The organism is Streptomyces sp. NPDC006259, from assembly GCF_042870975.1.
Lineage (GTDB): Bacteria > Actinomycetota > Actinomycetes > Streptomycetales > Streptomycetaceae > Streptomyces.
Genome location: NZ_JBIAHY010000006.1, coordinates 56,645 through 114,315, shown reverse-complemented (window position 1 = coordinate 114,315; position 57,671 = coordinate 56,645). Strand labels below are relative to the sequence as shown.

General features: G+C 72.5%; 48 protein-coding genes, 1 tRNA gene and 1 pseudogene (2 of these 50 running past the window's edge). 29 read left to right on the top strand and 21 right to left on the bottom strand.

Translation table 11 applies throughout. The features are described from left to right. From ACFYO5_RS25015 to ACFYO5_RS24985, 7 genes are all read left to right on the top strand, one after another. Window positions 1-1,204, top strand: the 3' portion of a protein-coding gene (locus tag ACFYO5_RS25015; RefSeq protein ID WP_388712553.1) for a methyltransferase. Its footprint begins 314 nt before the window's first position; 1,204 of the gene's 1,518 nt are visible here — the last part of the coding sequence; its start codon lies beyond the left edge, outside the window; its stop codon occupies window positions 1,202-1,204. Window positions 1,205-1,841: 637 nt separating this feature from the next. After that, window positions 1,842-2,039, top strand: coding sequence for a hypothetical protein (locus ACFYO5_RS25010; RefSeq protein WP_388712551.1), 198 nt, complete (start codon window positions 1,842-1,844; stop codon window positions 2,037-2,039). 278 nt (window positions 2,040-2,317) lie between these two features. Beyond that, window positions 2,318-5,158, top strand: coding sequence for a type I DNA topoisomerase (gene topA, locus ACFYO5_RS25005; protein ID WP_388712548.1), 2,841 nt, complete (start codon window positions 2,318-2,320; stop codon window positions 5,156-5,158). A gap of 122 nt (window positions 5,159-5,280) precedes the next feature. Continuing rightward, a complete protein-coding gene (gene tmk / locus ACFYO5_RS25000) occupies window positions 5,281-8,574 on the top strand; it encodes a dTMP kinase (protein WP_388712545.1) in 3,294 nt (1,097 codons plus the stop codon). Between the two features lie 129 nt (window positions 8,575-8,703). Then, the gene (locus ACFYO5_RS24995; protein WP_388712542.1) at window positions 8,704-9,909 is read left to right on the top strand and encodes a DNA polymerase III subunit delta'; all 1,206 of its coding nucleotides are present in this window, start codon (window positions 8,704-8,706) and stop codon (window positions 9,907-9,909) included. 234 nt (window positions 9,910-10,143) lie between these two features. Continuing rightward, window positions 10,144-11,715, top strand: a complete 1,572-nt coding sequence (locus ACFYO5_RS24990; RefSeq protein ID WP_388712539.1) for an alpha/beta hydrolase — start codon at window positions 10,144-10,146, stop codon at window positions 11,713-11,715. 116 nt (window positions 11,716-11,831) lie between these two features. Further along, window positions 11,832-11,905: transfer RNA gene (locus ACFYO5_RS24985), tRNA-Thr, on the top strand. A gap of 95 nt (window positions 11,906-12,000) precedes the next feature. On the opposite strand, the gene ACFYO5_RS24980 is transcribed toward ACFYO5_RS24985, so the two are convergent. Then, entirely contained in the window at window positions 12,001-12,456 is a 456-nt protein-coding gene (locus ACFYO5_RS24980) for a DUF5707 domain-containing protein (protein ID WP_388712536.1), read from the bottom strand. A gap of 281 nt (window positions 12,457-12,737) precedes the next feature. Between ACFYO5_RS24980 and ACFYO5_RS24975 the strand changes: the two genes are divergently transcribed. The 3 genes from ACFYO5_RS24975 to ACFYO5_RS24965 all read left to right on the top strand — a co-directional run bounded on the left by ACFYO5_RS24975 (window position 12,738) and on the right by ACFYO5_RS24965 (window position 16,330). After that, window positions 12,738-15,080: a histidine kinase gene (locus ACFYO5_RS24975; RefSeq protein ID WP_388712533.1), complete on the top strand. Its 2,343-nt coding sequence runs from the start codon at window positions 12,738-12,740 to the stop codon at window positions 15,078-15,080. Then, window positions 15,077-15,760 (top strand): response regulator, encoded by a 684-nt coding sequence (locus tag ACFYO5_RS24970; protein ID WP_388712529.1) that lies wholly within the window; start codon window positions 15,077-15,079, stop codon window positions 15,758-15,760. Before ACFYO5_RS24975 ends, ACFYO5_RS24970 begins: the two co-directional genes overlap by 4 nt. Before the next feature lie 231 nt (window positions 15,761-15,991). Then, a complete protein-coding gene (locus ACFYO5_RS24965; RefSeq protein ID WP_388712526.1) occupies window positions 15,992-16,330 on the top strand; it encodes an SCO4225 family membrane protein in 339 nt (112 codons plus the stop codon). A 111-nt stretch (window positions 16,331-16,441) separates the two neighbouring features. Here ACFYO5_RS24965 and ACFYO5_RS24960 read toward each other — a convergent pair whose 3' ends face one another. Continuing rightward, window positions 16,442-17,401 (bottom strand): D-2-hydroxyacid dehydrogenase family protein, encoded by a 960-nt coding sequence (locus tag ACFYO5_RS24960; protein WP_388712523.1) that lies wholly within the window; start codon window positions 17,399-17,401, stop codon window positions 16,442-16,444. A gap of 983 nt (window positions 17,402-18,384) precedes the next feature. Here ACFYO5_RS24960 and ACFYO5_RS24955 point away from each other — a divergent pair. Further along, window positions 18,385-21,657, top strand: coding sequence for a BTAD domain-containing putative transcriptional regulator (locus tag ACFYO5_RS24955; RefSeq protein WP_388712519.1), 3,273 nt, complete (start codon window positions 18,385-18,387; stop codon window positions 21,655-21,657). On the opposite strand, the gene ACFYO5_RS24950 is transcribed toward ACFYO5_RS24955, so the two are convergent. Beyond that, entirely contained in the window at window positions 21,658-23,346 is a 1,689-nt protein-coding gene (locus ACFYO5_RS24950; RefSeq protein WP_388712516.1) for a bifunctional 3'-5' exonuclease/DNA polymerase, read from the bottom strand. A gap of 317 nt (window positions 23,347-23,663) precedes the next feature. Continuing rightward, on the bottom strand, window positions 23,664-24,410 hold the full coding sequence (locus tag ACFYO5_RS24945) for a Clp protease N-terminal domain-containing protein (RefSeq protein ID WP_388712513.1): 747 nt from the start codon (window positions 24,408-24,410) through the stop codon (window positions 23,664-23,666). Window positions 24,411-24,495: 85 nt separating this feature from the next. On the opposite strand from ACFYO5_RS24945, the gene ACFYO5_RS24940 reads away from it, so the two are divergent. Continuing rightward, entirely contained in the window at window positions 24,496-25,617 is a 1,122-nt protein-coding gene (locus ACFYO5_RS24940; RefSeq protein WP_388712510.1) for a DUF2786 domain-containing protein, read from the top strand. 36 nt (window positions 25,618-25,653) lie between these two features. Here ACFYO5_RS24940 and ACFYO5_RS24935 read toward each other — a convergent pair whose 3' ends face one another. The 4 genes from ACFYO5_RS24935 to rpmB all read right to left on the bottom strand — a co-directional run bounded on the left by ACFYO5_RS24935 (window position 25,654) and on the right by rpmB (window position 27,978). Beyond that, window positions 25,654-26,187 carry a DUF4232 domain-containing protein gene (locus ACFYO5_RS24935; RefSeq protein WP_388712507.1) on the bottom strand — a complete coding sequence of 178 codons (534 nt, stop codon included), beginning with the start codon at window positions 26,185-26,187 and terminating at the stop codon, window positions 25,654-25,656. A gap of 92 nt (window positions 26,188-26,279) precedes the next feature. Continuing rightward, complete coding sequence (locus ACFYO5_RS24930; RefSeq protein ID WP_388712505.1) at window positions 26,280-26,837, bottom strand: hypothetical protein; 558 nt, start codon at window positions 26,835-26,837, stop codon at window positions 26,280-26,282. 599 nt (window positions 26,838-27,436) lie between these two features. Then, complete coding sequence (gene rpsN / locus ACFYO5_RS24925; RefSeq protein ID WP_388712502.1) at window positions 27,437-27,742, bottom strand: 30S ribosomal protein S14; 306 nt, start codon at window positions 27,740-27,742, stop codon at window positions 27,437-27,439. After that, window positions 27,742-27,978, bottom strand: a complete 237-nt coding sequence (rpmB, locus tag ACFYO5_RS24920) for a 50S ribosomal protein L28 (RefSeq protein WP_388712499.1) — start codon at window positions 27,976-27,978, stop codon at window positions 27,742-27,744. The genes rpsN and rpmB overlap by 1 nt, the downstream gene beginning before the upstream one ends. 62 nt (window positions 27,979-28,040) lie before the next feature. On the opposite strand from rpmB, the gene rpmG reads away from it, so the two are divergent. From rpmG to ACFYO5_RS24895, 5 genes are all read left to right on the top strand, one after another. Continuing rightward, window positions 28,041-28,205, top strand: a complete 165-nt coding sequence (rpmG, locus tag ACFYO5_RS24915) for a 50S ribosomal protein L33 (protein ID WP_388712497.1) — start codon at window positions 28,041-28,043, stop codon at window positions 28,203-28,205. A 5-nt stretch (window positions 28,206-28,210) separates the two neighbouring features. After that, window positions 28,211-28,465 carry a type B 50S ribosomal protein L31 gene (locus ACFYO5_RS24910; protein ID WP_356560610.1) on the top strand — a complete coding sequence of 85 codons (255 nt, stop codon included), beginning with the start codon at window positions 28,211-28,213 and terminating at the stop codon, window positions 28,463-28,465. Next, entirely contained in the window at window positions 28,462-29,646 is a 1,185-nt protein-coding gene (locus ACFYO5_RS24905; RefSeq protein ID WP_388712493.1) for a CobW family GTP-binding protein, read from the top strand. The genes ACFYO5_RS24910 and ACFYO5_RS24905 overlap by 4 nt, the downstream gene beginning before the upstream one ends. A gap of 3 nt (window positions 29,647-29,649) precedes the next feature. Then, on the top strand, window positions 29,650-29,883 hold the full coding sequence (rpsR, locus tag ACFYO5_RS24900; protein ID WP_388712491.1) for a 30S ribosomal protein S18: 234 nt from the start codon (window positions 29,650-29,652) through the stop codon (window positions 29,881-29,883). 757 nt (window positions 29,884-30,640) lie between these two features. Next, a complete protein-coding gene (locus ACFYO5_RS24895) occupies window positions 30,641-30,901 on the top strand; it encodes a DUF397 domain-containing protein (protein ID WP_356560604.1) in 261 nt (86 codons plus the stop codon). 96 nt (window positions 30,902-30,997) lie between these two features. Here ACFYO5_RS24895 and ACFYO5_RS24890 read toward each other — a convergent pair whose 3' ends face one another. Both ACFYO5_RS24890 and ACFYO5_RS24885 read right to left on the bottom strand, forming a co-directional pair. Then, window positions 30,998-31,501: an ATP-binding protein gene (locus ACFYO5_RS24890; RefSeq protein WP_356560602.1), complete on the bottom strand. Its 504-nt coding sequence runs from the start codon at window positions 31,499-31,501 to the stop codon at window positions 30,998-31,000. Next, window positions 31,443-31,673, bottom strand: coding sequence for a hypothetical protein (locus tag ACFYO5_RS24885; protein WP_388713726.1), 231 nt, complete (start codon window positions 31,671-31,673; stop codon window positions 31,443-31,445). The genes ACFYO5_RS24890 and ACFYO5_RS24885 overlap by 59 nt, the downstream gene beginning before the upstream one ends. A 182-nt stretch (window positions 31,674-31,855) precedes the next feature. Here ACFYO5_RS24885 and ACFYO5_RS24880 point away from each other — a divergent pair, with 182 nt between their 5' ends. The 3 genes from ACFYO5_RS24880 to ACFYO5_RS24870 all read left to right on the top strand — a co-directional run bounded on the left by ACFYO5_RS24880 (window position 31,856) and on the right by ACFYO5_RS24870 (window position 35,051). After that, window positions 31,856-32,680: a helix-turn-helix domain-containing protein gene (locus tag ACFYO5_RS24880; protein ID WP_388713651.1), complete on the top strand. Its 825-nt coding sequence runs from the start codon at window positions 31,856-31,858 to the stop codon at window positions 32,678-32,680. Between the two features lie 142 nt (window positions 32,681-32,822). Next, on the top strand, window positions 32,823-34,283 hold the full coding sequence (locus ACFYO5_RS24875; protein WP_388712487.1) for an aldehyde dehydrogenase family protein: 1,461 nt from the start codon (window positions 32,823-32,825) through the stop codon (window positions 34,281-34,283). Between the two features lie 126 nt (window positions 34,284-34,409). Continuing rightward, window positions 34,410-35,051 carry a PadR family transcriptional regulator gene (locus tag ACFYO5_RS24870; RefSeq protein ID WP_356560598.1) on the top strand — a complete coding sequence of 214 codons (642 nt, stop codon included), beginning with the start codon at window positions 34,410-34,412 and terminating at the stop codon, window positions 35,049-35,051. Window positions 35,052-35,275: 224 nt separating this feature from the next. On the opposite strand, the gene ACFYO5_RS24865 is transcribed toward ACFYO5_RS24870, so the two are convergent. Further along, window positions 35,276-36,676, bottom strand: coding sequence for a glutamate decarboxylase (locus ACFYO5_RS24865; protein WP_388712479.1), 1,401 nt, complete (start codon window positions 36,674-36,676; stop codon window positions 35,276-35,278). A 186-nt stretch (window positions 36,677-36,862) separates the two neighbouring features. Continuing rightward, complete coding sequence (locus ACFYO5_RS24860) at window positions 36,863-38,146, bottom strand: ion channel protein (RefSeq protein ID WP_388712476.1); 1,284 nt, start codon at window positions 38,144-38,146, stop codon at window positions 36,863-36,865. 265 nt (window positions 38,147-38,411) lie between these two features. On the opposite strand from ACFYO5_RS24860, the gene ACFYO5_RS24855 reads away from it, so the two are divergent. Beyond that, window positions 38,412-39,176 carry a MerR family transcriptional regulator gene (locus ACFYO5_RS24855; RefSeq protein ID WP_388712474.1) on the top strand — a complete coding sequence of 255 codons (765 nt, stop codon included), beginning with the start codon at window positions 38,412-38,414 and terminating at the stop codon, window positions 39,174-39,176. A 15-nt stretch (window positions 39,177-39,191) separates the two neighbouring features. On the opposite strand, the gene ACFYO5_RS24850 is transcribed toward ACFYO5_RS24855, so the two are convergent. Continuing rightward, window positions 39,192-39,557, bottom strand: a complete 366-nt coding sequence (locus ACFYO5_RS24850; RefSeq protein WP_356560590.1) for a YbjQ family protein — start codon at window positions 39,555-39,557, stop codon at window positions 39,192-39,194. A 138-nt stretch (window positions 39,558-39,695) separates the two neighbouring features. Between ACFYO5_RS24850 and ACFYO5_RS24845 the strand changes: the two genes are divergently transcribed. Continuing rightward, a complete protein-coding gene (locus ACFYO5_RS24845; protein ID WP_388712470.1) occupies window positions 39,696-40,709 on the top strand; it encodes a DedA family protein in 1,014 nt (337 codons plus the stop codon). A 158-nt stretch (window positions 40,710-40,867) separates the two neighbouring features. Here the strand turns inward: ACFYO5_RS24845 and ACFYO5_RS24840 are convergent, their stop codons facing one another. After that, window positions 40,868-42,529, bottom strand: coding sequence for a threonine/serine exporter ThrE family protein (locus ACFYO5_RS24840; RefSeq protein ID WP_388712467.1), 1,662 nt, complete (start codon window positions 42,527-42,529; stop codon window positions 40,868-40,870). 179 nt (window positions 42,530-42,708) lie between these two features. After that, window positions 42,709-43,200: an inorganic diphosphatase gene (locus tag ACFYO5_RS24835; protein WP_007452023.1), complete on the bottom strand. Its 492-nt coding sequence runs from the start codon at window positions 43,198-43,200 to the stop codon at window positions 42,709-42,711. Window positions 43,201-43,279: 79 nt separating this feature from the next. Between ACFYO5_RS24835 and dacB the strand changes: the two genes are divergently transcribed. From dacB to folE, 6 genes are all read left to right on the top strand, one after another. Beyond that, the gene (dacB, locus tag ACFYO5_RS24830; protein WP_388712464.1) at window positions 43,280-44,935 is read left to right on the top strand and encodes a D-alanyl-D-alanine carboxypeptidase/D-alanyl-D-alanine-endopeptidase; all 1,656 of its coding nucleotides are present in this window, start codon (window positions 43,280-43,282) and stop codon (window positions 44,933-44,935) included. A gap of 244 nt (window positions 44,936-45,179) precedes the next feature. After that, entirely contained in the window at window positions 45,180-46,310 is a 1,131-nt protein-coding gene (locus tag ACFYO5_RS24825) for a zinc-dependent metalloprotease (RefSeq protein WP_356560580.1), read from the top strand. 209 nt (window positions 46,311-46,519) lie between these two features. Further along, a complete protein-coding gene (gene tilS / locus ACFYO5_RS24820; protein ID WP_356560578.1) occupies window positions 46,520-47,545 on the top strand; it encodes a tRNA lysidine(34) synthetase TilS in 1,026 nt (341 codons plus the stop codon). Window positions 47,546-47,596: 51 nt separating this feature from the next. After that, entirely contained in the window at window positions 47,597-48,157 is a 561-nt protein-coding gene (hpt, locus tag ACFYO5_RS24815; protein ID WP_356560576.1) for a hypoxanthine phosphoribosyltransferase, read from the top strand. A gap of 184 nt (window positions 48,158-48,341) precedes the next feature. Then, window positions 48,342-50,381, top strand: a complete 2,040-nt coding sequence (gene ftsH, locus ACFYO5_RS24810; protein ID WP_356561176.1) for an ATP-dependent zinc metalloprotease FtsH — start codon at window positions 48,342-48,344, stop codon at window positions 50,379-50,381. A gap of 142 nt (window positions 50,382-50,523) precedes the next feature. Beyond that, window positions 50,524-51,129 (top strand): GTP cyclohydrolase I FolE, encoded by a 606-nt coding sequence (folE, locus tag ACFYO5_RS24805; RefSeq protein ID WP_388712458.1) that lies wholly within the window; start codon window positions 50,524-50,526, stop codon window positions 51,127-51,129. Window positions 51,130-51,191: 62 nt separating this feature from the next. Here the strand turns inward: folE and ACFYO5_RS24800 are convergent, their stop codons facing one another. The 6 genes and pseudogenes from ACFYO5_RS24800 to ACFYO5_RS24775 form a co-directional block, all read right to left on the bottom strand. Then, window positions 51,192-51,677: a DUF3180 domain-containing protein gene (locus ACFYO5_RS24800; protein ID WP_356560572.1), complete on the bottom strand. Its 486-nt coding sequence runs from the start codon at window positions 51,675-51,677 to the stop codon at window positions 51,192-51,194. Window positions 51,678-51,747: 70 nt separating this feature from the next. Further along, entirely contained in the window at window positions 51,748-52,359 is a 612-nt protein-coding gene (folK, locus tag ACFYO5_RS24795; RefSeq protein ID WP_388712454.1) for a 2-amino-4-hydroxy-6-hydroxymethyldihydropteridine diphosphokinase, read from the bottom strand. Further along, window positions 52,356-52,715, bottom strand: coding sequence for a dihydroneopterin aldolase (gene folB, locus ACFYO5_RS24790; RefSeq protein ID WP_356560568.1), 360 nt, complete (start codon window positions 52,713-52,715; stop codon window positions 52,356-52,358). The genes folK and folB overlap by 4 nt, the downstream gene beginning before the upstream one ends. A 263-nt stretch (window positions 52,716-52,978) precedes the next feature. Then, window positions 52,979-53,488, bottom strand: coding sequence for a nuclear transport factor 2 family protein (locus ACFYO5_RS24785; protein WP_388712451.1), 510 nt, complete (start codon window positions 53,486-53,488; stop codon window positions 52,979-52,981). A gap of 227 nt (window positions 53,489-53,715) precedes the next feature. Beyond that, window positions 53,716-54,576: pseudogene (folP, locus tag ACFYO5_RS24780) on the bottom strand (dihydropteroate synthase); the annotation flags it as partial. A gap of 120 nt (window positions 54,577-54,696) precedes the next feature. After that, window positions 54,697-56,523 carry a phosphatidylglycerol lysyltransferase domain-containing protein gene (locus ACFYO5_RS24775; protein ID WP_356560564.1) on the bottom strand — a complete coding sequence of 609 codons (1,827 nt, stop codon included), beginning with the start codon at window positions 56,521-56,523 and terminating at the stop codon, window positions 54,697-54,699. 229 nt (window positions 56,524-56,752) lie between these two features. Here ACFYO5_RS24775 and ACFYO5_RS24770 point away from each other — a divergent pair, with 229 nt between their 5' ends. Next, window positions 56,753-57,671, top strand: the 5' portion of a protein-coding gene (locus ACFYO5_RS24770; RefSeq protein ID WP_356560562.1) for an alpha/beta hydrolase-fold protein. The gene runs 194 nt beyond the window's last position; only the first 919 of its 1,113 coding nucleotides appear in the window; its start codon is at window positions 56,753-56,755; its stop codon lies off the right edge, out of view.

The window sequence follows — 57,671 nt, the reverse complement described above, 5'->3', positions numbered from 1 at the left end:
CATCGCCGCCACCGTGGACGTACGGCCCTACGGCGGGCCGGACGGCGAGGACTGGTTCATCGTGTCCGACCTGGGCTGCGCCGTCGGCGGGGCCGGCGGTGTCGGCAGCCATGCCGAAGGTGTCGTCCTGGGCGTCGGCGGGGCCTCCACCACGCTCGCCGGCATCACCGTCCGCACCCCCGTCTCCGCCGCGCTGGACCTCGGCACCGGTTCCGGGATCCAGGCGCTGCACGCCGCCCGGCACGCCACGCGCGTGACGGCGACGGACCTCAACCCGCGCGCGTTGCACATCACCGCGCTCACCCTGGCCCTGTCCGGGGCGCCCGCCGCGGATCTGCGCGAGGGATCGCTGTTCGAACCGGTCAGGGACGGCGAGACGTTCGACCTGATCGTGTCCAACCCGCCGTTCGTCATCTCGCCGGGCGCCCGGCTGACCTACCGCGACGGCGGGATGGGCGGGGACGATCTGTGCCGCTCGCTCGTTCAGGGAGCGGGGGAACGGCTGAACGTGGGCGGGTTCGCGCAGTTCCTCGCCAACTGGCAGCACGTCGAGGGGGAGGACTGGCAGGACAGGCTCAGGTCCTGGGTGCCGCGCGGATGCGACGCGTGGATCGTGCAGCGCGAGGTGCAGGACATCACGCAGTACGCGGAGCTGTGGCTCAGGGACGCCGGTGACCACCAGGGGGATCCGGTGGAGTACCGCGCGCGGTACGACGCGTGGCTCGACGAGTTCGAGGCGCGCAAGGTGAGGGCCGTCGGCTTCGGCTGGATCACCCTGCGCAGGACGGCGTCCGACGAGCCCACCGTCACCGTGGAGGAGTGGCCGCACTCCGTCGAGCAGCCGCTCGGGGACACCGTCAGGGCCCACTTCGAGCGCGTCGACTACCTGCGCGGTCACGACGACGCGGCCCTGCTCGCGGCGCATCTGCGGCTCGCCGCGGAGGTCGTGCAGGAGCAGGTCGGGCTGCCCGGCGCCGAGGACCCGGAGCACGTGGTGCTGCGCCAGAACCGCGGCATGCGCCGGGCCACGAAGGTCGACACGGTCGGCGCGGGCTTCGCCGGCGCGTGCGACGGCTCGCTGAGCGCGGGCCGGATCCTGGACGCCATCGCGCAGCTCGTCGGCGAGGACCCGGTCCTGCTGCGCGACCGTACGCCCGCGCAGATCCGGGTGCTCGTGGAGCAGGGGTTCCTGGAGCCGGCCTGAGCGGGAGTCGGCCTGAGGGCGCGAGCCGGTCTGAGGGCGAGCCGGCCTGAGTATGAGTCGGTCTGAGGGCGAGTCGGTCTGAGCGCGAAACAGGCCAACATCGTCCGGCACCGGCACCGGCACCGGCGCCTCGGCCTGCGGCAGGACGGCGGAACCGCCCGCACGCGTCACGAGATGGCTGTGGGAGAAGGACCGCACGGCAGGACGGCGGACGCCCTGCGACGCGGCCCGCGCCAGGAGCGACCGAGGTCCACGACATAGCCCGCGACATGTCGCGGGCGGCCCGCCGTCCCCGGCCGCACCGCCCCCATCCCCGTCCGCGCCGCCCCCGCCCCCGCCCCCGCCCCCGTCCGCGCCGCCCCCGTCCGCGCAGCCACCGTCCCCCGTCCCCCTCCCCGGTCGTCCGGACCGGTGACGAGGACCGGGCGGCCGGGTGGTGTGAGGCCGGTCGCATTCGTCCTCGGCGGCCGCGGACCACGTCCGACGGCCGCTCCCGGCCGCCGCATCCCTGCCGGTGACCCGCCGCCCCCGCCCGTGGACCCGGCGTTCACCTGAGGTTCGTCCGGGCGCCGCCCGTGCGTGTCACTCTCCGGACGACAGGAGACGCGCGGGTGGCGGAAGAGGGGCGCGGGCGATCATGGAGAGCGGACCGGCGATCTTCGCGGGAATGGTGTTCGCGCTGTTCGGGGGCGGTCTGATGGTGTGGGCCGGCGTGCGGGTCCGGCAGCGGCAGTCCGTCGCCCATGGTGTGACCCCTGTCGCATCGGCGACCGTCGCGGCGCTCGTGGCGCTCGTCGCACTGGCCGTCGGCGGGTGGTGTCTCAGCCGTCTCTGAATCGCTTCCGCGGATCTTGCTCCGAGCCCTGCCGGATCCGCGCGGGGGATCGGGCCGGACCATTGAGAGGTGTCGCTCCGGTGAGGCGAAAAAGAGCCGGTGGACAGTCCGGGCGGCAGGAATGGCGGTAGTCGGGTTACCGTTCGAGTGGCCGTTGCGGGCTTTTCCCGTTTGACACGGGGGCGGGATGTACCGTCACACTCCGCAGCGTCACCATGACCCGACCCGGGAGCAAGGCCTGGGGAGGCCCCCAGCGTCGACCGGAGAGAAGAGCGAAGTTGTCCCCGACCAGCGAGACCGCGAAGGGCGGCCGCCGACTCGTCATCGTCGAGTCGCCTGCCAAGGCGAAGACGATCAAGGGCTATCTGGGCCCCGGATACGTTGTCGAGGCGAGCGTCGGGCACATCCGCGACCTCCCCAACGGTGCCGCCGAGGTACCGGAGAAGTACACCGGAGAGGTTCGTCGCCTCGGTGTGGACGTCGATCACGACTTCCAGCCCATCTACGTGGTGAACGCCGACAAGAGGGCCCAGGTCAAGAAGCTCAAGGACCTGCTGAAGGACTCCGACGAACTCTTCCTCGCCACCGATGAGGACCGCGAGGGCGAGGCGATCGCCTGGCATCTCCAGGAGGTGCTGAAGCCCAAGGTCCCGGTCAAGAGGATGGTCTTCCACGAGATCACCAAGGCCGCGATCCAGGCCGCCGTCGCCAACCCGCGCGAGCTGAACCAGAAGCTGGTCGACGCCCAGGAGACCCGCCGCATCCTCGACCGCCTCTACGGCTACGAGGTCTCGCCGGTCCTGTGGAAGAAGGTCATGCCGCGCCTGTCGGCCGGCCGTGTCCAGTCGGTCGCCACGCGACTCGTCGTGGAGCGGGAACGCGAGCGCATCGCCTTCCGGTCCGCCGAGTACTGGGACCTGACGGGCACCTTCTCGACCGGCCGCGCGGGAGACCCGTCGGACCCCTCGTCGCTGGTCGCCCGCCTCCAGTCCGTCGACGGCAGGCGGGTCGCGCAGGGCCGCGACTTCGACTCCCTGGGACAGATCAAGAGCGCCAACACCCTCCACCTCGACGAGGCCAACGCCCGCGCGCTGGCCGCCGCCCTGGAGAACACCCGGTTCTCGGTGCGGTCCGTCGAGTCCAAGCCGTACCGGCGCTCGCCGTACGCCCCGTTCCGTACGACGACGCTCCAGCAGGAGGCCTCGCGCAAGCTCGGCTTCGGTGCGAAGGCGACCATGCAGGTGGCTCAGAAGCTGTACGAGAACGGCTTCATCACCTATATGCGTACGGACTCCACCACCCTGTCGGACACGGCGATCAACGCCGCCCGTGCCCAGGTCACGCAGTTGTACGGCGCCGACTACCTGCCGGCGCAGCCGCGGACGTACGCCGGGAAGGTCAAGAACGCGCAGGAGGCGCACGAGGCGATCCGCCCCTCGGGTGATCGTTTCCGCACGCCCGCCGAGACCGGTCTGACCGGCGACCAGTTCAGGCTGTACGAACTGATCTGGAAGCGGACCGTCGCCTCCCAGATGAAGGACGCGACCGGCAACAGCGTCACGGTGAAGATCGGTGGCTCCGCCGCCGACGGCCGGGACGTCGAGTTCAGCGCCTCCGGCAAGACGATCACCTTCCACGGCTTCCTGAAGGCGTACGTCGAAGGCGCCGACGACCCGAACGCCGAGCTGGACGACCGCGAGCGCCGTCTGCCCCAGGTCGGCGAGGGCGACGCGCTCAGCGCCGAGGAGATCACGGTCGACGGGCACGCCACCAAGCCCCCGGCCCGGTACACCGAGGCCTCGCTGGTCAAGGAGCTGGAAGAGCGCGAGATCGGCCGCCCGTCGACGTACGCGTCGATCATCGGCACGATCCTCGACCGCGGTTACGTCTTCAAGAAGGGCACGGCGCTCGTCCCGTCGTTCCTCTCCTTCGCCGTGGTCAACCTCCTGGAGAAGCACTTCGGGCGGCTCGTCGACTACGACTTCACCGCCAGGATGGAGGACGACCTCGACCGCATCGCCCGCGGTGAGGCGCGGGCCGTGCCGTGGCTGAAGCGGTTCTACTTCGGCGAGAGCACGGCGGGCACCGCCGTCGGAGGCGCGGCCGAGGCGGGCAACGGCGACGGGGACCACCTCGGTGGTCTCAAGGAGCTGGTGACCGACCTGGGCGCGATCGACGCGCGCGAGGTGTCGTCGTTCCCCGTGGGCAACGACATCGTGCTGCGGGTCGGCCGCTACGGCCCCTACATCGAGCGCGGTGAGAAGGACTCCGAGAACCACCAGCGGGCCGACGTCCCCGAAGACCTCGCCCCCGACGAGCTGGACGTCGAGTACGCGGAGGAACTGCTCGCCAAGCCGAGCGGTGACTTCGAGCTGGGCGCCGATCCGTCGACGGGCCGTCAGATCATCGCCCGGGCCGGCCGCTACGGCCCGTACGTCACCGAGGTGCTTCCCGAGGGCACCCCGAAGACCGGCAAGAACGCCGTCAAGCCGCGCACCGCCTCACTGTTCAAGTCGATGTCGCTGGACACGGTCACGCTCGAGGACGCCCTCAAGCTGATGTCCCTGCCCCGCGTCGTCGGCACGGACGCCGAGGGCGTGGAGATCACCGCGCAGAACGGCCGCTACGGCCCGTACCTGAAGAAGGGCACGGACTCGCGGTCCCTCCAGACCGAGGACCAGCTCTTCACGATCACGCTCGAAGAGGCGCTGGAGATCTACTCCCAGCCCAAGCAGCGCGGCCGGGCCGCCGCCAAGCCGCCGTTGAAGGAGCTGGGCGAGGACCCGGTCAGCCAGAAGCCGGTCGTCGTCAAGGACGGCCGCTTCGGGCCGTACGTCACCGACGGGGAGACGAACGCGACGCTGCGCTCCGACGACAGCGTCGAGGACATCACCCCGGAGCGCGGCTACGAGCTGCTCGCCGAGAAGCGGGCGAAGTCGCCCGCCAAGAAGACGGCGAAGAAGGCACCCGCGAAGAAGGCGACGGCGAAGAAGGCCGCGCCGGCCAAGAAGACGACGGCCAAGAAGACCGCCGCGAAGACGACCACGGCCGCGAAGAAGACCGCGACCAAGACCGCCACGAAGAAGGCAACGGCCTCGAAGGCGACTTCGGAGGACTGAGCCGCCGCGGTTCCCCGGCACCGGTTCGCGAAACGCACGCCCCGGCATCACTTTGGTGTCGGGGCGGACGCGCGTGTGGACGGGCCCTCCGGGCTGTCGGTCGCTGCCGATAGGCTGAAAGCATGACGCGAGCCGAGCAGCCAACGGCCCACCACCCGGCCCCGGACGACGCCCTGGTGGCGGACTCCCGCGAGCGCGCCGTGCGCGCCCTGTTGCGTGAGCCGCAGCTCAGGCGACTGTGGAGCGCACAGTTGGTGAGCGGCGTCGGCGACGCCCTCGCCCTCCTGGTGCTCGTCCTCCTGGCCGTCCAGGCGGCCATCGCCGAGGGCTCGTTCGGAGGCGGCTACCGAGGGGTGGCGTTCGCGGTCGCGATCGTTTTCGCGGTCCGGGTGCTTGCCACCGTCCTCTTCGGAGCCGTCCTCCTCGGCCCGCTGACCTCTCTCACCTCGCCGGACGGTCCGCTGGACCGCCGCTGGACCATGGTCGGCGCGGACGGCCTGCGGGCCGCCCTGCTGATCGTCGCCCCCCTGTGGATCGACTGGACGCCCGACGACGCTCTGGCGCTGCTGCTGGTCACCGTCTTCGTGACCGGTGTCGCCGAGCGGTTCTGGACGGTCGCCCGCGAGAGCGCCGCCCCCACTCTGCTGCCCGCCCCGCCCCTGGAGGGCGCGACGGTACGGCCGCTGCCCGATCACCTGGACGCCCTGCGCCGCCTGTCCCTGCGGACCAACTTCCTCGCGATCCCGGCGGCGGCCGCCACCCTGGTCGCCGCGGCACTCTTCAACAACCTCCTGGGCGCCGGCATCGACTGGTTCGGCCAGCACCAGGCGGCCCTCGCCTCGTACGTCGCGGGCGGACTGTTCGCCGGCTCCCTGTCCGTGGTCGTCTTCCTGGAGCTGCCCGGCACCCGCACCCCGCGCCCGCGCTCCCCGCTCGAAGGACTGCGCCGCCCCCGCACGGCCACCGGTGTCGAGGCGGGCCGCACCGGCGCCATCCCGGTGCTCGTCCTGGCTTGCGCGGCCGTGGCCGGTGCCATCGCCGCCGCCGTCGCGGTGGCGGTGCTGCACGCCAAGGACCTGGGCGGCGGCCCGGTGACGTACGGCCTGCTGGTGCTCGCGCTGACCGGCGGAGTCGCCGTCGGTGTCCGTACGGCGCCGAAGGTGCTGGTGACGCTGTCGCGGCGCCGGCTGCTCGCGCTGGCGATCGCCTTCACCGGGGTGGCCCTGCTCGCGGCCGGGCTGGTCCCCGACGTCGCCACCGTGCTGCTGATCACGGCCCTGGCCGGTGTCGGCGCGGGCGTCGCCGCCAACACCGGGCACGCGCTGCTCGACCAGGAGACCGAGGACCAGCGCCGCACGCGCGTGACCGAACACCTGCACGCGGTCGTGCGGGTCTCGGTGGCGCTCGGCGCTCTGATCGCCCCCCTGGTGGCGGCGCTCATCGGTCCGCACCGGCTGGAGAACGGCAAGTTCGTCTTCGCCCACGGCGGAGCGGCGTTCACGCTCATGCTGATCGGCGCGCTGCTGCTGCCGGTGGCCGCGCTCGTGCTCGCCAAGGTCGACGACCGCTCCGGCGTCCCCCTGCGCAAGGACCTGCGGGACGCGCTGCTCGGCGGCGACGACCCGGACCAGGCGCCGATGTCCCAGGGCTTCTTCATCGCGCTGGAGGGCGGCGACGGCGCCGGCAAGTCCACGCAGGCCGAGGCGCTCGCCGAGTGGATCAGGGCCAAGGGCCACGAGGTGGTCCTCACCCGCGAACCGGGCGCCACGCCCGTCGGCAAGCGGCTGCGGTCGATCCTGCTCGACGTCTCCAGCGCCGGTCTGTCGCACCGCGCGGAGGCACTGCTGTACGCCGCGGACCGCGCGGAGCACGTCGACACCGTCGTCCGGCCCGCCCTGGAGCGCGGCGCGGTCGTCATCACCGACCGGTACATCGATTCGTCCGTGGCCTACCAGGGTGCCGGCCGTGACCTCTCGCCGACCGAGATCGCGAGGATCTCGCGCTGGGCGACGAACGGACTCGTGCCGCACCTGACGATCCTGCTGGACGTCTCCCCGGAGACCGCCCGCGAGCGCTTCACGGAGGCGCCGGACCGCCTGGAGTCGGAGCCGGCCGAGTTCCACACGCGCGTGCGTTCCGGCTTCCTCACCCTCGCCGCCGCCGACCCCGGCCGCTACCTGGTCGTCGACGCCGGTCAGGAGCCGGAGGCCGTGACCACCGTCGTCCGCCACCGGCTCGACCGCATGCTGCCGCTGTCCGAGGCCGAGATCGAGGCCCAGGAGGAGGCGCGGAGGAAGGCCGAGGAGGAGGCCCGCCGCAAGGCCGAGGAGGAGGCCGCCCGCAAGGCCGAGGAGGAGCGCCTGGAGCGGGAGCGCCAGGAGCAGCTCGCCAAGCTGCGCGCCGAGGAGGAGGAGCGCAAGCGGCGCGAGCTGGAGGAGGCGCAGCGGCGCGAGGCCGAGCGGCAGGCCGAGGAGGCGCGGCAGCGCGCCGAGGAGGCCCGCAGGCGTGCGGAGGAGGAGCGGTTGCGGCTCCTCGCCGAGGAGAAGGCCCGCGCCGAGGAGGAGGCCCGCCGCAAGGCGGAGGAGGAGCGGCGCCGCAAGCAGGCCGAGGAAGAGGCCCGGCTCCGTGCCGAGGCCGACGCGAGGCGCCTGGAGAAGCAGCGCAAGGCCGAGGAGGCGCTGCTGCGCGCGGAGGAGGCGCGGCGCGCGGCCGAGCAGGCCGCTGCCGCCGCCCAGGCCCGGCTCCGGCCGGCCCCGCCCGCGGCGCCGGCCGCCACCCCGGAAGCGGCGACCGTGCCCACACCGATGGTGACGCCGACGAACGCGTCGGGCGGCCCCGTCGAGGACACGGCCGTGCTGCCGCCGGTGCGGATGGACAAGAACTCCGTCGACAACGCGGCCAACGCGGACAACGCGGCCAACGCGGCCAACGCGGCCAACGCGGCGGACGCGGCGACGCCGTCCGCCGGTAGGTCCGCGGGGCGGGGCACGGACTCCGAGGTGACGGCCGAGCTGCCGCAGCCGCCGGCGCCTGCCGGGGCCGCGGACGAGACGGCGGTACTGCCGCCGGTGCGTGGGGCGGACCCCGCGGAGGAGACGGCCGTACTGCCGCCGGTGCGCGGGACAGGGCCCGCGGACGAGACGGCCGTACTGCCTCCCGTGTCCGGGGGGCGTCCGGGCGACCGGGTGCCGCCGGGGTACTTCCGCGACGAGCGCGCGGCGGGGCCGGACGGCACCGAGGACCGTACGCGAGAGCTGCCGCAGGTCGACGAGTCGGGCGCGCCCCGGCGCCGGCCGCGCTCGGACTGGGCCGAGGAGACGCCGCTGGACGACCTGCCGTCGCTGGCGGACGAACTGCTGGGTCCGCACCGGGACGACGACCGCGACGAGGGCCGCGGGCGGGGCCGACGGCGCTGACGCCCGTGACCGCCGGACCGGGTTGTCAGTGGCTGCCCGCACAATGGAACCGGCAAGGCGCAGGGTGGTCCGCGGCGCGGATCGACCGGCGACGCGGGATGTGATCGTGACGGAAGGGCGGCGTGACCCATGACCGTGTGGGACGACCTCGTCGGGCAGGAGAAGGTGAGCGAGCAGCTCGCCGCCGCCGCCCGGGACGCCGACGCGCTCGTCACCGCGACCACGGCCGGCACCACGCCGCCCGAGACGTCGAGCATGACGCACGCCTGGCTGTTCACGGGGCCGCCCGGCGCGGGCCGCATCCAGACGGCCAGGGCGTTCGCCGCCGCGCTCCAGTGCGTGAGCCCGGACCGGGCGCTCGGCGGGATCCCCGGCTGCGGCTTCTGCGACGGCTGCCACACGGCCCTCGTCGGCACGCACGCCGATGTCTCCACGGTCGTCGCCGTGGGCGCGGAGATCCTCGTCAAGGACATGCGCGACACGGTCCGCAAGTCCTACACGTCGCCGGCGACGGGACGCTGGCAGATCATCCTCGTCGAGGACGCCGAGCGGCTCAACGAGAAGTCGGCCAACGCCGTCCTCAAGGCCGTCGAGGAACCGGCCCCGCGCACGGTCTGGCTCCTGTGCGCGCCCTCCGTCGAGGACGTCCTGCCGACGATCCGCTCCCGCTGCCGGCACCTGAACCTGCGCACCCCGTCCGTGGACGCGGTCGCCGACATGCTCGTCCGGCGTGAGGGCGTCGAGCCGGCCGTCGCCGCGGCCGCCGCCCGCGCCACCCAGGGACACGTCGACCGGGCCCGCCGCCTCGCCACCGACCCGGCGGCCCGCGAGCGCCGCGCCGCCGTGCTGAAGCTGCCCTTGCGCGTCGAGGACGTCGGAGGCTGCCTCAAGGCGGCGCAGGAACTCGTCGACGCCGCCGCCGAGGACGCCAAGCAGCTCGCCGAGGAGCGGGACGGCAAGGAGACCGACGAGCTGAAGGCGGCGATGGGCGCCGTGCAGGGCGGGCGGATGCCGCGCGGCACGGCGGGCGTGATGAAGGACCTGGAGGAGATGCAGAAGCGCCGGCGCACGAGGACACAGCGCGACAGCCTGGACGTCGCGCTCGCCGACCTCACCGCCTTCTACCGCGACGTCCTCGCCCTCCAGCTCGGCACCCGGGTCGCCCTGGCCAATGTGGACGCCGAGGACGCCCTGGAGCGACTGGCCCGCGCCGGCACCCCCGAGTCCACCCTGCGCCGCATCGAGGCGATCGCGGCGTGCGGCGAGGCCCTCGACCGGAACGTGACTCCGCTGCTGGCAGTCGAGGCCATGGCGATGGCGCTGAGAGCGGGCTGAGCGCCGGTTTGGGCGGGGGCGGGATCGAGAGCGCCCGTCGGGCGGGAGGCCGGGACCGAGAGCGTCTGTCCGGCGGGGGGCCGGGATCGGGAGCGCCCGTCCGGCGGGGGATCGGGACAGGAGAGCGTCCGTCCGGCGGGGAGGCCGGGACCGAGCCGATTGACCGGGTCACTCGTCCGTGGCAGTTGGCGTACGTGCCGCATTCGGGCCGTCGCGCAGAGTTACGCTCGCTGGATGCACATCAGGCGCTCCCCCCACAGGTTCCGTACCGGCGTCACACTCCTCTCCTTCGCCGCCCTGCTCGTCTCCGCCTGCTCCTCCGGCAGTTCGACGAGTTCCGCCAGCCCCGCGGCCGCCCGAGCGGCCCTGGCCGCGCTGCCGGAGGCAACGCCGTCCGCGCTCGCGCCGTACTACGGACAGAAGCTGAGCTGGCGGGAGTGCGGCGTCCCCGGCTTCCAGTGCGCCACGATGAAGGCACCGCTCGACTACGCCCGTCCGGGCGCGGGCGACGTCCGGCTGGCCGTCGCCCGGAAGAAGGCGACCGGCCCGGGCAAGCGGATCGGCTCCCTGCTGGTGAACCCGGGCGGACCGGGCGGCTCGGCGGTCGGCTACCTCCAGCAGTACGCCGGCATCGGCTACCCGGCTCAGGTCCGCGCCCGCTACGACATGGCCGCCGTCGACCCCCGCGGCGTGGCCCGCAGCGAGCCCGTGACGTGCCTCGACGGACGCGAGATGGACGCGTACACACAGACCGACGTCACCCCCGACGACCAGCGGGAGACCGACGAACTCGTCGACTCCTACAAGGAGTTCGCGGAAGGCTGCGGCGCCCGGTCGCCCAGGCTGCTGCGGCACGTCTCCACCGTCGAGGCCGCGCGGGACATGGACATCCTGCGCGCGGCCCTCGGGGACCGGAAGCTGACGTACGTGGGCGCGTCGTACGGGACGTTCCTCGGGGCGACGTACGCCGGGCTGTTCCCGGACCGGGTGGGGCGGCTCGTGCTGGACGGCGCGATGGACCCGTCGCTGCCCTCCCGCCGGATGAACCTGGACCAGACGGCGGGCTTCGAGACGGCGTTCCAGTCGTTCGCGAAGGACTGCGTGCGGCACTCCGACTGCCCGCTCGGCACCAGGGCGGGGCAGGTCGGCAAGAACCTCAAGGCGTTCTTCGACCGGCTCGACGCCCGCCCCCTGCCCACCGGCGACGCGGACGGCCGCAGGCTCACCGAGTCCCTCGCCACCACCGGCGTGATCGCCGCCATGTACGACGAGAGCGCCTGGGAACAACTGCGCGAGGCGCTGACCTCGGCGATCCGCGACGGCGACGGCGCCGGACTCCTCGTCCTGTCCGACAGCTACTACGAGCGGGACGCCGAGGGCGGCTACGCCAACCTGATGTTCGCCAACTCGGCCGTGAACTGCCTCGACCTGCCGGCCGCCTTCAACAGTCCGGACGAGGTGCGCAAGGCGCTGCCCGCCTTCGAGAAGGCGTCCCCCGTCTTCGGCGAGGGCCTCGCCTGGGCCTCCCTGAACTGCGCGTACTGGCCGGTCGCCCCCACCGGCGAGCCGCACCGCATCGAGGCGAAGGGCGCGGCCCCGATCGTCGTCGTCGGCACCACCCGCGACCCCGCGACCCCCTACCGCTGGGCCCAGTCCCTGGCCGGCCAACTCGCCTCGGCCCGCCTCCTCACCTACCGCGGCGACGGCCACACCGCCTACGGCCGCGGCAGCACCTGCATCGACTCCGCGATCAACGACTACCTCGTCCGCGGCACCCCTCCGACCGACGGAAAGCGCTGCTCATAGCCCTGCGGCGGCCCCGCGACCACCCCGGGGCGACCGCCTCCGGGGATGGTTCGGAGCACTCCGGGAAACTGTGTAGACTTACCGACGTTGCTGACCGCACCATAGGTGCGCAGCGCGCCGCCTTAGCTCAGATGGCCAGAGCAACGCACTCGTAATGCGTAGGTCTCGGGTTCGAATCCCGAAGGCGGCTCTGTGAAAGCCCCAGGACTCACTCGCCGTGACCTGGGGCTTTCGCTTGTGCCCTCTGGAGGCGGGGCGTACAGGGCCCGCGGCGCGGGGGCGCGGTCAGTGGGTGACGGTGAACGTGGTCGTGCGGGGCGTGAAGCGGGTGTCTCCGTCCTTGGCCGTCGCCAGGGACGAGATGTGCCAGGTGCCGGCCGCCAGTTCGGCCGCCTCCGCCTTCGTGACCTTCAGGGTGTAGGTGCAGCGGGAGGTGTCGTCCGAGGTGGTGCGGCAGGTGGCGCTCTCCACGGACCTCATCTCCGCCTCGGTCGGGCTCAGGTTCGAACTCGCGGGCCAGGCGAGGACCTTCAGGCTCCGGACGCCGGAGTCGTCGCTCACCTGCGCGGTGAAGGTGAGCGAGCCGGTCTTGGCGTCGGTCGGAGCGACGTAGCGGGCCGAGGCGTTCTCCACGGTCAGCTTCTTGGCCGGCTCCGTCGAGGCGATGGCGACACCGGCGGCGGTGACACCGCCGACGGCTACGACACCGATGATCGACGACACGAGAATGCGCTTGGACATGGAAGGTCCCCCTGGGATCGGTCGTGCACATGGTGGAGAGGAAGCGAAGAGAAGGGATCGGGACGGGCCCGACCGAGTCGGTTGTCCGCCGCCTTCTCGATGTGATCGAGCCTAGGTGCGGGCCGGCGCGCGGTCCTCGGGCAGCGGGATGATTGCCGTGTCGAACCGGAGATAGAGAGCGGATCCGGATTGCGGCCCTGTTCTGTATCCCAGGTAAGAGAGCGGTCTCAGCCTCCAGCCGGAGGGCTCCTTGCGACCACGGCCCTAGCCTGGGGTTCCTCATGAATCGAACCGACGACCGGCTGGTCCCGGTCCTGCTGATCTGCGTCCAGGCCGCGGTGTGGCCCGGGGCGGAGCTGGTCCGCGGGACCGTACCCCCCGCGTCCGCCCTCCTCGTGGCCGCGCTGGTCGCCGGGCCGGTGACGGCCGCTCTCGCGCTCCGCCGCGCCCGCCCCGTCGTGGCCCTCGTGCTGGTCGCAGCCGCCTGCGCGTTGGGCGCCGGGCCGTTGCCCGTCGGCGCGATGGCGGTCCTGGGGACCGCGGGGGTCGCGCTGGCCCTGTTCACGGTGGCGACCGAGCGCGACACCTTCACGGCCGTGCTGTGCGTGGTCGCGCTGCCCGTCTGGCAGCTGCTCCAGAACATCAGCCTGCACGGGCTCAGCGACCGCGACGGGCTCGACCTCGTCCTGACCGCCCTGCTGTACACCACCGCCTGCGGCAGCGGTCTGCTGGTGCGGCGCACCCGTCGCGCGCGGCGGACGGGCGAACGGATGCTCCGGCGTGCCGAGGCCGAGCGCCATCGGCTGCCCGCGGCCGAACGACGTCGCATGGAGCGGGAGTTGCACGACGTCAGCGCCCATCATCTGACCGCCGTCGTGGTCACGGCGGGGGCGGCGCTCGGCCTGCGCGCACGACGTCCCGAACTCGCCGACGAGGCACTGGAGTTCGCGGCCGAGACCGGGCGTGAGGTGACCCGCGCGCTGGGCGCGGTGCGGGCGCCGACCCCCTCGCGGGAGGAACTCCCCTCGGCGGAGGACCGGTTGCGGGGCCTCGTCGCCGGGTTCCGCCGGCTGGACCAGCGGGTGGAGTGCGAGATCGACCCGCTGCCGGACGGAGCCGTCGCGGACGCGGCGTACGGCATCGTGCGGGAGGCGCTGACCAACGTCGTCCGGCACGCCCCCGGCGCCGCTACGACGGTGCGGTGCCGGTACGGCGACGCCCGCACCGACGTCGTGGTCACGAGCGCGGCACCGCCGGCCGGTGCGGCGGCGCACGGCGCGGGTCTCGGCTCGGGGCGCGGCCAGGGCTTCCTGCGGTCCCGGGCGCGGGAGGCGGGCGGCACGCTGACCAGTGGCCCGACGGCGGACGGCGGATGGGAGGTGCGGGCGGTCCTGCCCGGCCGCACCGCCGCGCCGGTGACGGTGTCGGTGCCGCGGAGTTACCGTCTCGCGCAGGTGACGGCCGCGGTCGGGCTGTGCGTGCAACCGCTGTTGCCGGTGCTGGTGGTCCGCTCGCAGAACACGTCGAGCGGGTCGCAGGTGTCGGCGGGCGTGCTGTTCGCCCTGCTGGCCGCGGCCCAGGCCGTCGCGCTGCTGTGGTCGCGGCGGGCGCCGCGCGCCGCCCAGGGTGTGCTGCTCGTCCTCGCGCTGCTCTGGCCGGTGGCGATGGCCGTGGGTGACTACACCGGTCCCGTCGTCCTGCCGCCGGCGCTGAGCATGGTCGCCACAGGCGTCGCCCTCGCCGCGGATTCGGCCCGCCGCGCCGCCGCGCCGTCCCCCGGCGAGCAGGGGACGCCCGCTACGGACATCTCCCTCGCCGCCGCCGTCGCCGTGCACGCCGTCGCTCTGAGTGCCGCCGTCCTGGACCGTGGCACCCGTGGCGTCGACGGCTGGACGATCGTCGTGGGGGCGACGGCCGGGGTGGTGCTGGTGCTGGGTGCGGCCCGGTGGGGCGGGGCTCTGCGCGGGCGGCGGGACCGGGCCGCCCGCGGGATGCGGGAGGAACGCCTCGCCGCCTGGACCGAGGAGGCCGTACGGGACGCCTGGGCCGAGCGGCGCCGGATCGCGGCCGGTCTGGAGACCACGGTGCTGGCGCGCGCCGCCGACATGGTCGCGGAGGCGGAGGCGGGCCGGCTCGACGCCACCGCCGAGCGCGCCCGCGAGGCGCTGACCGCGATGCGCGCACTGCTCGACACGGTCCGGGAGGGGGAGCCGGCGCCCACCGGCCCCGAGCTGCGGCCACAGCCCACCCTCCAGGCGCTCGACCTGCTCGCCCAGCAGTGCCGGGCCACCGGCCGCGAGGTGGAGATACGGCTCACCGACCGCGTGCCGCGGCGGCTGCCCACGGCCGTGGACCTGGCCGCGTATCACGCCGCCGAGGCGATGCTCGCGGTCGGCGGAGACCAGCCGGCGGTCCTCGAACTCGACTCCGACGGGAACACGTTGACGCTCACCGCCACCGGTGTGCCCGGCGCCGGCCGTCCCGCCGTACGGGAGCGGCTGGCGGTGCGGATCGAGGCGCTGGGCGGCACCCTGAACGTGGGGCGGGGGGACGTGGTGCGCCTGCGGTTGCCGCTCGCCGGCGCGCCGGTTCCGGAGCGGGGCGCCGAGGAGGGGGAGCGGTGAGCGTCAGGGTGCTGGTCGTCGACGACCGGGGCGTCGTACGGGCGGGGTTCGCGGCCCTGATCGACGCCGAGGCGGACATGACGGTCGTCGGCGAGGCAGGTGACGGCGCGGCGGCGGTGCGGCTCGCGGGGCAGCTGGCCCCGGACGTGGTCCTCATGGACGTACGGATGCCGGTCCTGGACGGCATCGCCGCCACCCGGATCATCACCGGCCGGGAGCACGCGCCCCGGGTACTGGTCCTGACCACCTTCGACCTCGACGTCCACGTGTTCGACGCGCTGCGCGCGGGCGCCTCCGGCTTCCTGCTCAAGGACGTGCCGGCCGCCGAACTCCTGCGCGGCATCCGGTCGGTGGCGGCGGGCGACAGCGTGCTCGCCCCGTCCGCGACCCGCCGCCTCGTCAGCCACTACGTCTCCGGGGCGGGCACCGGCCTCCGGACCGGGAGCGGTCCGCGCGAGCCGCCCGGCCTGACCGGCCGCGAGCGGCACCTCCTCACCCTGGTCGCCTCGGGCCTCGACGACGCGGAGATCGCCGCGCACCTCGGCATCACCGTCGGCGCCGTGAAGTCCCGTGTCGGCGCGATGCTGCGCGGACTCGGACTGCGCGACCGGGTGCAGGCGACGATCCTGGCCTACGACCTCTGCCTCGCCCACCCGAACCCACCCGGCCTTCACCTCTGACCGACACGACTGCCCGAAACGGGCCGGTCTCCGCCTCTGAGCGGCGGCCCGGCGCCCGAACCCGGCCGGCCCACATCTCAGAGCGGCCGCTCGACGCCGCCCGCTCGACCTCGCCCGGCCTTCACCTCTGACCGGCCCGACTACGCCCCCCGGCCCCCACCCCTGACCGCCCGCCCGAACCCACCCGGCCTTCACCTCTGAACCGTCCGTCCGTCACCGAGGAGTGCGCCCGTGCCCGATACCGGTACCGGCTCCGGCCGATCCCTTCCCCGCCGACTGCGCCGTACCCTCGGTGACGTCGTCGCCCTCGTCTACCTCGCGGTCTGTGCCGTCCTGCTCGTGTGGGCGGTCGCGGTGAGCGTGACCGACGACTCGGGCGAGTCGATGGCGGCTGTCATCCCACTGCTGGCCACCGCCCCGGCCAGCCTCCTGCTGCTCGCGCTGCCGTACGACGGTGCCGCGGTGTTCCTCCTCGCCGTGGCGTTCGGCGCGCTGGTCAACGCGCTGGTCATCGGCTGGTGTTCCCGCGCACTGCGCCGGGGCGGCGGGCGGGGGACGGCGGCTTCGTGACGCGGGGTGCCGCGAGAGAGCCGGCTGTCGGGAACACGACCGGGCAGAGGTGATCGACCCCGCGCGCCTTCGGTGGCCCGCTGACTGCGACTGACGGTCAGGGAAGCGCCTTCAGCCCAGCACCCGCACCGGCGCCCCCTCCAGGTAGGCCCGGATGTCCTCCACCGCCTGTCCGTAGTAGCGCTGGTAGTTGGCGCGGGAGACGTATCCGAGGTGCGGGGTCGCCAGCAGGCGCGGTGCCGTGCGCAGGGGGTGGTCGCCGGGCAGGGGCTCCACGTCGTACACGTCGAGCCCGGCGCCCGCGATACGGCCCTCGTGCAGGACGTCCAGCAGGGCGGCCTGGTCGATGATCGCGGCGCGGGAGGTGTTCACCAGGTAGGCCGTCGGTTTGAGGAGGGCGAGTTCGGTGGCGCCCAGCAGGCCGCGGGTGCGGTCGCTGAGGGCGAGGTGGACGGAGACGTAGTCGCTGTCGGCGAGCAGTTCCTCCTTGGACGGCGCCAGGCGGACGCCCACCTCGTGCGTGCGCTCCTCGGTGAGGTTCTGGCTCCACGCGCTGACGTCCATGCCGAAGGCGAGGCCCACTCGCGCGACCAGGGCGCCGACCTTGCCCAGGCCCAGCAGGCCGAGGCGGCGTCCGTGAAGGTCGGCGCCGACGGTGGACTGCCAGGGGCCGCCCGCGCGCAGGGCGCCGTTCTCCTGGACGAGCCCGCGCGCCAGACCGAGCAGCAGTGCCCAGGTGAGTTCGGCGGGCGGGGTCGAGGAGCTTTCGGTGCCGCAGACGGTGACGCCGTTGGCGCGTGCGGCGGCGTGGTCGATCACCGAGTTGCGCATGCCGGAGGCGACGAGGAGCCGCAGCCGTGGCAGCCGGTTCAGCAGGGAGGCGGGGAACGCGACGCGCTCGCGCAGGGTGACCACGCAGTCGAAGTCGGCCAGCGCGGCGACGAGTTCGTCCTCGGTGCCGAAATGCTCCGTGAACGGGACGACCTCCACCCGGTGGCCCGGCGCGGACCAGTCGGCGAGGGTGGTCGCCACGTTCTGGAAGTCGTCCAGTACGGCACAGCGGAAGGGCATGACGGTTTCCTCCGGTACGGCGGTGATGCGGTGGCGCGCGCCTCCCGTTCCTCCGGTTCCCACGCGCGCGGGGTGGCGCTTTGGCTGTTCCTCCCGCACGACGGAGCACGGAGCGGCGCGGTTGCGACGTCGACCTGTGTTCCCTGAGATCATCTCCGCCGGACAGCGCCGCGAGGAGTGATCCGTCGCGCACGGTGTCGTGGACGGCGTCCGCGAGCGGGCAGCGCCCGGCGGGCGATGCGTGGGCGGCAGACGCGTGGGCGGGCGGTGCGCTTGCCGGTGGTGCGTTAGCGGGCGGTGCGCTTGCCGGTGGTGCGTTAGCGGGCGGTGCGCTTGCCGGTGGGGCGCTTGCGGACAGGGGCGCCGACGGGTGGTGGGCCGACGCGGTGTGGCTTGACCGGCCTGGGCGCATCGTCGGCTGTCCGACGCGGCCCTCGACTGTGGCGGCCCTGCACGGACCCGGCCCTACAAGGACCTCGCCTTTTGCGGACCCGGCCCTTTACGGACCCGGCCCTTTACGGACCCGGCCCTCTATGGACTCAGTCCCCGACGCGCTCGGCTCTCGACGAGGGTCCGTGGGCGGTGGGTCGCGGAGCGGGCCCCGGTCGTTCACCTCCGCCGACCGAGGCCCACACACGCCTCCGGATCCGGCCGCGGCGGCGACACTCCCCCGAGTAACGCGTTGTACGCGCGCGCCGTCGGGCCAGATCCGATGTTGTGATCACATCAGGTCACACCAACGAATCGCTAACATGTGGCCAACGGCTGTCGCTTCGCCGCGGTTGTCGTCGCTGTGGATCTGGCGCGAAATCGCCGGGCGAACGGGGAGAAGCGGCTGGAACGGTAGCGGATCCCTGCGGGAACCGTCAGGGACAGGGTGGCGGAACACCGCCGTACCGGGGGCGGAAACCCGCCAACGCGGTGGGGTTCACGCCGAGAAGCGCGCCCCGGGACGGGCGCGCGGAAGGGTGAGGGTCGGCGTCATGCGGCGGTACGGGCTGCGGTTCGGACTGCTGGGCCCACCGGTCCTGTACGACACCACCCCGACCGGTGCCCTGGATGCTCGCCCCGCCTCGTCCGCTCCCCCTGCCTCTCCCGCCTCGTCCGCTTCCACCGAGCCCACCGCTCCCGTGCCCCGCAGCATCCGCAGCCCCAAGGTGCGTGCCCTGCTGGCCGCCCTGTTGCTCGACGCCGGCCGGATCGTCCCGGTGGAGTCGCTCAAGGAGGTGCTCTGGGGCGGCGCACCGCCCACGTCCGCGCAGGCCTCGCTGCACAACCACGTCACGCGGCTGCGCCGCATGCTCGACGACCCGGCGCGTCTGCGTACGGTGCCGCCGGGCTACCAGTTGCGGATCGAGCACGGCGAACTCGACGTCCACGTCTTCGAGCGTCACTTCGCCGCCGCTCGCGGCGCACACGCCGCCCACGACTGGGAGCGTGTGCTCGGTACGTGCACGGCGGCGCTCGCCCTCTGGCGGGGCAGCCCCCTCAGCGGACTCCCCGCCGAACTGGGCGGCTACGCCTTCACCCAGCGCCTGAAGGAGGCGCGCCTGCTCCTCCTGGAGTGGCGCTACGACGCCGAACTCGCCTTCGCCGCAACCGGAGGGGGAGCGGGCACGGGTACGGGTACGAGCACGGGAGCGGAAACGGGCACGGCAACGGGAGCGGGCACGGGCACGGGAACGGATGCCCAAGCGGGCACCGGCACCGACCGCCTCGTCCCCGAGTTGGCCGCTCTGGCCGCCGAGCATCCGCTGCGTGAGGCGTACCACCGTCAGTTGATGCTGGCCCTGCACCGGTGCGGCCGCCAGGCCGAGGCCCTCGCCGTCCACCGCGACCTGCGGGCCCGCCTCCTGGAGGAACTAGGCGTCGAACCGGGCCCGGCGGTACGCGACGCCCATGTGGAGATCCTGCGCGGCCAGGAAGCGGCCACCGAGACACCGACCCCGGTCCTCGCCCACCGCCCTGCCCAACTCCCTCCACCGCCCGCCCACTTCACCGGCCGTACCGATGTCCTCCGCTCGCTGCACCGCACGCTCACCGGGGAGCCGCCGGTCGGCGCGGGCCCCCTCGCGGTCGTCAGCGGTATGGCAGGCGTGGGCAAGAGCGCCCTCGCCCTGCACGTCGCCCATGCCATGAAGGAACGTTTCCCCGACGGTCAGCTCTACATCAACCTGCACGGTGCCACCCCCGGCATGACCCCCCTGACCGCGGGCCAGGCCCTCGCCGCCCTCCTCCGCGACCTCGGCACCGACCCCCGGCACATCCCCGAACACCCCGACGCGGCGTCCGCGTTGCTCCGCACCCTGCTGGCGTCGACGCGCGCGCTCCTGGTGCTGGACGATGCCGCGCACGCCGCGCAGGTACGCCCGCTGTTGCCGGCCGGCCCCGGCTGCGCGGTGATCGTGACCAGCCGCTCCCCTCTCACCGCCCTCGACGGCGCCCACCGCTTCCCGCTCGCACCCCTGTCCGACGAGGACAGCGCGGCCCTGCTGCGTGCCGTGTCGGGACGCGACGGCCTCGGCCCCGGGCACCCCCTCGTCGGCCTCACCGGCCGCCTCCCGCTCGCACTCCGAGTCGTCGCCGCCCGCCTCGCCGCGCGCCGGGCCCTCACCCCGGACGTCCTGGCCGGCCAACTCGCCGACACCGACGGCCGTCTGCACCACCTGGAGTACGACGACCTCAGCGTGCGCCGCTCCCTCGCCGTCGCGCACGACGCGCTCGCCGCCTCCGACCGCGAGGCCGACCGCGACGCCGCCCTCGCGCTCCGCCACGTCGGGGCCCTCGACCTGCCCGCCTACGGCGTGCCGCTGCTCGCCCGCCTGACCGGCACCGACGCGCGCCGCGCCGAGGCCGCGCTCGACCGCCTCGTCGACGTGGCGCTCCTGGAGGAGACGGCGTACGGCCGCTACGCCCCCCACGATCTCGTGCGGGACTTCGCTCGCGAGCTGGCGGAGACCCGGGCCGACGGCGACAGCGACGGCGACAGCGAAGGCGAGGGCGAGGGCGAAGGCGACGGTGAAGGAGGCGGCGACGGCGCCGAAGCCGCTGCCCCGAGGACGGCGGCCGAAGCGGCTGCCCCGAGGACGGCCGCCTTGTCCTGGTACGCCGCCGTCGCCGAGCGCGCCCTGACGGCCATCGTCGAGCCGGGCCCCGACCAGGACGACCGCCGCCTGCCCACCGCCGCCCAGCCGCCCGCGCACGCGGCCCAGGTGCGGGACGTACCGCCCTTCGCCGGCCCTGAGGACGCCTTCGCCTGGGGAGACAGCGAACTGGAGAACATCGTCGCGCTGGTGGAGGGCGGCGCGTACGGCACCGGCAAGGAACTCCGCGGCGGCCGGGGCCGGGCGTACGGCACCGGGGCCGACGACGCGCCCCTCGTCTCTACCCTCCTGCGCCTGATCTTCCCCTACCTGCACCGCAGCGGCCGGGTCGCCGAGATGGAAGTCCTCGGGCGGACCGCCCTGCGGACGGCACGGAGGCTCGGCGACGAGGCCGCCGAGGCCTACGCGCTGGGCGATCTAGCGGGCCTGCACTTCCTGACCGGCCGGCAGAAGGTAGCCCTCGCCCTCACCGACCGGGCCCTGACGATCTGGCGGCGCCTGGACCGGCTCTCCTGGATCAGGCGCTGCCTCAACAACCGGGGCCTGCTGCTGGAGGGCCTCGGCCGCTACGAGGAGTCCGGTCTCGCGCTGCGGCAGAGCCTGGAGTACTCGCGCCAGCTCGACGACCGGCACGGCCAGGCCGTCACCCACAGCCACCTCGGCAACCTGTACGAGCACACCGACCCACGCGCCGCCATCGAGCAACACCGGCTCTCGCTGGCCATCGGCGACGAGATCGGGGCCGTACTGGTGCAGCACTCGGCGCACTGCAACATCGGCTACGCCCATCTCTCGCTCGGTGAACCGGCCGCCGCACGGCCGCACTTCGAGGAGAGCCTGCGCATCCTCGGCGGCCACGGCGACTGGCACGGCGAGTCCCAGACCCGGCTCGGCCTGGTCCGCGCCCTGCGCCTGCTGGGCCGCACCGAGTCCGCCGCCCGCGAGTGCGCCGCACTGCTGCGCGGCGCCGACGCCCGCGCCGACCGCTACACCGGCGCGCTCGCCCGCCACCAGCACGGGCTCCTGCTGCGCGAGCAGGGCCACCCGGCGCGGGCGCGCAAGGAGTGGCGGCGGGCGCTGGCCGCGCTGGACGGCACGGACGAGAAGGCCGTCGTCAGTGAGCTGCGGGAGCTGCTCGCCGGGGCGGGATGATCACTTGGCATCGGCATAGCACTGCACGACGGCCGTCGTGAACGGGAACCGTACCGGTGTCCGCCCGAACGTCAGCCGTCCGGCCAGGTCCGACGCCTCCCGGATCGCGGTGACGACCGTCTCGGCCTCCTCCTCGGGACAGTGCACGATCACCTCGTCATGCTGGAAGAAGACCAGCTCGGCGGCGAGACCCGCGCAGGTCTGCCGCAGCGCCGCGAGCAGCAGCAGGGTCCAGTCGGCCGCGCTGCCCTGGACGACGAAGTTGCGGGCGAAGCGGCCTCGCGCGCGGGCGTCGCTGGAGGCGTACCCGGGCACCCACTGGCGTACCTCGGGCGAGGGCTCGTCCCCGGCCGGGATGCCCGCCTCCTCCGCGGCGTCCTCCCCGGCGCCGGCCGCGGGCGGGCAGGTCCGCCCCAGCCAGGTCCGCACCAGCCGGCCCTCCTCACCGGCCCGCGCGGCGTCGTCCACGTACGCCACCGCGCGCGGGAAGCGGCGGCGGAGCGCGGCGAGGTTCTTCAGACCGTCGCCCGAGGTCTGGCCGTAGACGGCGCCGAGCACCGCGAGCTTGGCCTGGGCGCGGTCGCCGGCGAACGCGCGCTCGGAGACGGCCTGGTAGAGGTCGCTCTCCCGGCCGGCCACCTCCATCAGCCCCGGATCGCGGGAGATCGCCGCCAGGACGCGCGGTTCCATCTGGTCGGCGTCGGCGACGACGAGCCGCCAGCCGGGGTCGGCGACCACGGCCCGCCGGATCACCTTGGGGATCTGGAGGCCGCCCCCGCCGTTGGTCACCCAGCGGCCGGTGACGGTGCCGCCCGCGAGGAACTCGGGGCGGAAACGGCCGTCGCGCACCCAGTCCTGGAGCCAGGACCAGCCGTGCGCGACCCAGATGCGGTACAGCTTCTTGTACTCGATCAGGGGCTTCACGGCCGGGTGGTCGAGGGACTCGATCTCCCAGCGTCGGGTGGATCTGACCCTGATGCCGGCCTGCGCGAACGCCTTGACCACGTCGGCGGGCAGATCCGGCCGGACCCGGCGCCCGAAGGCCGCCGACACCTCGTCCGCGAGTTCCGCGAGGCGCCGGGGCTCGCCGCCGCCCGCGTACCGCTCGCCGAGCAGCTCGTGCAGCATCTCGCGGTGGACGTCGGCGCTCCAGGGCAGCCCCGCGCGGTTCATCTCGGCGGCCACCAGCATCCCCGCCGACTCGGCGGCCGTCAGCAGCCGCATCCGCTCCGGGTGCTCCGCCCGGTCGTGGCGCCGCTGCTGCTCGGCGTAGACCGCGAGGAGGTCGGCCAGCGGCAGGGTCGTCGCCTGCGGTTCGAACAGCGGGGACTGCGCGCCGGGCTCGGCGGCACGCTGCGACGGGTCGGACGGGACGGATCCGCCGCGCAGCCGGGCCAGGGCGGCGGCGGCCGAACGAGGCTCGCCGTGCCGCCCCTCGTGGCCGAGGAGGAGGGTCTCGGCGTCCTCGACGTCGTAGCACCGCTCGACCCGCACCCCCGCGGCCAGCAGTCGCGGATACACCTCCGCCGTGGACCGCCACACCCACCGGCTGACGTCCGGCCGGGACCGGACCGCCGCCGCCAGGTCCGGCTCCCGGACCACCGGGCCCGCGGGCATCCCGTCCGGACCGAGGGCGGTCAGCTCCACGCCGCCACCCTCGGCCGGAGCGAGTGCCCAACGTTCGGCCATGTGGCGAGTGTCGCAGGGAGGTGTGACAACGGCCGGAACGGCGGCCCGGCGCGCGCACTGCTGTCCGGCCTCGGCCGCGCGCACGGCCGCCCAGTGCTGCACCCCGGCACCCCGGCCGCGCGCACGGCCGCCCAGTGCTGCACCCCGGCACCCCGGATCACGCGGGCCCGGATCGTCGCCGGGATCGGCGACGCGGAACGTCGCCCGGACCGGCGGCGCGGCGGTGGCCCGGACCGGAGGCCGGAATCGGTGGGTGGGACCGGTGACCCGGACCGGAGGCCGGACCGGTGGCCCGGACGGCGAGTGAGCCGGATCCCTCAGGCCCCCTTCTCGTCCTCCGTCGGCCGCAGGGCCTGGATCCCTGCCAGAGTCTCCTCGACGTACCGCTCGACGCCCGCCTTGTCGACGCCGAGCCCACTGAGGACGCCCTCGCCGTTCTCGAACTCCAGCAGGGCCAGCAGGATGTGTTCGGTGCCGATGTAGTTGTGGCCGAGGCGCAGGGCCTCGCGGAAGGTGAGTTCGAGGACCTTCTTGGAGCCCGCGCCGTAGGGGACGAGTTCGGGCACGTCGTCGGCGGCGGGGGGCAGTGCGGCGGTCGCGGCCTCACGCACCGCCTCCGGGGTGACGCCCTGAGCGACGAGTGCCTTGACGGCGAGCCCGTCGGGCTCGGCGAGCAGCCCGAGGACCAGGTGGGCGGGCCGGCCCTCGGGGCTGCCGGCCGTCTTGGAGGCGCTGTGGGCGGCCATGACGGTGTTCCGCGCGCGGGAGGTGTACCGGCTGAAGCCCTGGCTGAGGTCGAGGTCGGCCGACTCCCTCGGCACGAACCGCTTCTGCGCGGCCTGGCGCGTCACGCCCATGCTCCGGCCGATGTCGGTCCAGGAGGCCCCCGAACGCCGCGCCTGGTCGACGAAGTGGCCGATCAGGTGGTCCGCCACGTCCCCGAGGTGCTCGGCGGCGATGACGGCGTCCTGGAGCTGGTCCAGGGGCTGGGGGTGCACCTTCTTGATGGCGTCGATGAGGTCGTCGAGACGGACGGGGGAAGTGGAATCCTGCGGCGAGGTCATGTGTCAACCGTAAGTTGACAGTCTCCTCCCGTCAACCCTTGGTTGACAGTCCCGTGCCGGTACGCGCGCGTGGCACGATCGACGGGTGAGCAGCACGCCCAACACCGTCGAACGCGCCTTCCGGGCAGCCCTCTACGACGACACCGACGCCTCCCTCGACACCGGCGCGTCCCTGCTGGCCGCCGACCCGGCCGCGGACGCCGAACTCGCCCGCCGCGGCGAGGAGTTCCTGGCGGCGGCCTGGCGCCGCGGCTGGCAGCCCGCGGACCTCGTACGGCTCGTCCGCCGCGACCTGGAGGACACGCACGTACGGCTGCTGGCGGCGCTGATCCACACGCAGGCGCCGCACGACCGGGCCCGCGGCCGGCGCTGGTCGGCCCAGCTGGAGGAGCTGCCCACCGACCCGCTGTCCACCGGCCCCTCACCCCGTACCGGCGACCGCTTCTCGCACGCGACGACGACCCTGGAGCTGTACCGGCTGCTGCTGCGGCTGCCCACCCTGGAACCCCTCCAGGAGGCGAGCGGACAGCCGCGCTCCGACTCCCGCATGCTCACCCGCATCCGCGCGCTGCTCGCCAAGGCGGAGGCGACCGGGTTTCCCGAGGAGGCCGAGGCGCTCACCGCGAAGGCGCAGGAGCTGATGGCCCGGCACAGTGTCGACGAGGCGCTGCTCGACGCGGCGGCCCCGGCGCCGGACGCGCCCGGCGCCCGGCGCATCGGCGTCGAGCCGCCGTACGAGCAGGCCAAGGCGGTGCTGCTGGACGCGGTCGCCGGCGCCAACCACTGCCGGGCCGTGTGGAACGAGCCCTTCTGCTTCTCCACGGTCGTCGGCTTCGAGGCCGACCTGGAGGTGGTGGAGCTGCTCTACACCTCACTCCTGGTGCAGGCACGGACCGCGATGACGAAGGCGGAGGCGGCACAGCGGGCGGGCGGCCGCAGACGCACGAAGACGTTCCGCCAGTCCTTCCTGGCCGCCTACGCCCACCGCGTGGGCACCCGCCTGGCCACCGCGGCCGAGACCCCGATCACCGCAGACCTCCTCCCCGTCCTGGCCTCCCGGGAGGTGGCGGTCTCGGCGGCCACGGACCGCCTCTTCCCCCGGACCACCACCACCCGCCTGCGCGGCGTCACCGACGAAGCGGGCTGGACGGAGGGCGCGGAGGCGGCGGACCGGGCTCAGGTCCACTCCCGCCCGCACCTGCCCTGACGCGGGGGAGAGGTCAGCGGGACGAGGTCCCCGAGGTCAGTCCCCCGCCACCTGGAACGCGCTCACCGACGCGTCCGGCTTGTCGCCGTCCTTGCGGGCGACCGCGCCGTACGACCAGTCCAGGCTCTCGGTGGCCGACGCGTCCGGCAGGCCGTACTTGAGGGTCTTGACGGCGAAACTGGCGTCACCGTCCTCGCCGCGGACGTAGGTGATCGTGAAGGAGGCGGCGCCCTGCTCGGCGAGGGACAGCGACTGTGCCTCGCCGGCCTCGTCGCGGGGGACGTCGACGGTGGTCCCGTCGGCCTCCAGCTCGACCTTCGGGAAGCCCTTCAGAGTGCACTCCTTGCCGCCGTTGGTGACCGTGACGGTCACGTTGCCGGTGTCCCCGGCGGCGGGCGCGGCGTTCACGGCACCGGCCGCCATGGTCAGGTCCCCGGCGGCGCAGGCGGTACCCGAAGGGGACGAGGCCTTGCTTCCCCCGTCGCCGGAGGCGCCGTCGTCCCCACCCCCGCAGGCGGTGAGGAGGAAGGCGGCGGCGAGGGCGGTGACGGTGATCGGAACGGCGCGCATGAGTGGTCCCTACGGTGATGTGACGGTGCTCGGAGGATCATCACGCATGAACGCCCCCGCCGGTGCGCGCCCCCGCCGTCGTGATCGCTTCGCTATCCCAGACCGGCCGTCGGCAGCCCGGACGGCCACTGTCCGCCCTCCGCCTTGGTGTACGTCTCCTCGCCGGCCGCGCCGTCCCAGGTGATCCTGAGGCTCTTGCCGTCGGCGGAGTCGACCATGCCGGTCGTCCGGTCCTTCTTCCCGCTCGGGCAGGTGAGCCGGATCATCGTCATGGCGGCCTCCTTGCCGGCGGTCCCGCTGCACACGGTCCCGCCGGTCGCGAAGAGGGCGGCCTGCCGGCCGGTGATGATCAGGGCGACGGCGCGGCCGTCCGCCGTGGCGAGCCAGCTGCCCTCCAGCTCGCCGGAGGCCGTCACGGAACCGCTCGTGCCGCCCGTCCCACCGCTCCCCTCCCCGGTGCCCGTGCCGGCCGTGACACCCGGCGTGGCCGAGGAGGCGCCGTCGGATCCGTCGCCGTCGCTGCACGCGGTCACGGCGAGTGCCCCCGCCAGGACGGCGGCGGTCACGGCGACGGCCCGCACCCCCCGGCGGGACGTCCCGCGCGCGGGACGCGAGGTGGGCGAGGGGCGCGAGAAGTTCGCCGAAGTCACTGCGGGCTCCCAAGCAGTAGCCGGACGGCCGGGTCGACCGGAAGAACCGGAAAGAACCGGAAGGACGGCCAGCAAGCTACCAGCCGGGGAACAAGGACGACCCAGCCGGAAGAGAACCGCGCCCACGAGGATGGGGAACCGATCGCCCATGGGGAACCGAGCCCGCCCGGAAGGAACGGAACCGTCGGGAGGGGAATCCGAGCCCGTCGGAAGGGACCGGGACGCCGGAAGGGCACTGAGGCCCACGCCCGAAGGAACCGGGACGTCGGGAGGGGAACCGAGGCCCGCACCCGAAGGAACCGATCGCCGATGGGGAACCGAGCCCGCCCGGAAGGGGACCTCTCGCCAGAGGAGAACCGAGCCCCGCCCGGCGGGAACCGGCGGGTCAGGGGAGCCAGGCCCGCCCGGAGGGAACCCGCGTGTCAGGGGAACCGAGCCCGCCCGGAAGGAACCGGGACGTCGGGAGGGGAATCCGAGCCCGCCCGGATGGGGACCGGGACGCCGGGAAGGACCCGAGGCCCGCCCTCACGGAACCCCCCAGCCCGGCACCTCGGTGCCCCCGCGCCCCGCCACCCCGCACCCCGCCACCCCGCACGACCTCACCAGGAAGCCTTGCGCACCCCCGGCAGATACCCCGCGTGCGCCTGCCCCCGCAGACTCACCCGGGACAGTCCGAACGCCCCGTAGTACCCGCGCGGCCGGCCGTCCACCTGGTCCCGGTTGCGCACGCGGGTGGCGCTCGCGTCCCGTGGCTGCCGGCGCAGTTCCCGCTGTGCGGCCAGGCGTTCCGTCTCCGTCGACGAGGGCCGCCGGACGATCTCCTTCAGCTCGGCGCGCCGCTCGGCGTACCGGGCGACGACCTCCTGCCGCTGCTCGTTCTTCGCGACCTTGCTCTTCTTCGCCATCAGACCCGCACCCCCCGTGCCCGGATCCGGGCGACGGCCGCCTCGACGCCGATCGCGTCGACCGTCTTGATCCCCTTGGTGCTCAGCCGCAGCCGTACCTGACGGCCCTCGCTCGGCAGCCAGTACCGCTTGGACTGGATGTTGGGGTCGAAGCGGCGCGAAGTGCGCCGGTGGGAGTGGGAGACGCGGTTGCCGAAGCCCGGCCGGGCGCCGGTCAGCATGCAGTGCGCGGACATGGGTGACGTACCTCTCCTCGAAGCTTGATGCAAATGGAAGTCATTTTCAGTAAGGTATCAGCATGGCACGCAACGAACTGCGCCCGGTCATCAAGCTCCGCTCCACCGCGGGGACCGGCCACACGTACGTCACCCGTAAGAACCGCCGCAGCGACCCGGACCGTATGACCCTGCGCAAGTACGACCCCGTCGCCGGCCGCCACGTCGCATTCCGAGAGGAGCGCTGACCGCCATGCGCGAGGGAATCCACCCGTCGTACGGCCCCGTCGTCTTCCGTGACCGGGCCGCGAACCACGCCTTCCTCACCCGCTCCACGATGAGCAGCGAGAAGACGGTCGAGTGGGAGGACGGCAACACCTACCCCGTCGTGGACGTCGAGATCTCGAACGTCAGCCACCCCTTCTACACCGGCACCGCCCGCGTCCTGGACACGGCCGGCCGCGTCGAGCGCTTCGAACGCCGGTTCGGGAAGCGGGGCGGGGCGTGAGTCTGCCGGTGGTGATCGTCGGCGGGCTGCACGCCGAGGCCCGCCGCACGACCGTCGCGCGGCTGCTCGCCGAGGTCCCCGGCAGCGTGGCGCTCCACCACGACCTGGCGACGGCGGCGGCCGGCACGGTCGTCCGCACAACTAGGGACGCCGGGGGCATCCTCTTCGCGGGTGAGGCGCCACTGGTCGACGACTGCGCCTGCTGCGCCCTGCGCGAGGACCTCGTGCCCGAGCTGCTCCGCCTCGCCGACGACCCCGCCACCCGGCTGGCGGTCGTCGAGCTGTGGGACTCCGTCGAGCCCAGGGCGATGGCCGAGGTGGTGGTCGCCGGCGGCCTCACGGTCACCGGCGTGATCACCGCCGTCGACCCGGCGCTCCTGCTGCCGTACCTCGGCAACGGCGACGACCTCGCCGAGCGCGGCCTCGCCGCCGCGGCCACCGACCTACGGACCGTCGCCGACACCTTCGCCCGGCAGCTGGAGTACGCCCCGGTCCTGGCCGTCGTCGACTCCCCGGAGGCCGACGACGAGGACCGCGAGCTGCTGGCCCAGCTCCATCCGACGGCCCGCCGGGTGCCCGTCCCGGACGGCCGGCGACGGAACGCGGCCGACCCGTCCGCACGTGCGAAGGCACGGGAGCCGCGCCCGCCGCTCGTCGCTGCCGCTCTCGCCGGCTTCGACGTGGAGGCCGCCGCCGCGGCCCAGCATCCGGCCTGCGCGCTGCTGCCGGCCGAGGCCGACGCACATGGCGTCACCACCTTCGTCTGGCACCGCCGTCGCCCCTTCCACCCGGAGCGGCTGTACGCGGCGCTGGAGGATCTGACCTGTGCCGCCGCCCGCAGCCGGGGCCGGTTCTGGCTGGCGGACAAGCCCGATGTGCTGCTCCACTGGGACGCGGCCGGCGGAGCCCTCTGCGTGGAGTCGGCGGGCCCCTGGCTGGCCTCGCTGCCGGACGCGGCCTGGGAGTTGCTCCCGCCGGTACGCCGTGCCGCGGCCGCCATGGACTGGCATCCCGAGCACGGCGACTGCTGCCAGCACCTGGTCTTCACCTCGCCCGGCCTCGACCGCGACGGCCTCGACCGGCTGCTGGAGTCCTGTCTGCTCACCGACGCGGAGTACGCCGCCGGGCGGGGCGCCTGGAAGCGGCTGCCGCCCGCCTTCGACGCCCTCCTGGAGGTCTGACCCGTGCCCCGCACCAGCGAACGCCGGCCCGCCAGGAACCGGCCCAACCCGCTGGATCAAGCCGGGATCACCTACATCGACCACAAGGACACCGGCCTGCTGCGGAAGTTCGTCTCCGACCGCGGCAAGATCCGCGGTCGCCGGGTCACCGGCGTCTCGGCCCAGCAGCAACGCCGCCTGGCACGGGCCGTGAGGAACGCCCGCGAGATGGCGCTGCTGCCGTACAGCAGCCGCTGACGGCCCCGCGAACCTCGGCACGTTCGTACGAACGCTCCTCTCATCGCCGTACCAGCCGATGAGCATCTGTACGACCGGAAGCGCGCCGGCCGTCCCGTCGTCCTGGCGGGATGCACCGGTCCGATATCCGCCGACCGGCCGTCTCCCGCGACCTGCTCGGAGACCGGCCGCCCTCGCCCCCTCGGACGGCGTCTCCGTCGCCCGAGGGGGTGCAGCCGTTTTCGGGCGGGGAGGCGGAGCGGGCGGCCCCGGCCTGTTCGCGGCGGGGAAGGCGACGGCGCGAGGGCGTGCGCGACGCCGATGCCGGGGCTGCCGGGGGTGGCCTGCGGGGCCGGCCGGTGTACCGAGTGGACGGTCGGCGTCCGCCCAGGCGAGGAGTGATCCGGCCATCCGCGGCGACCGGCTCCGGAGTCGGCGGGCCGAACCGCGTCCGGGACGGTGGAACATCGAGGGCACCCGATGCGTCTCTTCCTGTGCATGGGTGGTTCCATCCGTACTACTTCTTGCACCCGGTGCTGCCACGGGATCGCCCGGGTGAACCGGTGGTCGCCTGCGCGACGGGCGTCGGAGCAGGCGCCGCAAGGGCTTCCAGTGCCGTCCGGGCTCGGTAAAGCGGGCGTCAAAGCTGTAACCGCGCACGCACCCCGCGTGCACGTGCATCTGCTCATGCAAAGGCATGTGAACGGGGCTATGATCCGGAACAGTTGACCACGGCATCTATGGCCACACGAGCCAGTGCACCAGCAGGGAGCGACCTGTGGACCACGACGTTGACGGGGGGCACGACGTGTACAACGGCATGGCGGCCACACAGTTGTCCGGGGTTGCCTGGCAGAAGAGCCGGCACAGCAATTCCCAGGGGTCCTGCGTCGAGTTCGCGCGGTTGCCCGGCGGCGACGTGGCCGTGCGCAACTCACGCTTCCCGGACGGTCCCGCGCTCGTCTACACGCGGGCCGAGATCGAGGCGATGCTCCTGGGTATCAAGGACGGCGAGTTCGACCACCTGGTCGTCGGCTGACGGCGGTCCGCCTCGACGTCCGACGGGCCGGGAAACACGGTCCACCAGGGGCTGCGACGCGCGTAGAAACGCGACACCGGAAGGCCCTGCTGCGCGTCATTCGGCGGGGGAGCGCAGCCGGAACAGCGCCCAGACGACCTTGCCGCCCAGGTTCGGGGAGAGCGGATGCCAGCCCCAGCCCTCGGCGAAGGAGTCGACGAGGAGCAGGCCGCGGCCGGACTCCGCCGCGAAGTCGTCCGCCTCGCGCGGCAGGGGACTGTCCCGGCTGGGGTCGCGCACCGCGCACACCAACCGCTCGGTCCAGCGCAGCAGGTGCAGACGCACGGGCGGCTGCCGCTCGGGCAGGCAGGGCGCGGCATGGGGCGACAGTCCGTGCCGCAGGGCGTTGGTCACCAGTTCCGAGACGACCAGGCACACGTCGTCGAACCGCTCGTCGACGTCCCACTGGCCGAGGGTTCTGCGGGTGAACTGCCGCGCTTCGCGCACTGCTTCCAAGCGGGTCGGCAGAGCACAGGACGCCGCGTCGGACACGGCCGCGGGATCAAGCGGCGGAAGGCCCTGCCGTAACGGCTTGAGCATGGTCGATCCATTCGTCCCCATGCGAGGCACTCCCGGGAGTCGCGGTCGTTGCGATGCAGCGGTGGCGCGGGACCATGCTTTCCGATGCGAAGGGCAGATGCAAGGGCAGATGCACGTGCACGTGACCGAAATGGACCCGCACGTACCGCTTCTTGGCCATTTTTTCCGCCATCTTCTTGTGGATGGCGAACACTTCCCTTGCTTTCTCCTCACCCTTCCCTCGCGGCGCGCCGTGTGTACCCTTTGGTTTTTTCCCATCTCTGTAATCGGACGAGTACTGCTCGAAGTGTTTTAGTGGCAGACTGCGGGCCCTGAGGACGGTTGGGGAGGCTGGCGAACGTGAGCGCGGGAGAGCCCGGATCGGTGGTGCGGCGGATGCTGCTCGGCTCGCAACTACGGCGACTGCGGGAGACACGCGGTATCACGCGCGAGGCCGCGGGGTACTCGATCCGGGCGTCCGAGTCGAAGATCAGCCGGATGGAACTGGGCCGCGTGAGCTTCAAGACACGTGACGTGGAAGACCTGTTGACGTTGTACGGCATCTCCGACGACGCCGAACGCCAGGCGCTCGTCGGTCTCGCCCGCGAGGCCAACGTGGCGGGCTGGTGGCACAGTTACTCCGACGTCCTGCCCAACTGGTTCCCCACCTACGTCGGCCTGGAGGGCGCGGCCGCCCTGATCCGGGCCTACGAGGTGCAGTTCGTGCACGGCCTGCTCCAGACCGAGGCGTACGCGCACGCGGTCGTGCGGCGCGGGATGAAGGGCGCGAGCGCGGCAGACGTCGACCGGCGCGTGGCCCTGCGCATGGAGCGGCAGAAGTACCTCGTCGCCGAGAACGCCCCCGACTTCCACATCGTCCTCGACGAGGCCGCTCTGCGTCGGCCGTACGGCGACCGCGAGGTCATGCGCGAGCAGCTTCAGCACCTGATCGAGATCTCCGAGCGCCCCAACGTGCGGTTGCAGATCATGCCGTTCAGCTTCGGCGGGCACTCCGGTGAGTCCGGCGCCTTCACCATCCTGAGCTTCCCGGAGTCCGACCTGTCGGACGTCGTCTACCTGGAGCAGCTCACCAGCGCCCTCTACCTGGACAAACGCGAGGACGTCACCCAGTACGAGCAGGCGCTCAAGGAACTTCAGCAGGACAGCCCCGGCCCCGACGAGAGCCGGGACCTGCTGCGCGGGCTGCTCCAGCTCTCCTAGGTCACCCGCTCAGGGTTTTCCCTCGGGAACCCCAGGAGTGCCCCAAGTGGCGCCCCAACTCCCTTGAAACACCCGTACGATGACGTGTGATCAGATCGTGATGCCGATCGCAGCCGATCGCAGCAGGGGATTGAGGGATCACATGTCGTCGTACTCCACCGACCTGGCCCAGCAGTACATCGACGGCAAGTGGCGTGCCGGCACGGGGTCCTGGGACATCATCGACTTCAACCCCTACAACGGCGAGAAGGTCGCGTCGATCACGATAGCCACCGTCGACGAGGTCGACGAGGCCTACCGCGCCGCCGCCCGCGTCCAGAAGGAGTGGGCCGCCACCAACGCCTACGCCCGCCGCTCGGTCTTCGAGAAAGTGCTGCGGCTGGTCGAGGAGCGCGAGGCGGAGATCAGCGAGATCCTCGTCGACGAGGCCGGCGGCACGTTCGGCAAGGCCGCCTTCGAACTCCACCTGGCCAAGGAGTTCCTGCGCGAGTCGATCCACCTGTCGCTGCGCCCCGAGGGCCGGATCCTTCCCTCGCCGATCGACGGCAAGGAGAACCGCGTCTACCGCGAGCCGGTCGGCGTCGTCGGCGTGATCAGCCCCTTCAACGTGCCGTTCCTGCTGTCGCTGAAGTCGGTCGCTCCCGCGCTGGCCCTCGGCAACGGCGTGGTGCTCAAGCCGCACCAGAACACCCCGATAGCCGGCGGCACCGTCATCGCCAAGCTCTTCGAGGACGCCGGGCTGCCCCCGGGCCTGCTGAACGTCGTCGTCACCGACATCGCCGAGATCGGTGACGCCTTCCTGGAGCACCCGGTCCCGCGGGTCATCTCCTTCACCGGCTCCGACAAGGTCGGCCGGCACGTCGCCACCGTCGCCGCCTCGCACTTCAAGCGGTCGATCATCGAACTCGGCGGCAACAGCGCGTTCGTCGTCCTCGACGACGCCGACGTGGACTACGCGGTCGACGCGGCCGTCTTCAGCCGCTTCGTGCACCAGGGCCAGGTCTGCATGGCCGCCAACCGCGTCCTGGTCGACCGCTCGCTCGCCGACGAGTTCACCGAGAAGTTCGTCGCCAAGGTGAAGACCCTCAAGGCCGGCGACCCGCGCGACCCGCAGACCCTCATCGGCCCGGTCATCAACTCCTCGCAGGCGGACGCCCTCTCCGGCATCGTCGACCAGGCCATCGCCGAGGGCGCGACCGCCCTCCTGCACGGCGCCACCACCGACAACCTGGTCGAGCCGTCCGTGCTCAGCGGCCTTCCCGCCGACTCCGCCCTGCTCCAGCAGGAGGTCTTCGGTCCGGTGGTCTTCATCAACACCTTCGACGGCGAGGAGGAGGCCGTCCGCCTCGTCAACGACACCCCCTACGGGCTCAGCGGCGCCGTCCACACCGGCTCCATCGAGCGGGGCGTCGCCTTCGCCAGGCAGATCGTCACCGGAATGTTCCACGTCAACGACGCCACGGTCCACGACGAGCCGATCGTGCCGTTCGGCGGCGAGAAGAACTCCGGCGTCGGCCGTCTGAACGGCGAGACGACCCTGGAGGCCTTCACGACGACGAAGTGGATCTCGGTGCAGCACGGACGCAGCGGGTTCCCCTTCTAGCCCTTCCGGCATGCCGTAGGCCCGTCTCGCCGTCCGGCCGGTTCCCTCCTCGGGCGCCGGCCGGTCGCGCCTCCCGCTCCCCGGCCCGTTGTCCCCGCCGGTTCCGGGCGGCCTAATCTGGACGTCATGTCAGCGATCCGTCTCCTCGTGCTGGGCTCGGTGCGCCAGCACGGGCGGGCCCACGGCTACCAGGTGCGCAACGACCTGGAGTACTGGGGCGCCCACGAGTGGTCCACCGCCAAACCGGGCTCGATCTACCACGCCCTGAAGCAGATGGCGAAGCAGGGACTGCTGCACGCGCACGAGGTCGCCCCGTCCACCGTCGGCGGCCCGCCCCGCACCGAGTACGAGATGACCGAGCTGGGCACCGAGGAGTACTTCCGGCTGGTGCGCGAGTCGCTGTCGTCCTACGACCAGAAGATGGACGTGAAGTCGGCGGCCCTCGGCGTCATCGTGGACCTGCCGCGCGCCGAGGCCGTGTCGCTGCTGAAGGAACGGGTCCGGCGCATCGAGGAGTGGCGTTCGGCCGTCACCGAGCACTATCTGCCCGAGGCGGGCCCGGAGCAGTTGGGGCACATCGGCGAGATCATGAACCTCTGGGTCCACACGGCGGACGCCGAGGCGGAGTGGACCCTGGGTCTGATCGCCCGCATCGAGGGCGGGGCCTACACCTTCTCCGGGGAGGGCGAGCCGTTCGTCGGCGTCCTCACGGACGACCAGGAGAACCCCTACGCGACGGGGGAGCGGCACCCCGAGGACGACCACTGACACCTGGCCGGCGCGGAGACGACCGCCGAGGACGTGCGCATGGGGCGCGGCCACCGGCAGGTGTCGGCCGGACCGGGATCCGCACGGACGGCGACCGCCCCACGGGACCCGTCCGGCCCGGCCGGGAGGACCGGCGCGTGTGGCCGGCCGTCGTCCGGCCGCTGATCCCGCCTGTCGCCCACTTCCCGCTCGTGACGGGCGCGGCGGGCGCGTGAGCCGCCGGCTCAGTGGTGGAAGCCGGTGGCCGCCCCCTTGTCCCGGGTCAGTGGGTGCGGCTGCCGGCGCAGCTCCGGCAGCAGCCGCGTCAGGTCGTCCGCGAACAGGTCGGCGAGGTCCGACGAGAAGCCGTTGCGGCACACGACCCGCACCACGGACAGGTCCTCCCGGTTGGGCGGGAAGGTGTACGCCGGCACCAGCCAGCCGTGCTCACGCAGCCGCCGCGAGACGTCGAAGACGTCGTAGGACTCGACGCCGGGGGCCGTGGTGAAGGCGAAGACGGGCAGTTGGTCGCCCCTGGTGAGCAGCCGGAAGTCGCCGAGCGCCTCCACCCGGTCGGCGAGGCTCCGGGCGACCTCCCGCGTGGACCGCTGTACGGCCTGGTAGCCCGTGCGGCCCAGCCGGAGGAACGTGTAGTACTGCGCGACGACCTGGGCGCCGGGCCGTGAGAAGTTCAGGGCGAAGGTCGGCATGTCGCCGCCCAGGTAGTTGACGCGGAAGACCAGTTCCTCCGGCAGGGCCTCCCTGTCGCGCCACAGGGCCCATCCGACACCGGGATAGACCAGCCCGTACTTGTGCCCGGAGGTGTTGATCGACGCCACGCGCGCGAGGCGGAAGTCCCACACGAGGTCCTCGTCCAGGAAGGGCGCGATCATCGCGCCGGACGCCCCGTCGACATGCACCGGGATGTCCAGGCCGGTCCGCTCCTGAAGGGCGTCCAGGGCCGCGCACAGCTCGGCGATCGGCTCGTAGGAACCGTCGAAGGTGGAGCCGAGGACGCCGACGACCCCGATGGTGTTCTCGTCGCACAGCTCGGCGGCGGCCTGCGGATCCAGGTGGAAGCGCTCGCCCTCCATGGGCACCAGGCGGGCCTCGACTTCCCAGAAGTTGCAGAACTTGTCCCAGCAGACCTGGACATTGACCCCCATGACCAGGTTCGGCCGGGCGGTCGGGTCGGGTTCGCGTCTGCTCCACCGCCGCTTGAGGGCCATTCCGGCGAGCATGCACGCCTCGCTCGACCCGGTCGTCGAGCAGCCCACGGCCGCCGAGGGATCGGGCGCGTGCCAGAGGTCGGCGAGCATGGCCACGCAGCGGCGCTCCAGCTCCGCGGTGCGCGGGTACTCGTCCTTGTCGATCATGTTCTTGTCGCGGCACTCCGCCATCAGCACCCCGGCCTGCGGCTCCATCCACGTGGTGACGAAGGTGGCCAGGTTCAGCCGGGAGTTGCCGTCCAGCATCAGCTCGTCGTGGACCAGCTGATACGCCGTCGAGGGCGGCGTCGGGCCGTCCGGCAGCCGGTGCTTGGGCGGTGCCTCGGTCATACCGCTGACCGGGTCCGCCTCGCCGTAGAAGGGATTCACGGACAGGGAACGCTCGTCGGGCTTCGCGGAACCTTCGTGCAGGGCCATGGAAGTCTCCTGTCGGAGGGCTGGGTGGGGGGCTGGCTGGGGGCTGATGGGCGGGGAGGGGCCGGGGGCCTAGGGGTCGGGGTGGGGAACGGAAGGTCGGAGGGTCGGGGGCCGGGACGGGGACTCGACGGGGCGGGGAAGGCGGCGGCGTCCTACCGCTTCATCGGATCGGGGGGTCCGATCGGTTCACCGGATCGCCGCCCCGTTCTCCCGCAGCTGCATCTGCGGCCTTCCGGTCACCAGCAGCCAGGCCGGCAGCGAGGCGATGCAGAGCAGCGCGATGATCGCGGGGGAGGCGACCAGGACGGCGGCGACGAACAGGCTCACCCAGCCCTGCCGGGTGATGGCGAGCAGCACGCCGAGCACGCCCGTCGCCACCCCGACCGCCGGATGGACCGCGGGCACGAGGGCGTGAGCGGTCAGCCCGAGGGCGACCCCCACGAACACCGCCGGGAAGATCCGTCCGCCGCGGAAGCCGCAGGCCGCGGCGACGAGCAGCGCGGCCAGCTTCACCACCGTCATCGTGGCGAACTCCCCCGCCGTCCAGCCCTCGGGATCGTGAGCCAGCTCCCCGACCTCGTCCAGCCCCTTGAAGAGCGTCAGATGGCCGCCCAGAGCCGCCAGCAGCCCCAGCACGACCCCACCGGCCGGCAGCGCGAGCAGGGGATGCCGCAGTCGGGCGAACCCGCCGTGGACGTACGGGAAGGCGCGCACGGCGGCCATGCCGAGCAACGCCCCCACGGAGGCGATCACCGTCGCCGACAGCAGATCGCCCCAGCCGGGCCGCCCGAACGACGGCAGCCCGAGGTCGAAGGTCGGACGGGCGACCAGGGTCGTCGTCATCGAGCCGGCCGCGGCCGCGACGAGCGGCGCGAAGACGTTGTCCCACAGCGGCCCCTCGGTCTGCCGCCCCGCGAGCGCCTCGGAGATGAGCAGGGCCGCCGCGACCGGCGTGCCGAAGAGCGCCCCGATCGTCGCCGCCTCCGCCAGCACCGGCCACGCCCGGCCCGGCGCCCGCGGCAGCAGCCGACGGCCCAGCCAGTACGCCACTGCCACGTTCACCGCGATGATCGGGTTCTCCGGGCCCAGACTCGGACCGCCGGCCAGCATCAACACGGTCGCCAGCAGCAGTCCCGGCAGCACCACCGGCGGCAGCAAGGGGGCGTCGAGGCCGGTGGTCGCGGGATCGGGGCCCGCGTGGCCGGGCGCCTTCCACACCACCAGCCCGACCGCGATACCGGTAGTGGTGAGCATGACGAACATCCACAGCACCGAGTAGCGGCCCACGCCCAGCGCATCCGGCAGGTTCTTCCACAGCACTCCCTGCAACTGCTCGGCGACCCAGCTGACCAGTACGAACAGCAGGCTCGCCAGCACACCGACGACCAGGGCGGGCAGGATCGAGGGCAGCAACGCGCGCGCGGGGCTCGCTGGAGAGGGGGGCGTCTGCCGCGCGGTGTCCTGGGCCACGCGCTCACGATAAGCGGACAAATCGGGTGCTGCGCGGGGAGGCGGGCAGTCCGGGGAGGCGGGCAGCCCGCGGAAGCCGGAGCGGCCCTGGTGGCCGGAGCCACCGCGCAACGGGAGGCACCGTAAAGCGGGACTTACCGGGAAACGGGACCTGCCTGGGCGGGCGGAGCCGTCGGAGGAGGGGGAGCTGCCCGGGAGACGGGCTTGCACCTCACGTCGCGTGAGGGCCCACGGTGGAGTGCGAACCGAGAAGGGAGCGGACGAAGTGAGCTATTCCGTAGGACAGGTCGCGGGCTTCGCCGGAGTGACGGTGCGCACCCTGCACCACTACGACGGCATCGGCCTGCTCGTCCCGAGCGAGCGCAGCCACGCGGGCCACCGGCGCTACAGCGAGGCCGACCTCGACCGGTTGCAGCAGATCCTGTTCTACCGAGAACTCGGCTTCCCGCTCGACGAGGTCGCCGCCCTGCTCGACGACCCGGAGGCGGACCCGCGCGCGCACCTGCGCCGTCAGCACGACTTGCTGACCGTCCGGATCGAGCAGCTTCAGAAGATGGCCGCGGCCGTGGAACACGCCATGGAGGCACGTGAGATGGGCATCGACCTGACCCCCGAGGAACGCTTCGAGGTCTTCGGCGACAAGGATCCCGAGCGGTACGCCGAGGAGGCGGAGCAGCGCTGGGGCGGCACCGAGCTGTACGCCGAGTCGCAGCGCCGGGCCGCCCGCTACACCAAGGAGGACTGGCAGCGCATGCAGGAGGAGGTGGCCGACTGGAGCGGACGCTACGACGCGCTCATGGCCGCCGGTGAGCCGCCCACCGGCGAGCGGGCCATGGACATGGCCGAGGAACACCGGCGGCACATCAGCGAATGGTTCTACGAGTGCTCGTACGATTTCCACCGGTCCCTCGGCGAGATGTACGTCGCCGACGAGCGGTTCAGGGCGTTCTACGACTCCACCCGTCCGGGTCTCGCCGAGCACCTCAAGGGGGCGATCGCCGCCAACGCGGCCCGGCATGCGTCCGCGTAGCGTCCCGGCCCGGGGTCACTCCCGGGCCACGACCACCGCCGTCCCGTACGCGCACACCTCGGTGCCGACGTCGGCCGCCTCCGTCACGTCGAAACGGAACGCCAGCACGGCGTTGGCACCACGCGCGCGTGCCTGCTCCACGAGCCGGTCCATGGCCTGGTTGCGGGTTTCGACGAGCGTCTTGGTGAGGCCCTTCAGCTCGCCGCCGACCATCGACTTCAGTCCGGCCCCGATCTGGCTCCCCAGGTGCCGAGAGCGCACCGTCAGTCCGAACACCTCGCCGATGACCTGCTCGACCCGGTGCCCGGGTACGTCGTTGGTGGTGACGACCAGTACGTCCGGCCGGGGCCCCTGGCCGCCGCCGTAATCTTCGATGCCCATGCTCACAGGTTTGCCCGATCCGGATCACAGTGCATCCTGGGGAGCCCCATGGAACCCGGGGCGGACGCATTGCGTTGATAGCTTTGTGCGGCCGTAGAAGGACGCTGTACTTCCTCACCCCGTCAGGAGCCCGGAACCGTGACGACCCTTGCCCTCGGACCGAGCTGGCTGGACCCCGACTATCTGCTCGACAGCTTCGGCATCTGGGGTCTGCTGCTCATCGTCTTCGCGGAGTCGGGCCTGCTCATCGGTTTCTTCCTGCCGGGTGACTCGCTGCTGTTCACGGCGGGTCTGCTGATCACGTCGAATCAGCTGGACTTCCCGCTGTGGGCGGCGATCGCCCTGATCTGCGTCGCCGCCATCCTGGGCGACCAGGTGGGGTACATGTTCGGCAAGAAGGTCGGCCCGTCCCTCTTCACCCGTCCGGACTCCCGTCTCTTCAAGCAGGAGAACGTCACCAAGGCGCACGAGTTCTTCGAGAAGTACGGCCCCAAGTCCCTGGTCCTGGCCCGCTTCGTGCCCATCGTGCGCACGTTCACGCCGATCATCGCCGGCGTCAGCGGCATGCGGTACCGCTCCTTCCTGATCTTCAATGTCGTCGGCGGCATCCTGTGGGGCGCGGGCGTGACCCTGCTCGGCTCCTGGCTCGGCAACATCGAGTTCGTGAAGACGAACATCGAGCCGATCCTGCTCCTGATCGTCCTCCTCTCGGTGGTCCCGATCATCATCGAGTTCCTCCGAGCCCGCTCCCAGTCCAAGAAGAACCCCCCGCAGGCCGGGCCCCCCGCCCAGCAGCCCCCGGCCATGGACGACGCCACGACCCAGCTCCGCCGCATCGAGGAACACGACCCGTACGGCAACCAGGGCCAGAGCGAACACCAGGGCGACTACCAGCAGCAGGACCAGTACGGCGAGCAGTACCGCCGGCAGTACCCGCAGCAGGAGTACCAGCAGCAGGGGTATCCGCAGCAGGAGTACCCGCAGCAGCACCCCCAACAGCAGTACCCGCAGCAGCAGCCGTATCCGCAGCAGCACCCCCAGCAGCAGCCGTACCCGCAGCAGCAGGGCTGGCAGCCGCAGCCCCAGCAGGACTGGCAGCCCGAGCCCCAGCAGCAGCAGAACGGGCAGCACCCGTACGACCAGGGTTACTGACAGCGCCCGGAAGGGGGGCGGGGCCGCATCGATGCGCGGCGCCGCCGCGCGGGCGCGACCAGCCGCAAGGCGGTCACCGCCTCGCACCCCCGGCCGCAGCCGTCGGCGGCGGGCACGAGATGCCCCCTCCGGTGCCCTGCCCTCTCCGGTGCCCCCGCTCAGAATCCGCGCGTCCGCTTGGCGGCCCGCCGCTTCTCCGCGGACCCGATCCGCAGGAACAGCCGCGAGATCTCGGACCCCAGGTTCACGCCGATGGCGATGGCCATCGCCAACGCGGCAGCCTTGGTCAGAGAGACCAGCCCCGCGTCCACCTCGTTCTGCGCGATGGCCAGCAGTCCGAAATAGGTGGCCGACCCCGGCAGCAGGGGCCCGATCGCCGCGGTCGTGTAGGGCAGCGCCGACGCGAACCGGTACCGCGACAGCAGCTGCCCGAACAGCCCCACCACCCCCGCCGCCACGGCCGTCGACGCCACCGGCGAGATCTCACCGGCGTAGTGCATGGCGCCGTACACCGACCAGGCGACGCCCCCGTTCAGCGTCACGGCCAGCACGGTGGACCGTTCCTGCTGGAGCAGGACCGCGAAGGTCAGCGACAGCAGCATCGACGCGCCGATCTGCCACAGCGGCCGCTTGGCGATGCCCAGGTAGGCGTCGGGATTGAGATGGGCGCCGAGCTGCACGCCGAGGTACAGCATCACCAGCACGCCGACGACGATGCCCACGAAGAAGTACATGACCTCCAGCAGGCGGGCGGCGGCGGTGATGTAGAAACCGGTCAGACCGTCCTGCACGCCCGCCACGAGGGCGCGTCCGGGCAGCAGCGCGAACAGCCCGCCGGTGATGACCGCGGAGGCCTTGACGTCGACGTGCCCGAGCGTCAGCGCGATGCCTATCGCGGCGGGCGGCATCGCGGCCACCAGGAACTGGTAGAACTCCGGCAGCCCGCGCCCGGCGCACAGCCACGCCAGCCGGTCGCCGAGCATCGCGCCGATCGCCGCCGCCACGAACACGATCAGGTCGCCGCCGACGAGCACCGAGGCCGCGCCCGCGAGCAGTCCGCTCGCCGAGGTCAGCACCCAGGTGGGGTACGGGTGCCGGTTGCGCCGCATCTCGGCGAGCCGCCGGTAGGCCTCCTCCAGGGAGATGTGCGTCTCGGGGTCGCTGAGGTCGTCGACGAGGTGGAAGACGGCCGCCAGCCGTGTGTAGTCGGTGCCCCGGCGCCGCACGGTCCGTGACGCCGTCACCGGGTCCTCGACGAGGGAGGGCTGGTAGGAGATCGACAGCAGGGTGAAGGTGACGTTCGGTTCGCAGCGGTCGAGTCCGTAGGAGCGGCAGACGGCGAACATCGCGGCCTCCACGTCCTCGGCGCCCTCCCCGCCCGCCAGCAGCAGCTCGCCGATGCGGAGCGTCAGGTCGAGCACGCGCGGGACGGCCGGGCCGCCCTCCTCCGCCTTGGGCGGCGGTTCCGGCGCCGGGCGCTCGGTCACCGGCATCCGCAGCATCGTCCGCATCCGGTCCTGCCAGGGCACGTCCTTGGTCAGACTGACCACGGGAAAGCCCTCGGCGGGCGTGAAGGCGGGCGGGGCATGGCGCGAGCTGTACGTCTTCGGCACGCTGAACGCCGACCCCTCGGACTCCGCGCCCGTCGCCTGCGTCACATCGAGGCCGGTCGGAACGGCGAACTCCGACGTGGTCTCGGACTCGCCCCCGGCCTTGGGGACGGCCAGCCCACGCGGGATCGCGAACTCGGAGGTGATCTCCGGATCGAACGTGCCCTTCGCCTCGTCCGACTGCGGCTTGCGGTCCTCCGCCTCCGTCACTGGGCAACGCTCCCTGAACGACACATTCCGTAGATCTCAGTATGCGCACCGACGTATGACACCGACGTATGCCCACCCACGTATGCCCACCGACGACGGCCACCCGACATCGCGCCGACATGCCAGAGGGCCGCACGCGTGCGCGCGGCCCTCTGCGGCCCCCTCAGGGGCCGGGCGACTCAGTGACCGCCCTGGTCCTTGAAGCGCTTGTACGACCGCTCGATCTCGGCCTCGGCGTCGGTACGGCCCACCCAGTCGGCGCCCTCGACGGACTTGCCGGGCTCCAGGTCCTTGTAGACCTCGAAGAAGTGCTGGATCTCCAGCCGGTCGAACTCCGACACGTGGTGGATGTCCCGCAGGTGCTCCACGCGCGGGTCGGTCGACGGCACGCAGAGCAGCTTGTCGTCACCGCCGGCCTCGTCGGTCATGCGGAACATGCCGATCGCGCGGCAGCGGATGAGGCAACCCGGGAAGGTCGGCTCGTCCAGGATGACCAGCGCGTCCAGCGGGTCGCCGTCCTCGCCGAGGGTGTTCTCGACGAAGCCGTAGTCGGTCGGGTAGGCGGTCGAGGTGAAGAGCCGACGGTCCAGGCGGATCCGACCGGTCTCGTGGTCCACCTCGTACTTGTTCCGCGAACCCTTCGGGATCTCGATCGTGACGTCGAACTCCACCGGACGCTCCTCCATGATCAGCACATAGTTCTGGTGGTTAAGTGTCCCTCACGCAGGTGTGTGATCGCGAAAGGGGCTGGTGATCGTGCCAGAGCTGAGGCCTTGGCGGGCCGCGAGACCGCACGTGGTGCGGGCCGCGGACGCCGTACGACCGCGTCTGGCCAGGGCCGCAGGGGTCGTACGGCCCCATCTCGCGCGGGCGGCGGCGGCCGCCGAACCGCGGGTCGCACGGCTCAGGCAGGCGGCGAAACCGCAGCTCGCGCGGATCACGAGGCCGAAGCCGGGCCGGACCTGGCAGTACACCGCGGGGGCGACGACCGCCGGACTGGCCCTGGCCGTCGGCGTGGCGACCGCCGCCGGCCCCTGGGACTCCTCCGGTCAGCGTACGGCCGAGCGGGACCGCGCAACCGCACTGGAGCAGTTGGGTGGCGTAGATCACGGCGGCGGGACCGAAGGGTCCGGTACGTCCGACACCGCGGCCGGGGCGCCGCGGCCCGCGCCCAGCGCCGGGCCGGTCCTGACGGGCCTCGGCGGCGCGACGACCACCGTCATGTCGGCTCCCGGTTCCGCCGCCCTCACGCGCGTGCTCGGCCCCCTCCTCGCCGACCCGGCCCTCGGCACCCGCCGTACGGCCGCGGTGGTGGACGTGACCACGGGCGCGCGGCTCTACGGCAGCGGAGCCGACGAGGCGCTCACCCCGGCCTCCACCACGAAGATCGCCACCGCGGTCGCCGCCCTCGCCGCGATGGGGGCCGACCACCGCCTCACCACCCGCACCGCCCTCGAACCGGGCACCGGGGAAGTCGTCCTCGTCGGCGGCGGCGACCCCACCCTGACCGCCCGCGGAGGGGCCGAGGGCTGGGCCGGCCTGCGCACCCTCGCCGCCACCACGGCCACGGCCCTGAAGAAACGCGGCATCACCCAGGCGACGCTGTCGTACGACACCACGCTGTACGCCGGTACCGAAGTTCACCCGATCGGAGTCAACCCGAACCTGGCCCGGGTCACCGCCCTGACCGTCGACGAGGGCCGCACGGACGGCTCGACGGCCGGCCCGGCGCGCCGCGTGCCCGACCCGGCGGCCGACGCGACGAAGAAGTTCGCGGACTTCCTCTGGGAGTTCGGCGTCAGGACGTCGGCGCCCGGCCCGTCGAAGGCCTCCGCGCGCGCGGAGACGCTGGCCACGGTCTCCTCCCCGCCGCTCGCCTCGCTCGTGGAGCGGATGCTGACCAACAGCGACAACGACATCGCCGAGGCGCTCGCCCGCCAGACCGCCCTCGCGACCGGTGTACGCGCCGACTTCGCCGGCGCGGGCAAGGCGATCCGCACCCAGCTGGGCCGGCTCGGACTGCCGCTGGACGGCGTCGACTTCAGGGACGGCAGCGGCCTCGACCGCGACGACCGGCTCACCGCGAACCTCCTGACCGCGCTGCTCGTCAAGGCCGGCGATCCCGCCCGCCCCGACCTCCGCCCCGTCCTCACCGGGCTGCCCGTCGCCGGCTTCACCGGCACCCTCACCACCCGCTACACGAACGACGAGGCCGACGCGGCCGGTGTCGTCCGCGCCAAGACCGGCACCCTGACCGGCGTCAACACCCTCGCCGGCACCGTCGTCGACCGCGACGGCCACGTCCTGGCCTTCGCCGTCCTCGCCGCGAACACCACCGACCCGGCCTCGGCCCAGTCAGCCCTGGACAGAGCCGTCACCGCCCTGGCGGCCTGCGGCTGCCGCTGAGCCCGGCCCGCGCCCACCCGCCGCCCTCCCGGGCACGCGTGCCGGGGACGGCGGGAGAAGCACAGGCGGGCGGACGTGGATACGGCTTCCGTCGGCGCCGGGCCGCGCCCACCCCTCGGCACCGGCCCCGCCCCTCGTCCGACGGCCACGCCGACCCGGCCCCCACCCCGAGACGACCCTGACGCATCCCCCACTCCCACCCCACGCCCTGCCCGCAACGGCACCCCTCACGTACGGTTGACGCATGACGAGCATCGGTGGTGCCTCTTCCGGGATGGTCGACTGGAATCTCGCGGTCGCGACCGCGACCCGGCTCGTACGGCCGGGCCCGGAGGTGAGTCGCGAAGAGGCCCGTGCCGTCGTCGCGGAACTGCGTCGGCACGCCAAGGCCTCGGAAGGACACGTCCGGGGCTTCACTCGTATGGGCACCGAGGACCTCCACGACACCCCCGTCCTGGTCGTCGACCGCCCCGGCTGGATCCGGGCGAACGTGGCCGGCTTCCGGGAGATCCTCAAGCCCCTCCTCGCCAAGATGGAGGAACGCCGCGGCGGCGGCGCCGGCGGCGCGGTCCTCGGCGCGGTCGGCGGCAAGGTCACCGGCGTCGAACTCGGCATGCTGCTGTCGTTCCTGTCCTCCCGCGTCCTCGGCCAGTACGAGACCTTCGCCCCCGCCACCCGCGAGCTGCCCGCCGGGGCCAACGGGGGCGGCCGGCTGCTCCTCGTCGCGCCGAACATCGTGCACGTCGAACGCGAACTCGACGTGAATCCCCACGACTTCCGCCTCTGGGTGTGCCTGCACGAGGAGACGCACCGAACCCAGTTCTCCGCGGTGCCCTGGCTCCGCGACCACCTGGAGGGTGAGATCCAGTCGTTCCTGGCGGAGACGGACGTCGACCCCATGACGTTCCTGGAGCGGGTCAGGGAAGCGGCCCAGTCCCTCGCCGGCGGACGCCCCGAGGGCGAGGAGGACGACGGCGGCCGTTCCCTGGTCGAACTGGTCCAGAGCCCCGCCCAGCGGGAGATCCTCGCCCGGCTCACCGCCGTGATGTCCCTCCTCGAGGGCCATGCCGACTTCGTGATGGACGGCGTGGGACCGGACGTCGTCCCGACCGTCGCCGAGATCCGTGAGAAGTTCCAGCAGCGTCGCGCCAAGGGTGCCTCGCGGCTGGACATGGCGCTGCGCAAACTGCTCGGCCTGGATGCCAAGCTCAAGCAGTACAAGGACGGTGAACGGTTCGTGCGGTCCGTCGTCGAGGAGGTCGGCATGGACGGCTTCAACCGTGTGTGGACCTCGCCGAACACCCTCCCGACCAAGGCCGAGATCGCCCAGCCGGCGGACTGGGTCGCGCGCGTGCACCGCAAGACCGAATCGTGAACCGGTGAGCCGGTGGTGAGCGCGTGGTCCGACGGGAATCGAAACCGGCCGACGGCAGGAGAACGCCCCTTCAATCACCCGTCCGAGGGACCGTGAGTCCCCACCAGGCGTGCAATGCTCGGGGAACGCCCCGGTTCTGTCACCATCTACACACTCTGCGTGACCGGCCTCGGCTTCAACCCCCGAAAATTTCATGAAGGGAACCGGACATGGGTCCCCATCCTGCGGTCGCGGCGATACGCCTGGCGGTCCGCCGCGTCCTCCACGACATCCTCACCGACCACCACAGCACCCCTGACACCCCCTCGCACGAGCGTCCGCCCTCGCCGCTCGTGCTCGTGGCCTGCTCCGGCGGCGCCGACTCCATGGCGCTCGCCTCGGCCCTCGCCTTCGAAGCCCCCAAGCTCGGCATCCGCGCCGGCGCCGTCACCGTCGACCACGGCCTGCAACCCGGCTCCGATCTGCGCGCCGACGAGGTCGTCCTGCGCCTGCGCGAACTCGGTCTCGACCCCGTGGAGGCCACCGCCGTCACCGTCGGCCGTGCGGGCGGCCCCGAGGCCGCCGCCCGCGACGCCCGCTACGCGGCCCTCGACGACGCCGCCGACCGGCACGGTGCCGCCGCGATCCTCCTCGGCCACACCCGCGACGACCAGGCCGAGACCGTCCTCCTCGGTCTCGCCCGCGGCTCGGGCATCCGCTCCCTGTCGGGAATGGCCGCGGTCTCGGGGGCCGGCGGCCGTTACCGGCGGCCCTTCCTCCAACTCGACCGGCAGACCGCTCGCAAGGCCTGTATGGCCCAGTCCCTCCCCGTCTGGGACGACCCGCACAACGCCGACCCGGCCTACACCCGCTCCCGGCTCCGCCACGAAGGCCTGCCCGCCCTGGAGAAGGCCCTCGGCAAGGGCGTGGTCGAGGCCCTCGCCCGTACGGCCCAGCTCTCCCGCGACGACGCCGACGCCCTCGACGCCTGGGCCGGCCAGGCCGAGGCCGCCGTACGCGACAACGCCGGTCTGCTGGAGTGCGCCAAGCTCTACGCCCTGCCGCCCGCCGTGCGCCGTCGCATCCTGCGCCGCGCCGCCATCGAGGCGGGCGCCCCGGCCGGTTCGCTCTTCGCCCGGCACATCGAGGAGATCGACCGCCTGATCACCGGCTGGCGCGGCCAGGGAGCCATCAATCTCCCCGGCAAAGTCGTGGCCCAGCGTCAGGGTGGCAGACTGGTGATTCGGCAAGGCTGAATCCCGACCCTCCACTCGGAGGGCCGGCGGCCGGTAGGACGACCGAAAGTGATGCGGGTGGACGCGAAAGACATGGGTGCCGACCTCAAGACGGTGCTCATCACCAAGGAAGAGATCGACGCCAAGCTGGCGGAGCTGGCGGCGAAGATCGACGCGGAGTACGCGGGCAAGGACCTGCTAATCGTCGGCGTCCTCAAGGGCGCGGTGATGGTCATGGCCGACCTCGCGCGGGCGCTGTCCACCCCCGTCACCATGGACTGGATGGCCGTGTCCTCCTACGGCGCGGGCACCCAGTCCTCCGGTGTGGTGCGGATCCTCAAGGACCTCGACACCGACATCAAGGGCAAGCACGTCCTGATCGTCGAGGACATCATCGACTCCGGACTGACCCTGTCCTGGCTGCTGTCCAACCTCGGCTCGCGCGAGCCGGCCTCCCTCAAGGTGTGCACGCTGCTGCGCAAGCCCGAGGCGGCCAAGGTCGCGATCGAGGTGGAGTGGGTGGGCTTCGACATCCCCAACGAGTTCGTCGTGGGCTACGGCCTGGACTACGCGGAGAAGTACCGCAACCTGCCGTTCGTCGGTACCCTCGCGCCCCACGTCTACGGCGGCTGAGCCACAAGAGCGTCCTGTGCGGGACGATCGGGAACCCCAGCGGGTTCCGCGCCGTTGAAGCATGCAGACGGGTTCGTCAGCCTTCCCCGTGCGGCTTCGCGCGACAATGCTGGGGTACCGTCAGAAGAACTGTCTTATCAAACTCACTATGGCAGGAGGGACGGGGCGGCACCGCTCCGTATGGATGGACGTGAAGCGATACTTCCGTGGGCCGGTCATGTGGATCGTGCTGGCCGTCCTTGCCGTGGTCGTGTTGATGCAGGTCGTCGGCTCGTCCGGCGGCTACAAGACGGTGGACACAGGCCAGGTCATTGCAGCGATCAATGACAACAAGGTCGAGTCGGCCAAGCTCACCACCGGTGACGAGCAGACCATCAAGGCGACGCTCAAGGACGGCACAAAGATCGAGGGCAGCTCGAAGATCCAGGCGAGCTATATCGGCGATCAGGGCGTGACCATTGCCAACACGCTGCAGACCAAGTACCAGGACAAGCAGATTCCGGACGGTTACACGGTCTCTCCGACGAAGCAGAACGCCTTCGTCGGGATCCTGCTGTCCCTGCTCCCCTTCGTCCTCATCGTCGTCGTCTTCCTGTTCCTGATGAATCAGATGCAGGGTGGCGGTTCCCGGGTCATGAACTTCGGCAAGTCCAAGGCGAAGCTCATCACCAAGGACACGCCGAAGACGACGTTCGCGGACGTCGCCGGCTCGGACGAGGCCGTCGAGGAGCTCCACGAGATCAAGGAGTTCCTCCAGGAACCGGCGAAGTTCCAGGCCGTCGGCGCCAAGATTCCCAAGGGTGTGCTGCTGTACGGGCCTCCCGGCACCGGCAAGACCCTGCTCGCACGCGCCGTCGCCGGCGAGGCGGGCGTCCCCTTCTACTCGATCTCCGGTTCCGACTTCGTCGAGATGTTCGTCGGTGTCGGTGCCTCCCGGGTCCGTGACCTCTTCGAGCAGGCCAAGGCGAACGCTCCGGCGATCGTCTTCGTCGACGAGATCGACGCGGTCGGCCGCCATCGCGGCGCCGGCCTCGGCGGCGGTCACGACGAGCGCGAGCAGACGCTGAACCAGCTGCTCGTCGAGATGGACGGCTTCGACGTGAAGGGCGGCGTGATCCTCATCGCCGCCACGAACCGGCCCGACATCCTCGACCCGGCGCTGCTGCGCCCCGGCCGTTTCGACCGCCAGATCGCGGTCGACCGCCCGGACATGCAGGGCCGTCTGGAGATCCTCAAGGTCCACCAGAAGGGTAAGCCGGTCGCGCCCGACGTCGACCTGGCCGCGGTCGCCCGCCGTACCCCCGGCTTCACGGGTGCCGATCTCTCCAACGTGCTGAACGAGGCCGCGCTGCTGACGGCCCGCTCGGACCTGAAGCTGATCGACAACCACATGCTGGACGAGGCGATCGACCGCGTGGTCGCGGGCCCGCAGAAGCGGACCCGGATCATGTCGGACAAGGAGAAGAAGATCACCGCGTACCACGAGGGCGGCCACGCCCTGGTCGCGGCGGCTTCCCCCAACTCCGACCCGGTCCACAAGATCACGATCTTGTCCCGCGGCCGGGCGCTCGGCTACACGATGGTGCTCCCGGACGAGGACAAGTACTCGACCACCCGTAACGAGATGCTCGATCAGCTCGCCTACATGCTGGGCGGTCGCGCGGCCGAGGAACTGGTCTTCCACGACCCGACCACGGGCGCCGCGAACGACATCGAGAAGGCCACTGCCACGGCCCGCGCGATGGTCACCCAGTACGGCATGACCGAGCGTCTCGGCGCCATCAAGTTCGGCGGCGACAACACCGAGCCCTTCCTCGGCCGTGAGATGGCCCACCAGCGCGACTACTCGGAAGAGGTCGCCGCGCTGGTCGACGAAGAGGTCAAGAAGCTCATCGAGAACGCGCACAACGAGGCCTGGGAGATCCTGGTCGAGAACCGCGACGTCCTCGACAACCTGGTGCTCCGCCTGCTGGAGAAGGAGACGCTGAACAAGGAGGAGATCGCCGAGATCTTCTCCGCCATCGTCAAGCGTCCGGCACGGCCCGCATGGACCGGCTCCTCGCGGCGTACGCCGTCCACCCGTCCGCCGGTGCTCTCCCCCAGGGAGCTGGCACTGACCAACGGGGCCAACGGCGCGACGCCCGCGATCAGCACGGCCAAGTCGGCCGCGGTGGACCCCGCCTCGGTGGCCGAGCCGGCCTCCGAGGAGCGTCCGGAGAGCTGACGCTTCGGGTTGCGGTGGCCTCACCAGGCCCGGAATGCATGCCGCGCCCCCCAGGTTCTAGCCTGGGGGGCGCGGCATGTCGGTTATGGCCGCCCATGCACGCGTGATCCACACGCGACCCGTACAGGAACGAGGCACCAGAATGACCGACCCCGTGACGCTGAACGGCGAGGTCCCCATCGGCGAGTTCGACGAGAAGCGGGCCGAGAACGCCGTACGCGAACTGCTGATCGCGGTCGGCGAGAACCCTGACCGGGAGGGGCTGCGGGAGACGCCCGGACGGGTGGCCCGTGCCTACCGGGAGATATTCGCGGGGCTGTGGCAGCAGCCAGAGGACGTGCTGACGACGACGTTCGACCTGGGGCACGACGAGATGGTGCTCGTGAAGGACATCGAGGTCTACAGCACCTGTGAGCATCACCTGGTGCCGTTCCGCGGGGTCGCCCACGTCGGGTACATCCCGGCCACCAGCGGAAAGATCACCGGCCTGTCCAAGCTGGCCCGGCTGGTGGACGTCTACGCCCGACGCCCGCAGGTGCAGGAACGTCTCACCACGCAGATCGCGGATTCCCTGATGGAGATCCTGGAACCGCGCGGAGTCATCGTCGTCGTGGAGTGCGAACACATGTGCATGTCCATGCGCGGCATCCGCAAGCCCGGCGCCAAGACCCTCACGTCGGCGGTGCGCGGACAGCTGCGGGACGCGGCGACGCGCAACGAGGCGATGAGCCTGATCATGGCGCGCTGACAGGGCTCAGAACGAGCTGCTGAGGCCGGCGGGCCTGAGGGCGGTGAGGCGGTGCGACGGCTTCACGCCGCCGACGCCGCTCCCGAGTTGTCGTCGTCGTCCTCGGGGAGCTTGCAGACCCGCTCCAGGAAGATGGCCGCCGCTATGACACCGACGCCCGCCAGGACCGAGAAGCCGGCGTAGATCGCCTGGTCGCGGCGGGCCGGGATGTCGAGCGACTCCAGCAGGAAGGCTCCCGTACCGCCGTACATGCCGGCGACGAGGGCGGCGACGAGCGCGCTGGCCTGGCCGAAGACGACCGCGCGGGCCGCCATCAGGGGATCGACGCCCTTGGCCTCCGGACGCCGCTCGCGCTGTGCCTTGAGGCGGGAACGGATGGAGAGCGCCGTGGCCAGCAGCACCACGGCGATCACGGCGAGGACGATGGGCGCGGCCAACGGAACGCTGGGCAGGGTCCCGATCGAGTTCCAGAGGCGGGCGCCCGCCCACGACAGCACGCCCGCGACGGCGAAGACGCCGACCAGCATCCTGATGCGCAGCTCTCTCACGGTGTCCCTTCGATTCCCCCGGGCTCCACGGCGCGTGGCCGGGGAACGGTCGTCGTCCTGACCTTAACGACTACTCGGGCAGCCGGAGTTCCAGGTCCTTGCGGGCGGCCACGCCGTCCCGGGTCACGGTGCCGAGCAGCTCGGCGACGGCGCCCCTGCCGGGCACCTGGGCGCCGGGCTCGACGTCGTGCCACGGGGCGAGGACGAACGCCCGTTCGTGTGCGCGCGGGTGGGGCAGGGTCAGGGACGGGTCCTCGGAGACGACGTCGGCGTAGGCGACGATGTCGACGTCCAGGGTGCGAGCGCCCCACCGCTCGTCCCGGACGCGGTGGAAGGCCTCCTCGACCGCGTGCGCCCGCTCCAGGAGGGACGACGGGGGCAGTGTCGTCTTCAGGACCACGACCGCGTTGAAGTACGAGGGCTGGCTGCCCGGCTCCACGCCCCACGGCTCGGTCTCGTACACCGGGGAGACGGCCTTCACGCGCACGCCCGGCGTGTCCTCCAGGGCGTCGATGGCGCCCTGGAGGGTCTCCAGACGGTTGCCGAGGTTGGAGCCGATGGAGATCACGGCCCGCTTCGGGTTGTGGAGAGTGGCGTCCGCGGCGTCGACCTGCTCGACGACGGAGGCGGGCACCGGCTGGACGGTCGGGTCGCTCTGACCCCCGGTGAAGAACGCGGTCATACTCGGCTCCGGGTGATGGTGACGGTCACGTCGTCGAAGGGAACCGTGATCGGCGCGTCCGGCTTGTGGACGCAGACCTCGACCTCCTGGACCGCTTCGTGCTTCAGACAGGCCTGGGCGATGCGCTCGGCGAGCGTCTCGATGAGGTCGACCGGCTCGCCCTGGACGACGGCCACCACCTCCTCGGCCACGATGCCGTAGTGCACGGTCTTCGTCAGGTCGTCGTCGGCCGCGGCCGGACGGGTGTCCAGGCCCAGGACGAGGTCCACGATGAAGGTCTGGCCCTCCTCGCGCTCCCTGGGGAACACACCGTGGTACCCGCGGGCCTTGAGGCCGCGCAGCGCGACACGATCCACGCGAATCACTCCTGCAATCGTCGGGAACGGCCGGTCCCTACCGTGTGCGGGCGGCACACCGGCCTCGAACGAATCTACCTGCGGGCAGTGACACGGCCGGGACACGGGGGCATCGGCCGGGTCGGGGCCGACAGGATCAACCGGGTGTCTACCCCGGGGAACCGGGTGGCTCGCGGGGTCGTACCCGCACCTGCCCACGCGTGCGTGATTCCCACCACCTCCTGCTCCCGGCGGCCCACCCGGCCCGCTGGTCGTCTACCCGCTCAGGAGGGGGTTTCCTCGTCCTCGTCCTCGTCCTCGGTGTTCTCCGCCAGGACCGGGGACGCGTGGTGCGACCAGAGCTTCCAGCCGTCCGGGGTCCGGCGGAACACGTTGGTGGCGACCACGAGCTGACCCACGAGAGGCCCCAGCTCCTCACCGGCCTCCGGGGCGGGGCCACCGCTGAGAATGTTCTCGGTGCAGGTCACCACGGCCGTGTCGCCGGTGACGGACACGTGCACGTCGGTGAGGAAGAACTGGATGTAGTCGGTGTTCGCCATGATCAGCGCGTACGAGCGCAGCACCTCACCGCGTCCGGTGAGCACCGGCCATCCCGGATGGACGCACGAGACGACGCCCACGTCCGCCGGATCGTGGAACTCCTCGTCGACGCCCAGGTCGGCGGGGGTGAGCCAGAGCGAGGACACCTCGTCGAAGTCACCCCGTTCGAGTGCCTCGTAGAAGGCCGTGTTCGCGGCCTCGACCTGCTCCACGTCGGTATGGGGGGCGCTCACCGGGCTCCTTCTGCGCCGTGCGGCATGTCCGAGGGGCGGGTGTCGTGCGGGGCCGGCGCGTCGGCTGTGCCGTGCGCCCCGTCGGTGGGGCCGGTGGCCACCGTGCCGGACGTCGCCGCTGCGGGTGCGGGCGTGTGCGGTGTGTGCACGTGAGGTGCGGGCGTGCGAGGTGTGTACGGGGCGGAGGGCGCCCGGCGCGAACCGAGCGCGCCCGGCGCGTGGCCACCCTCACGCGCTCCTTCCACGGCGCGCGCGACGCGGACGGCGTCCGCCGTCGCGCGCACCTCGTGCACCCGTACGGCCCACGCGCCGGCCTGCGCGGCGAGGGCGGAGACGGCGGCCGTGGCGGCGTCCCGCTCGCGCGCGGGCGGGGGCGCACCCTCCGGGCCGGCCAGGACCCGGCCGAGGAATCGCTTGCGGGACGCGGCGACGAGCAGCGGGTGGCCCAGGCCGTGCAGCCGGTCGAGGCGGGCGAGCAGGGAGAGGTCGTGGCCGGCCTCCTTGGAGAAGCCCAGACCCGGGTCGACGACCACCCGGTCCGGCGCGATGCCGCCTGCCAGGACGGCGTCCACGCGCGCGTGCAGTTCGTCGACGACTTCGCGGACGACGTCGTCGTAGACGCCCTTGACGTTGCCGCCCTCCAGGAAGCCGCGCCAGTGCATGACGACGAAGGGGGCGCCCGCGTCGGCGACGACCGGAATCATCTCCCGGTCGGCGAGGCCGCCGCTGACGTCGTTGACCAGGGCGGCGCCCGCGGCGAGGGCCCGGGCGGCGACGGAGGCGCGCATGGTGTCGACGGAGACGACGACGCCTTCGGAGGCGAGGCCGCGCACGACGGGGATGACCCGCCGCAGTTCCTCGGCCTCGTCGACACGGGTGGCGCCGGGCCGGGTGGACTCGCCGCCGACGTCGACCAGGTCGGCACCCTCGGCGACCAGCGCGAGTCCGTGCTTCACGGCGGCCGTCGTGTCGAACCAGCGGCCGCCGTCGGAGAAGGAGTCGGGGGTCACGTTGACGACCCCCATGACCGCGCAGCGGTCCCAGTCCGGAAGGCCGACGACACGCCCTCGTCCGCTCTGCTTGCTCATACGTTCAGCCTAGGCCCAGCGGTGGACCGCCGTGCCGGGCGGCCCGGGCGGGAACCCCAGGACCGAGGGGGTCGGGCCGCTGTCCGGCCCCCGTGTCACCGACGTGCCGGGACAGCACGCCTAGGCCGCCCGCACATCTCTGTCGGTCACCGTGTGCTCGACCCTGGTGTGGGCACACGCGCGTGCCGCGGACGGACGGCGGCGCAGGAAGCGCGGCAGCGGCAGGGCCAGGTTGACGAAGCCCTCCGCCTGCATGGCGGCGAAGCCGATGCGGGGCAGGTCTCCCGAGGCGCGGTAGACGACGAAGCGGGGCTCCCAGCGGGGCTGGAACTTGGCGTTGAACTTGTACAGCGACTCGATCTGGAACCAGCGGGAGAGGAAGACCAGCAGTCCGCGCCAGGCGCGCAGCACGGGGCCGGCGCCGATCTTCTCGCCCCGGGCCAGTGCCGAGCGGAACATCGCGAAGTTGAGTGACACGCGCGCGATGTCGAACTTGGGGGCGGCCTGGAGCGCGGCGACGATGAGGAGCTCGTTCATGCCGGGGTCGGCGGAGCGGTCGCGCCGCATCAGGTCCAGGGAGGCCCCGTCCGGGCCCCAGGGCACGAAGTGCAGGATCGCCTTGAGGTCGCCGTAGGGGCCCGGCTCGGCGTCGGCCTTGTGGGCGGTGGCGATCAGGCAGTCCCCGTCGGTGGGGTCGCCGATGCGGCCGAGCGCCATGGAGAATCCGCGCTCGGTGTCGGTGCCGCGCCAGTCCTCCGCGGCGAGCCGGATGCGCTCGAGTTCGGTGTCGCCGAGGTCACGGACACGTCGGACCCGGGTTTCGTAACCGGCGCGTTCGATGCGCTTGACCATCTGGCGCACGTTGCGCATCGCGCGGCCGGCCAGCGAGAAATCCGCGACGTCCACCACCGCCTCGTCGCCCAGTTCCAGCGCGTCCAACCCGGTCTCGCGGGTCCACACCTCACCGCCGGTCTCCGAGCAGCCCATGACGGCGGGCGTCCACGAGTGGGCCTTGGCCTCGTCCATGAAGCGCTCGATGGCGCCGGGCCAGGCCTCGACGTCGCCGATGGGGTCGCCGCTGGCCAGCATCACGCCGGAGACGACGCGGTAGGTCACGGCCGCCTTGCCGCTGGGGGAGAAGACGACGGCCTTGTCGCGGCGCAGCGCGAAGTGGCCGAGCGAGTCCCGGCGGCCGTGCTTGGCCAGCAGGGCGCGCAGCCGGACCTCGTCCTCCTCGGTGAGGCGTGCGGCCGGATGCTCCGGACGGAAGGCGAGGTAGACGGTGGTGATGGCGGTGAGCAGGCCGAGGGCGCCCAGGGAGAAGGCGACCGTCCAGGAGGTGTTGCCCTGGTAGTCGACCGGGCCCTCGAAGCCGAAGAGGCCGTACAGGACGTGCGAGATGCGGTCGGCCAGGCTCGGGTCGCCGACCATGCGCCGCGGGTGGGCGCTGACGATGACGAGACCCAGACCGAGGGAACCGGCGCCCATGAGGACGAAGTTGGCCAGCGCGCGCCAGCGGCTGCGCGGGTCGGGCAGAGCCGCGAACTGGTCGCGGTGGCGCAGCAGGGGCACCAGGAGGGCGACCGAGATCAGCGCTCCGACGAGCGAGTGCCGATAGGTGAACTGCGCGACGGCACCGGCCGGCAGCAGGGCGACCGCCGCGCGCCAGGCGCGCCGCTTGCTGCGCTTGAGGCCGTGCGCGAGGAGCAGCAGCAGGACGCCGGCGCTCAGCGACAACGCCGCGGCGAACGGGCCGAACGCGCCGGGGAGCACCTCGGCCATGGTGTGCATACGGCTGTGGCGGAACCGCGGGAAGACTCCGGCGGCGACGTCCAGCAGACCCACGAGGGCACAGGCCCGGCCGACGAGGGCGGGCACGGCCTCGGGGCGCGGCCCCCTGATCAGCTTCCGCACCCGACTTGATCGATTCGGAACCCCGACCGACATTTCCCCATCTTCCCTGACAGACATCGCAACCCGTAGTTCCACGAGAGTCTCTGAAATCCGGTGCCGATCGGGCATCCGGCGACATTGCGCCCTCTAGGACGGTGTCTCGGGGGGAGAGGTTCACTCATCTCTTCAAAGCCGCCGAAAAGGCAAGGGAAAGTTCGGGGCAAGCCCTCGCGGGGAGCGGGGGTCACGGGAACCCGGACGGAGAGCGCAGGCAGGAACACCGATGGGTCTCACGAGCACAACAGTGCTGCTGATGGCGGTCCTGTCCGCCGTACTGCTGTTCGTCGGCACGGTCTGGCAGTGGCCGCGCCTGGCCCGGCGCGGCTGGCGGGCCGTCGTCGCGCGCGTCGCCCTGCTGCTGGCCACCCAGTTGGCCCTCTTCGCGTCCGTGGGGCTCGCCGCGAACCAGGCCTTCGGGTTCTACGCCAGCTGGGCGGACCTGTTCGGCCAGGAGACCGAGCAGGGCGTCGTCGTCGACCACGCGGGCGACGGACCGCTGCGGGTGCTCGACACCCGGCGCGTGGAGGGCGGCGGCGGGCGGCCGGAGTTCGGCGGCCAGATCCAGAAGGTCGCCGTCAACGGCCGTACGACGCGCATCGCCTCGCCCGCCTTCGTGTACCTGCCGCCGGAGTACTTCGACCCGGGCCAGAGCGCGCGTACGTTCCCGGCGGCCGTCGTCCTCACGGGGTATCCCGGCACGGCGGAGGCCCTCGTGGACAAGCTGGACTATCCGCGCACCGCGCGCGGGCTAGCCGAGGACGGCCGTATGCAGCCGATGATCCTGGTGATGATGCGGCCGACGGTCGCGCCGCCACGGGACACCGAGTGCGTGGACGTCCCCGGAGGACCGCAGACCGAGTCCTTCTTCGCCAAGGACCTGCCCGCCGCCGTGACGGCCCATTACCGGGTGAACAGGGCGCCCGGCAGCTGGGGCGTCATCGGGGACTCCACGGGCGGTTACTGCGCACTGAAGCTGGCGATGCACCATCCCCGGGTCTACGGGGCGGGCGCCGGCCTGTCGGCCTACTACAAGGCGCCGAGCGACCCGACGACCGGCGACCTCTTCCACGGCGACAGGACGCGGCGCGACGAGGCCGATCTCCGGTGGTTCCTCAAGCACCGGCCCGCGCCCGACACCTCGT

What these genes read in the sequence shown, in the direction of transcription:
- ACFYO5_RS25010 (WP_388712551.1), top strand. Translation starts at nt 1,842, where the DNA reads ATGGAGAGCGGACCGGCGATCTTCGCGGGAATGGTGTTCGCGCTGTTC.
- tmk (WP_388712545.1), top strand. Translation starts at nt 5,281, where the DNA reads ATGACGCGAGCCGAGCAGCCAACGGCCCACCACCCGGCCCCGGACGAC.
- ACFYO5_RS24995 (WP_388712542.1), top strand. Translation starts at nt 8,704, where the DNA reads ATGACCGTGTGGGACGACCTCGTCGGGCAGGAGAAGGTGAGCGAGCAG.
- ACFYO5_RS24990 (WP_388712539.1), top strand. Translation starts at nt 10,144, where the DNA reads ATGCACATCAGGCGCTCCCCCCACAGGTTCCGTACCGGCGTCACACTC.
- ACFYO5_RS24980 (WP_388712536.1), bottom strand. Translation starts at nt 12,456, where the DNA reads ATGTCCAAGCGCATTCTCGTGTCGTCGATCATCGGTGTCGTAGCCGTC.
- ACFYO5_RS24975 (WP_388712533.1), top strand. Translation starts at nt 12,738, where the DNA reads ATGAATCGAACCGACGACCGGCTGGTCCCGGTCCTGCTGATCTGCGTC.
- ACFYO5_RS24960 (WP_388712523.1), bottom strand. Translation starts at nt 17,401, where the DNA reads ATGCCCTTCCGCTGTGCCGTACTGGACGACTTCCAGAACGTGGCGACC.
- ACFYO5_RS24955 (WP_388712519.1), top strand. Translation starts at nt 18,385, where the DNA reads ATGCGGCGGTACGGGCTGCGGTTCGGACTGCTGGGCCCACCGGTCCTG.
- ACFYO5_RS24950 (WP_388712516.1), bottom strand. Translation starts at nt 23,346, where the DNA reads ATGGCCGAACGTTGGGCACTCGCTCCGGCCGAGGGTGGCGGCGTGGAG.
- ACFYO5_RS24945 (WP_388712513.1), bottom strand. Translation starts at nt 24,410, where the DNA reads ATGACCTCGCCGCAGGATTCCACTTCCCCCGTCCGTCTCGACGACCTC.
- ACFYO5_RS24935 (WP_388712507.1), bottom strand. Translation starts at nt 26,187, where the DNA reads ATGCGCGCCGTTCCGATCACCGTCACCGCCCTCGCCGCCGCCTTCCTC.
- rpsN (WP_388712502.1), bottom strand. Translation starts at nt 27,742, where the DNA reads ATGGCGAAGAAGAGCAAGGTCGCGAAGAACGAGCAGCGGCAGGAGGTC.
- rpmB (WP_388712499.1), bottom strand. Translation starts at nt 27,978, where the DNA reads ATGTCCGCGCACTGCATGCTGACCGGCGCCCGGCCGGGCTTCGGCAAC.
- rpmG (WP_388712497.1), top strand. Translation starts at nt 28,041, where the DNA reads ATGGCACGCAACGAACTGCGCCCGGTCATCAAGCTCCGCTCCACCGCG.
- ACFYO5_RS24910 (WP_356560610.1), top strand. Translation starts at nt 28,211, where the DNA reads ATGCGCGAGGGAATCCACCCGTCGTACGGCCCCGTCGTCTTCCGTGAC.
- ACFYO5_RS24890 (WP_356560602.1), bottom strand. Translation starts at nt 31,501, where the DNA reads ATGGGGACGAATGGATCGACCATGCTCAAGCCGTTACGGCAGGGCCTT.
- ACFYO5_RS24880 (WP_388713651.1), top strand. Translation starts at nt 31,856, where the DNA reads ATGCTGCTCGGCTCGCAACTACGGCGACTGCGGGAGACACGCGGTATC.
- ACFYO5_RS24875 (WP_388712487.1), top strand. Translation starts at nt 32,823, where the DNA reads ATGTCGTCGTACTCCACCGACCTGGCCCAGCAGTACATCGACGGCAAG.
- ACFYO5_RS24870 (WP_356560598.1), top strand. Translation starts at nt 34,410, where the DNA reads ATGTCAGCGATCCGTCTCCTCGTGCTGGGCTCGGTGCGCCAGCACGGG.
- ACFYO5_RS24865 (WP_388712479.1), bottom strand. Translation starts at nt 36,676, where the DNA reads ATGGCCCTGCACGAAGGTTCCGCGAAGCCCGACGAGCGTTCCCTGTCC.
- ACFYO5_RS24850 (WP_356560590.1), bottom strand. Translation starts at nt 39,557, where the DNA reads ATGGGCATCGAAGATTACGGCGGCGGCCAGGGGCCCCGGCCGGACGTA.
- ACFYO5_RS24825 (WP_356560580.1), top strand. Translation starts at nt 45,180, where the DNA reads ATGACGAGCATCGGTGGTGCCTCTTCCGGGATGGTCGACTGGAATCTC.
- tilS (WP_356560578.1), top strand. Translation starts at nt 46,520, where the DNA reads ATGGGTCCCCATCCTGCGGTCGCGGCGATACGCCTGGCGGTCCGCCGC.
- hpt (WP_356560576.1), top strand. Translation starts at nt 47,597, where the DNA reads ATGCGGGTGGACGCGAAAGACATGGGTGCCGACCTCAAGACGGTGCTC.
- ftsH (WP_356561176.1), top strand. Translation starts at nt 48,342, where the DNA reads ATGGACGTGAAGCGATACTTCCGTGGGCCGGTCATGTGGATCGTGCTG.
- folE (WP_388712458.1), top strand. Translation starts at nt 50,524, where the DNA reads ATGACCGACCCCGTGACGCTGAACGGCGAGGTCCCCATCGGCGAGTTC.
- folK (WP_388712454.1), bottom strand. Translation starts at nt 52,359, where the DNA reads ATGACCGCGTTCTTCACCGGGGGTCAGAGCGACCCGACCGTCCAGCCG.
- ACFYO5_RS24775 (WP_356560564.1), bottom strand. Translation starts at nt 56,523, where the DNA reads ATGTCGGTCGGGGTTCCGAATCGATCAAGTCGGGTGCGGAAGCTGATC.